Origin of the sequence: Actinomadura sp. NPDC049753, from assembly GCF_040674655.1 — a bacterium.
Classification (GTDB): Bacteria; Actinomycetota; Actinomycetes; order Streptosporangiales; family Streptosporangiaceae; genus Spirillospora; species Spirillospora verrucosospora.
Map to the genome: position 1 here is coordinate 1 of NZ_JBFARL010000047.1, position 44833 is coordinate 44833.

At 73.9% G+C, this 44833-nt stretch carries 46 protein-coding genes and 2 pseudogenes; 27 read left to right on the forward strand and 21 right to left on the reverse strand.

All coding sequences use genetic code 11. The features are described from left to right. Positions 1-100: 100 nt before the first annotated feature. A complete protein-coding gene (locus AB0K37_RS15090; RefSeq protein ID WP_363980373.1) occupies positions 101-1252 on the reverse strand; it encodes a hypothetical protein in 1152 nt (383 codons plus the stop codon). A gap of 269 nt (positions 1253-1521) precedes the next feature. Between AB0K37_RS15090 and AB0K37_RS15095 the strand changes: the two genes are divergently transcribed. From AB0K37_RS15095 to AB0K37_RS15135, 9 genes are all read left to right on the forward strand, one after another. After that, the gene (locus AB0K37_RS15095; RefSeq protein WP_363980376.1) at positions 1522-2526 is read left to right on the forward strand and encodes a hypothetical protein; all 1005 of its coding nucleotides are present in this window, start codon (positions 1522-1524) and stop codon (positions 2524-2526) included. Between the two features lie 40 nt (positions 2527-2566). Continuing rightward, on the forward strand, positions 2567-3076 hold the full coding sequence (locus tag AB0K37_RS15100) for a hypothetical protein (RefSeq protein ID WP_363980379.1): 510 nt from the start codon (positions 2567-2569) through the stop codon (positions 3074-3076). Positions 3077-3118: 42 nt separating this feature from the next. Beyond that, positions 3119-4042, forward strand: coding sequence for an MFS transporter (locus tag AB0K37_RS15105; RefSeq protein ID WP_363980381.1), 924 nt, complete (start codon positions 3119-3121; stop codon positions 4040-4042). A 9-nt stretch (positions 4043-4051) separates the two neighbouring features. Next, positions 4052-4837 carry an RNA ligase family protein gene (locus AB0K37_RS15110; RefSeq protein ID WP_363980384.1) on the forward strand — a complete coding sequence of 262 codons (786 nt, stop codon included), beginning with the start codon at positions 4052-4054 and terminating at the stop codon, positions 4835-4837. Next, positions 4824-5948, forward strand: coding sequence for an AAA family ATPase (locus AB0K37_RS15115; protein WP_363980386.1), 1125 nt, complete (start codon positions 4824-4826; stop codon positions 5946-5948). The genes AB0K37_RS15110 and AB0K37_RS15115 overlap by 14 nt, the downstream gene beginning before the upstream one ends. Positions 5949-6066: 118 nt before the next feature. Continuing rightward, the gene (locus AB0K37_RS15120) at positions 6067-6555 is read left to right on the forward strand and encodes a phage holin family protein (RefSeq protein ID WP_363980389.1); all 489 of its coding nucleotides are present in this window, start codon (positions 6067-6069) and stop codon (positions 6553-6555) included. After that, complete coding sequence (locus tag AB0K37_RS15125) at positions 6552-6959, forward strand: DUF3618 domain-containing protein (RefSeq protein ID WP_363980392.1); 408 nt, start codon at positions 6552-6554, stop codon at positions 6957-6959. The genes AB0K37_RS15120 and AB0K37_RS15125 overlap by 4 nt, the downstream gene beginning before the upstream one ends. Positions 6960-6969: 10 nt before the next feature. Then, positions 6970-7974, forward strand: a complete 1005-nt coding sequence (locus AB0K37_RS15130; RefSeq protein WP_363980395.1) for a YihY/virulence factor BrkB family protein — start codon at positions 6970-6972, stop codon at positions 7972-7974. Between the two features lie 80 nt (positions 7975-8054). Then, a complete protein-coding gene (locus AB0K37_RS15135) occupies positions 8055-8624 on the forward strand; it encodes a GNAT family N-acetyltransferase (protein WP_363980398.1) in 570 nt (189 codons plus the stop codon). Positions 8625-8645: 21 nt separating this feature from the next. Here the strand turns inward: AB0K37_RS15135 and AB0K37_RS15140 are convergent, their stop codons facing one another. Then, complete coding sequence (locus AB0K37_RS15140; protein ID WP_363980401.1) at positions 8646-9608, reverse strand: YafY family protein; 963 nt, start codon at positions 9606-9608, stop codon at positions 8646-8648. Positions 9609-9689: 81 nt separating this feature from the next. Between AB0K37_RS15140 and AB0K37_RS15145 the strand changes: the two genes are divergently transcribed. Next, on the forward strand, positions 9690-10454 hold the full coding sequence (locus AB0K37_RS15145; protein ID WP_363980404.1) for an alpha/beta fold hydrolase: 765 nt from the start codon (positions 9690-9692) through the stop codon (positions 10452-10454). Between the two features lie 130 nt (positions 10455-10584). Continuing rightward, complete coding sequence (locus AB0K37_RS15150; protein ID WP_363980407.1) at positions 10585-11625, forward strand: alpha/beta hydrolase-fold protein; 1041 nt, start codon at positions 10585-10587, stop codon at positions 11623-11625. Positions 11626-11722: 97 nt separating this feature from the next. Here AB0K37_RS15150 and AB0K37_RS15155 read toward each other — a convergent pair whose 3' ends face one another. The 4 genes from AB0K37_RS15155 to AB0K37_RS15170 form a co-directional block, all read right to left on the reverse strand. After that, the gene (locus tag AB0K37_RS15155; RefSeq protein WP_363980410.1) at positions 11723-13561 is read right to left on the reverse strand and encodes a glycoside hydrolase family 3 protein; all 1839 of its coding nucleotides are present in this window, start codon (positions 13559-13561) and stop codon (positions 11723-11725) included. A gap of 131 nt (positions 13562-13692) precedes the next feature. Continuing rightward, positions 13693-14904 carry an AI-2E family transporter gene (locus AB0K37_RS15160; RefSeq protein ID WP_363980413.1) on the reverse strand — a complete coding sequence of 404 codons (1212 nt, stop codon included), beginning with the start codon at positions 14902-14904 and terminating at the stop codon, positions 13693-13695. A 121-nt stretch (positions 14905-15025) separates the two neighbouring features. Continuing rightward, positions 15026-18223, reverse strand: coding sequence for a DUF4132 domain-containing protein (locus tag AB0K37_RS15165; protein WP_363980416.1), 3198 nt, complete (start codon positions 18221-18223; stop codon positions 15026-15028). A gap of 50 nt (positions 18224-18273) precedes the next feature. Further along, positions 18274-18867 (reverse strand): TetR/AcrR family transcriptional regulator, encoded by a 594-nt coding sequence (locus AB0K37_RS15170; RefSeq protein ID WP_363980419.1) that lies wholly within the window; start codon positions 18865-18867, stop codon positions 18274-18276. A gap of 117 nt (positions 18868-18984) precedes the next feature. Here AB0K37_RS15170 and AB0K37_RS15175 point away from each other — a divergent pair, with 117 nt between their 5' ends. Beyond that, positions 18985-19806 (forward strand): SDR family NAD(P)-dependent oxidoreductase, encoded by an 822-nt coding sequence (locus AB0K37_RS15175; RefSeq protein ID WP_363980422.1) that lies wholly within the window; start codon positions 18985-18987, stop codon positions 19804-19806. A 41-nt stretch (positions 19807-19847) separates the two neighbouring features. Continuing rightward, positions 19848-21482 (forward strand): ribosomal protection-like ABC-F family protein, encoded by a 1635-nt coding sequence (gene abc-f, locus AB0K37_RS15180; RefSeq protein WP_363980496.1) that lies wholly within the window; start codon positions 19848-19850, stop codon positions 21480-21482. Here the strand turns inward: abc-f and AB0K37_RS15185 are convergent. Then, a complete protein-coding gene (locus AB0K37_RS15185; protein ID WP_363980425.1) occupies positions 21468-22031 on the reverse strand; it encodes a helix-turn-helix domain-containing protein in 564 nt (187 codons plus the stop codon). The genes abc-f and AB0K37_RS15185 overlap by 15 nt on opposite strands. Positions 22032-22129: 98 nt before the next feature. Between AB0K37_RS15185 and AB0K37_RS15190 the strand changes: the two genes are divergently transcribed. Then, a complete protein-coding gene (locus AB0K37_RS15190; protein WP_363980428.1) occupies positions 22130-22537 on the forward strand; it encodes a nuclear transport factor 2 family protein in 408 nt (135 codons plus the stop codon). An 87-nt stretch (positions 22538-22624) separates the two neighbouring features. Here AB0K37_RS15190 and AB0K37_RS15195 read toward each other — a convergent pair whose 3' ends face one another. Then, positions 22625-23515 (reverse strand): aldo/keto reductase family oxidoreductase, encoded by an 891-nt coding sequence (locus tag AB0K37_RS15195; RefSeq protein WP_363980431.1) that lies wholly within the window; start codon positions 23513-23515, stop codon positions 22625-22627. Between the two features lie 129 nt (positions 23516-23644). Between AB0K37_RS15195 and AB0K37_RS15200 the strand changes: the two genes are divergently transcribed. Beyond that, positions 23645-24091 carry a helix-turn-helix domain-containing protein gene (locus AB0K37_RS15200; RefSeq protein WP_363980434.1) on the forward strand — a complete coding sequence of 149 codons (447 nt, stop codon included), beginning with the start codon at positions 23645-23647 and terminating at the stop codon, positions 24089-24091. Between the two features lie 123 nt (positions 24092-24214). After that, entirely contained in the window at positions 24215-24697 is a 483-nt protein-coding gene (locus AB0K37_RS15205) for a DinB family protein (RefSeq protein WP_363980437.1), read from the forward strand. 28 nt (positions 24698-24725) lie between these two features. Here AB0K37_RS15205 and AB0K37_RS15210 read toward each other — a convergent pair whose 3' ends face one another. Further along, positions 24726-24923: a hypothetical protein gene (locus AB0K37_RS15210; RefSeq protein WP_345185244.1), complete on the reverse strand. Its 198-nt coding sequence runs from the start codon at positions 24921-24923 to the stop codon at positions 24726-24728. 11 nt (positions 24924-24934) lie between these two features. Beyond that, the gene (locus AB0K37_RS15215) at positions 24935-25114 is read right to left on the reverse strand and encodes a hypothetical protein (protein ID WP_363980440.1); all 180 of its coding nucleotides are present in this window, start codon (positions 25112-25114) and stop codon (positions 24935-24937) included. A gap of 94 nt (positions 25115-25208) precedes the next feature. Between AB0K37_RS15215 and AB0K37_RS15220 the strand changes: the two genes are divergently transcribed. Then, the gene (locus AB0K37_RS15220) at positions 25209-25664 is read left to right on the forward strand and encodes a MarR family transcriptional regulator (RefSeq protein ID WP_363980443.1); all 456 of its coding nucleotides are present in this window, start codon (positions 25209-25211) and stop codon (positions 25662-25664) included. An 83-nt stretch (positions 25665-25747) separates the two neighbouring features. On the opposite strand, the gene AB0K37_RS15225 is transcribed toward AB0K37_RS15220, so the two are convergent. Beyond that, positions 25748-26650: a LysR family transcriptional regulator gene (locus AB0K37_RS15225; protein WP_363980446.1), complete on the reverse strand. Its 903-nt coding sequence runs from the start codon at positions 26648-26650 to the stop codon at positions 25748-25750. A 188-nt stretch (positions 26651-26838) separates the two neighbouring features. Here AB0K37_RS15225 and AB0K37_RS15230 point away from each other — a divergent pair, with 188 nt between their 5' ends. Continuing rightward, on the forward strand, positions 26839-27144 hold the full coding sequence (locus AB0K37_RS15230; RefSeq protein WP_363980449.1) for a DUF1330 domain-containing protein: 306 nt from the start codon (positions 26839-26841) through the stop codon (positions 27142-27144). A 204-nt stretch (positions 27145-27348) separates the two neighbouring features. Further along, positions 27349-28230: a PhzF family phenazine biosynthesis isomerase gene (locus AB0K37_RS15235; protein ID WP_363980452.1), complete on the forward strand. Its 882-nt coding sequence runs from the start codon at positions 27349-27351 to the stop codon at positions 28228-28230. On the opposite strand, the pseudogene AB0K37_RS15240 reads toward AB0K37_RS15235, so the two are convergent. Beyond that, positions 28192-28470, reverse strand: a pseudogene (locus AB0K37_RS15240) (hypothetical protein); the annotation flags it as partial. The gene AB0K37_RS15235 and the pseudogene AB0K37_RS15240 overlap by 39 nt on opposite strands. Positions 28471-28810: 340 nt before the next feature. Here AB0K37_RS15240 and AB0K37_RS15245 point away from each other — a divergent pair. From AB0K37_RS15245 to AB0K37_RS15255, 3 genes are read left to right on the forward strand one after another with little or no spacing between them, the layout of a single operon-like run. Next, complete coding sequence (locus AB0K37_RS15245; RefSeq protein ID WP_363980455.1) at positions 28811-29431, forward strand: dihydrofolate reductase family protein; 621 nt, start codon at positions 28811-28813, stop codon at positions 29429-29431. Between the two features lie 53 nt (positions 29432-29484). After that, positions 29485-29808, forward strand: a complete 324-nt coding sequence (locus tag AB0K37_RS15250; RefSeq protein WP_363980458.1) for a YciI family protein — start codon at positions 29485-29487, stop codon at positions 29806-29808. Then, a complete protein-coding gene (locus AB0K37_RS15255) occupies positions 29805-31040 on the forward strand; it encodes a DUF6596 domain-containing protein (protein ID WP_363980461.1) in 1236 nt (411 codons plus the stop codon). Before AB0K37_RS15250 ends, AB0K37_RS15255 begins: the two co-directional genes overlap by 4 nt. Positions 31041-31142: 102 nt before the next feature. Here AB0K37_RS15255 and AB0K37_RS15260 read toward each other — a convergent pair whose 3' ends face one another. After that, entirely contained in the window at positions 31143-31412 is a 270-nt protein-coding gene (locus AB0K37_RS15260; protein WP_363980464.1) for a helix-hairpin-helix domain-containing protein, read from the reverse strand. 47 nt (positions 31413-31459) lie between these two features. Continuing rightward, positions 31460-32320, reverse strand: a complete 861-nt coding sequence (locus tag AB0K37_RS15265; RefSeq protein ID WP_363980467.1) for a sigma-70 family RNA polymerase sigma factor — start codon at positions 32318-32320, stop codon at positions 31460-31462. A 163-nt stretch (positions 32321-32483) separates the two neighbouring features. Here AB0K37_RS15265 and AB0K37_RS15270 point away from each other — a divergent pair. Continuing rightward, a pseudogene (locus AB0K37_RS15270) lies at positions 32484-33532 on the forward strand (alkene reductase). Here the strand turns inward: AB0K37_RS15270 and AB0K37_RS15275 are convergent. From AB0K37_RS15275 to AB0K37_RS15285, 3 genes are read right to left on the reverse strand one after another with little or no spacing between them, the layout of a single operon-like run. Next, positions 33529-33939 (reverse strand): SgcJ/EcaC family oxidoreductase, encoded by a 411-nt coding sequence (locus AB0K37_RS15275; protein ID WP_363980470.1) that lies wholly within the window; start codon positions 33937-33939, stop codon positions 33529-33531. The pseudogene AB0K37_RS15270 and the gene AB0K37_RS15275 sit on opposite strands and share 4 nt — an antisense overlap. A 60-nt stretch (positions 33940-33999) precedes the next feature. Next, a complete protein-coding gene (locus tag AB0K37_RS15280; protein WP_363980473.1) occupies positions 34000-34377 on the reverse strand; it encodes a VOC family protein in 378 nt (125 codons plus the stop codon). Next, complete coding sequence (locus tag AB0K37_RS15285) at positions 34374-35159, reverse strand: ArsR family transcriptional regulator (RefSeq protein ID WP_363980476.1); 786 nt, start codon at positions 35157-35159, stop codon at positions 34374-34376. Before AB0K37_RS15285 ends, AB0K37_RS15280 begins: the two co-directional genes overlap by 4 nt. Before the next feature lie 222 nt (positions 35160-35381). On the opposite strand from AB0K37_RS15285, the gene AB0K37_RS15290 reads away from it, so the two are divergent. Continuing rightward, positions 35382-36647, forward strand: coding sequence for an APC family permease (locus AB0K37_RS15290; RefSeq protein WP_363980499.1), 1266 nt, complete (start codon positions 35382-35384; stop codon positions 36645-36647). A gap of 253 nt (positions 36648-36900) precedes the next feature. Here the strand turns inward: AB0K37_RS15290 and AB0K37_RS15295 are convergent, their stop codons facing one another. The 3 genes from AB0K37_RS15295 to AB0K37_RS15305 all read right to left on the reverse strand — a co-directional run bounded on the left by AB0K37_RS15295 (position 36901) and on the right by AB0K37_RS15305 (position 40153). Beyond that, a complete protein-coding gene (locus AB0K37_RS15295) occupies positions 36901-37926 on the reverse strand; it encodes a DUF6569 family protein (RefSeq protein WP_363980479.1) in 1026 nt (341 codons plus the stop codon). A gap of 99 nt (positions 37927-38025) precedes the next feature. Next, positions 38026-39372, reverse strand: a complete 1347-nt coding sequence (locus tag AB0K37_RS15300; protein ID WP_363980481.1) for a hypothetical protein — start codon at positions 39370-39372, stop codon at positions 38026-38028. Between the two features lie 55 nt (positions 39373-39427). Further along, entirely contained in the window at positions 39428-40153 is a 726-nt protein-coding gene (locus AB0K37_RS15305; RefSeq protein WP_363980484.1) for a TetR/AcrR family transcriptional regulator, read from the reverse strand. Between the two features lie 94 nt (positions 40154-40247). On the opposite strand from AB0K37_RS15305, the gene AB0K37_RS15310 reads away from it, so the two are divergent. After that, a complete protein-coding gene (locus tag AB0K37_RS15310; RefSeq protein ID WP_363980487.1) occupies positions 40248-41195 on the forward strand; it encodes an ATP-binding cassette domain-containing protein in 948 nt (315 codons plus the stop codon). A gap of 17 nt (positions 41196-41212) precedes the next feature. Then, positions 41213-42055 carry an ABC transporter permease gene (locus AB0K37_RS15315; RefSeq protein WP_363980490.1) on the forward strand — a complete coding sequence of 281 codons (843 nt, stop codon included), beginning with the start codon at positions 41213-41215 and terminating at the stop codon, positions 42053-42055. A gap of 10 nt (positions 42056-42065) precedes the next feature. On the opposite strand, the gene AB0K37_RS15320 is transcribed toward AB0K37_RS15315, so the two are convergent. Continuing rightward, a complete protein-coding gene (locus tag AB0K37_RS15320) occupies positions 42066-43142 on the reverse strand; it encodes a DMT family transporter (RefSeq protein WP_363980502.1) in 1077 nt (358 codons plus the stop codon). Positions 43143-43296: 154 nt separating this feature from the next. Between AB0K37_RS15320 and AB0K37_RS15325 the strand changes: the two genes are divergently transcribed. Then, a partial coding sequence (locus AB0K37_RS15325) for a hypothetical protein (RefSeq protein WP_363980493.1) occupies positions 43297-44833 on the forward strand: 1537 nt, incomplete at its 3' end.

Consider the following 44833-nt stretch of genomic DNA (forward strand, 5'->3'; position numbering starts at 1 on the left):
GGCGGGGGGGGGGGGGGGGCCGGGGGGGGCGGGGGGGCCCGGTCGGGCCCCCCCCCGCCCCGCGACGGCGCGAGGCGCGGTCGCTGGACCGCGCCGGTGGTCAGGCGGCCGGGACGCCGGTGGCCGGCTGCGCGGACCGCACCTCGGCCTGGTTGGGCTTGGCCGCCAGGCCCGGAAGGTCGGTGGTCGCGGCGCGCAGGCGGGCGATGCCCTCGGCGCCGAGGTCGCCCAGCATGATGTCGTAGGCCAGGTCGCGCACCGTGTCGACGCCGACGGCCGAGTGGAGCATGGCGCCGATGGTCTCGGTGAGCACCCGCTCGTAGGCCTCGAACTTCACCGTCTCGACCACCGCCGGGTTCCACTCCAGCTGGTCGCCGGCGGTGACGTGCAGCTGCAGGCCGCCGGTCACCGGGTCCACCTGGTCCAGGTCGATCTCGGCGGCGACGCGGCCGCGGGCCGCCGGAGTCCCGTCGTCGGTGAACAGCAGCGCCGGGACCGAGAAGGTCACCTGCTCGGCGGGCTTGCGCGGCCGGACGGCGTTGCCGCGCGGCACCGCGGGGACGTCGACGTGGTCCAGCTGCGACAGCATCCGGAACGTCGCCAGGCCGAGGATGCTGTTGATGGCCAGCGCGGTCGCCCGGGTCACCGTCTCCGTCTCGCCGGGCTTGCGGGTGAGGTAGCCGCTGAAGCCGTAGGCGATGATGCGGTCACGGACGGGGGAGCGGAGGAAGATGCGCAGCCGGACCCCCGCGACGGGGAGCTCGAACTCGGCGTCGCCGTCGCCGATCTCGGACCGGACGAAGCCGCCCTCGGACGCGGTGAGCTTGCCGACCAGGGCCAGCGTCCCCTCGTTGCCGTTGCGGGCGAGGCTCAGGACGTAGAGGTCGCCGTCCAGCTCGGTGATCACTTCGTCGCCGAGGACGACGGCGAGGGCCCGCGCCGTCTCGTTCAGGCCGTGCAAGGTCCTGCGGGGCATGCGCAGCCGCAGCTGGTTCTGCGACGTCACCCGCCCGCCGACGGTGTTCTCGACGTGCTCGACCTCCCGCTCGGCCTGCTTGCCGGTGTAGTTGCGCAGGCTGAACGCCAGGACCTCGTTGTCCGTGCGCACCCCGCAGGTCGCCTTCAGGGCCTTCTTGGCGCTGAGGGGATACGGGGCGTCCTGCCGGACGTATTTGGTCGCGTCCACGAACACGGGGACGTCGTCGTCGAAGAGGCGCCGGACGTAGAATTCTTCCTTGGTTTGCGCTGGCACTCTGCACCCTTCTCCGTGTCCTGCCACCGGCCGCGGACGGCCGGCGGTAACCTCGGCACCCGGCCGGTTCCGGCCAGGTGCGGCACCGGCCGCACCGCCCGGTGTCCACTCTTCAGTCATAACCGTTTCGGGGCAGGTCGGATCGGCAAGTACCAGAGGGCCGGACGGCGCCGCCGACGAACCGGTTGACAAATAAAGCATGCGGCTCGCCCTGTCGCGTGGACAGTCATGCGTGACACACGGGGGCGGCACACTACAAAGGAGACCAGATGCACCAGTTGACCGATTACGTGCTGGCCGTTCGCACCACCGGTTCACCTCCGGCGATCGAAGGGGTCAAGTCGGTCGACCTGGTTCCGGGCGACGACCAGGACGTGATCGCCGCGACCATCGCCGGTCTGCGGGCGAGCGGGCTGACCGCGGCCGACTTCCGGTCGCGCGTGATCTACCTCGCGCCCGAGGACCCGAGCTGCCTGGTGCCGTACGCGGCACTGTGCGGCTTCGCCGGCCGTCGCGTCGACGCCTACGCCGGCGGCACCGTCCTGGAGTTCTCGCGGCTGGACCCGCAGGGAGAGGCCTTCCCCGACGCGGGCCGGCCCCCCGGGTACCTGGAATGGGGCCAGGTCGGCGGCGAGGAGGGGCCCGTCCCCACCGTGCAGGTCGGCTCCGGCGCCCAGCGGCTCGTCACCCCGGAGGCCGCCACCGTGATCCGGTACGCGGCGCGGCTGCGCATGGTCCCGCCGCCCTCGGCCCGGGACGCGCTCGCCACGTTCGTGCTCGTCGCGGCGCTGCGGCGGCGGGCCGACGACCGGTTCCCCTACCTGTCGACCGGGAACGAGCCCGCCCCCGTCACCAAGGACGACCCGACCCAGGGCATCGACCTGGAGAAGCTGCGGCGCGAGGCGGCCAAGTACCGCCAGGAGCTGCGGGCCGGGCGCCGCGGCGCCGACATGGTGCCGCCCGTCCCCGTCTCGCCGCACAACAAGCGGATCGCCGAGGCCAAGTCGGTGGACGTCCGGACGGTGCTGACGCGCCTCGGCTCGTCCTCCGACGACGGGAACCTGTGGCACTGCCCGCGCCCGAACAGGCACAGCAACGGCGACCGGAACCCCTCGATGAAGGTCTACGGGGACAACCGCACCAGGTGCCACCGCTGCGACGCCGAGAAGGTCGGTCCGATCCGGCTGGTCATCGACGTCCTCGGGGTCACTCCGGACGAGGCCGCCAGTTTCATCCTGGACTCCGACCGCGTCGTGGACATGCGTCCAGCCTGAGCCGTCCCTGGCGGCCGGGGCCGCCGGGCAGGGGGAACCGATGGCCGATTCGCAGGGCCGCGCGGACGTGGTGCTGCTGACCGTGGATGGAGTGCAGGTGGGCCACGTTCACCGCAGTGTCCTCGATCGGGTCGCCGAGATCGCGGGTCGGCTGGGCTGCCGCGACGCCGTCGCGCTGGCCTGCCCGCCGGTCACGTTCGACTCCTCGCGCGTCCCCAGGCTGCGGCGCGACCTGGAGCAGGTCATCGCCTACGCCGAGGCGGCGCGGCAGACCGGCTGGGTTTTAGGCGACCTGGCCGTCGCCCCCGGTGATCAGGCGGTGCCGGTGATGGACACCGCGCAGGGCAGGATCTGGGCCCACCCCGTCCGCGGCTTCGAGCTGCACGGAGAGGCCGGGGTGTGCCGGGTCACCGAACTGGCCGAGATGCCGGGGACCCCGCAGCGCACCCCGCTGGCCCGTCTCATCGCGCCGCTGGCCGACGCCGCGGCGCGGGCGCGGGTGCTGGAGATAGGCGACGGCAAGCACGAGCGCGCCGTGCGCCTGGGCTGACAGGCGAAGGGGGGGCGGGGCGGGCGGGGGGGGGGGGGGGTGGTGGCCTACACTCGGGGGGGGGGGTGTTTCTTCCGGCTCACGGCGCCCCGCGCGGCCGCGGCGACCGGCGGGGTCCGCGCGCTGGTGCGCGAGCCCCGGCGTGCCCGGCCGGGCGCGACACCGGACCGGGCGGGGATGGTGCTCGCGCCGCTCACCCTCGGCGGCCTGGTCTGGACGGTCATCGCCGCGGGCCACGGCCACCGGGACGGCGCCGCCGCCACCGCCGTGTTCACGCTGGCCGCCGGGACCGCGTTCGTATTGGCCGAGCGGCGCGCGGCCGCGCCGATGGTCCCGGGCGGGCTGCTGCGGGCCCCGGCATTCCTCGGCGCCGGCGGCATCGCGCTCATCATGAACCTGGTCACCAACGGGGTGCTGTTCGTGGCGACGCTGCGGCTCCAGCAGGCCGGGCACCGCTCCGCGCTGGTCGCCGGGGCGATGCTGCTGCCGATGGCCGTGCCGCTGGCGGTGCTGGCCCCGGTGAGCGGGCGCCTCACCGCCCGGTTCGGACCGCGGGTGCCGCTCGCCGCGGGCACCGCCGTGGCCGCGGCCGGATCCCTGTCGCTGCTCGGCGCCGGTCCCGGCGGCGGCTACGCGGCGCTGCTCCCGGCGCTGCTCGGCATCGGGATCGGGGACGGCCTGATCGTCACCGCGGTGGTCGCCGCCGCGATGCGCGCCGTCCCCCCGGCGCACGCCGGGCTGGCCGGCGGGTTCAACAACACCGCCCGGCAGGTCGGTACGGCGCTCGGCGTCGCCGTCTACGGGGCGGTCGCCGGTCCGGCGCTCCACCCGGAGTCCGCCGCCGGCCTGCACGCGCTGGCCTGGGCGAGTGTGGCGCTGTGGCTGTCCGCGCTGGCCCTCGTCCGCGTCGTCCCTGCCCGCCGGCGGACCGAAAACCGGTTGGCAGGACCGGCGGTCCGGCCCTAGAACGGTCGCATGCTGCACAAGTACCCCCGGACCCGGCACATCGCGGGCTCCCGGCTCCAACCGGGCGACCACGACCTGGCCGCCGTGCCGTTCCGGGCGATCGCCGGGCGGTACCTGGTGGTGGAGGAGAAGCTCGACGGAGCCAACGCCGGCATCAGCTTCTCCTCCGGCGGCGAGCTGCGGCTGCAGAGCCGCGGCCACTTCCTGACGGGCGGGCCGCGCGAGCGCCAGTTCGGGCCGCTGAAGGCGTGGGCGGCGTCGGTCCAGCACGTCCTCCGCGAGCGCTTGCAGGACCGGTACGTCCTGTACGGGGAATGGCTGTACGCCAAGCACACGGTCTTCTACGACGCGCTCCCCCACTACTTCTGCGAGTTCGACGTCCTCGACCAGACCGACGGGACGTTCCTGTCGACCGAGCGGCGCCGCGAGCTGCTCGCCGGGACGCCGGTGGTGTCGGTGCCCGTCCTGCACGAGGGCCCGCTGCCGGACGTGGCCGCGCTGACGAGACTGGCCGGCCCCTCCACCTGCCGCACCCCGCAGTGGCGGGACGCGCTGCGCGCGGCGGCCGAGGCCGGCGGCGCCGACCCCGCCCGCGTCGTCGAGGAGACCGACGCCTCCGAGGAGATGGAGGGCCTCTACATCAAGGTAGAGGAGGGCGGGAAGACGGTCGACCGCTACAAGTGGGTCCGGCCGAGCTTCCTGACCGCGATCCTCGATTCGGGCACCCACTGGCAGGAGCGGCCGATCGTCGCCAACGGCCTGGCCGACCCGGAGGTGCTGTATGCAGGTGTTTGAGGAGCTGTGCCCGGTACCGCCGCACTGGACCGTCCCGTGGGAGCGGATCCGGGACGCCTTCGGCTGGGTGCGCGACATGGCGGGCGTCCCCCAGGACGCCGTCTACCACGGGGAAGGCGACGTCGAGACCCACACCCGGATGGCGTGCGAAGCGCTGGCGGCGCTGCCCCAGTGGCGCGCCCGCCCGCCGCGGGAGCGGGTCCGCCTGTTCACCGCCGTGCTGATGCACGACATCGCCAAGCCGTACTGCACCGCCCTGGACGACGACGGGCGCATCACCGCGCGGGGCCACTCGCGCCGCGGCGACCTGATGGTGCGGCGCATCCTGTGGGAACTGGGCGCGCCGGTCGCCTGGCGCGAGCACGTGGCGGCGCTGATCCGCCACCACCAGGTGCCGTTCTGGGCCCTGGAGCGCCCCGACCTGCGGCAGATCGCGTTCCGCGTCAGCCTGCTGGCCCGCAACGACGACCTGGTCCTGCTGGCGTCCGCCGACATCCTCGGCCGGATCTGCCCCGACACCGAGGAGCTCCTGGAGAACGTCGCCCTGTACGGGGAGTACTGCGCCGAGCAGGACTGCCTGGACCGGCCGCGCGCGTTCCCCTCCGACCACGCGCGGTTCTGGTTCTTCCGCAAGCCCGACCGCGACCCGGGCTACGCCGCCTACGACGACACGCGCTGCACCGTGACCGTCCTGTCGGGGCTCCCGGGCGTCGGCAAGGACCACTGGATCGCCGCGCACCGACCGGACGTGCCCGTGGTCAGCCTCGACCGGCTCCGCGCCGAGATGGGCGTCGACCCGGCCGGCGACCAGCGCGCCGTGGCGGCCGCCGCCCATGAGCAGGCCCGCGACCACCTGCGCGCCGGGCGGTCGTTCGTGTGGAACGCCACCAACGTGTCCCGCCAGCAGCGCGAGCTGTGCACCGGCCTCGTCGCCGGGTACCGGGGCCGGGTCGAGGTCGTCGCGCTGGAGGCGCCGCCGCGGGTCCTGCGGGACCGCAACCGGGCGCGCCCCTCGCCCGTCCCGGACGCGGTGATCGACCGGCTCGTGCGCCGGTGGGAGACCCCGGACCCGACCGAGGCGCACCGGGTCGACTGGCTCAGCACGGCCTGAGCCGCCCGGCCCGGCCGGCCGCGCCCGGTCACCGCGCGTCCGGCTACCGCCACGTTTAGCCCATGCGCACGGGGAACGCCCTTTTCCAGGTTTCGAAACATGGAGGGGGCCTGGAGGCATGAGCATCGTGCGGCAGCAACACGGCGGCGACGGCCAGGCCGGGACGACGGGCGTGCACCGGCAGGACGTCGGGCGCGCACCGGAGTTCCGGGCCGAGCACCACGAGGCGGGCACGGGCGAGCTGGTCCGGCAGGCCGCCCAGCAGGTCTCGGACCTGATGCGGGCCGAGATGCGTCTGGCCGTCGCCGAGCTGAAGGACAAGGGCCGCCACGCCGGCACCGGCGCCGGCCTGTTCGGCGGTGCCGGGCTGGTGGCGCTCTACGGAGTGGGGGTTCTGCTCGCGGCGGTGGTGGCCGCGATCGCGGTGGCGCTGCCGGTGTGGGCGGCCGCCCTGATCGTCGGCGCGGTGCTGCTGGCGGTGGCGGGCGTGCTGGCGCTGATGGGCCGGGCGCAGACCAGGCGGGCCACCCCGGCCAAGCCCGAGCAGGCCATGGACGAGGCCAAGCTGGCCGTGGCCGAACTGAAGGAGAGGGCGACGCACCGATGACGATGCAGGGCAAGCACGGCGCCGAGGCGGGCACCGAGGAACTGCGTCAGGAGGTCGACCGGGCCCGGCACGAGCTCGGTGAGACGGTGGAGCAGCTCGCGGCCAAGGCCGACGTGAAGGCCATGGCCCGGGAGAAGGTCGGCCAGGCCCGCGAGAGGGCGCGCGACACGGCGGCGTCCGCGTGGGAGGCCGCGAGTTCGGAGGAGGGCAAGGCGAGGGCGCGCCAGGGCGGTGTCGTCATCGCGTCGGCCGGGGCGGTCGCGCTCGGCGCGGTCTGGCTGCGCCGCCGCACGTCGCGGACCAGGCCCCGGCTGCGGCTGGGACACGGCCGCAAGGCGCCGGTGCAGGTGCGGATGCGCACCGGCCAGAAGCGCGCCGTCACGATACGCCGCACCGGCCGGTGAGGACACACACATGAGCAAACGGCCCGAAGCGCCCACCGACCTGCCGGCACGGTCGTGGTGGCAGACGCTCAAGCGCACCCTCGGCGAGTTCCAGAAGGACAACCTCTCCGACCTGGCCGCCGCGCTCACCTACTACTCCGTCTTGTCGATCTTCCCGGCGATCCTGGTGGTGGTGTCGGTGGTGGGCCTGGCCGGCCAGTCGGCCACCGACAGCCTGGTCCAGAACGTCGGGAGCCTGGCGCCGGGCGCCGTCCGGGACCTGCTCGTCAGCTCGATCAGGCAGCTCCAGGGCGGCGCCGGAGGAGCGGGCGTCGTCGCGGTGCTGAGCCTCGCGGCCGCCGTGTGGTCGGCGTCGGGCTACGTCGGGGCGTTCATGCGCGCCTCCAACGCCGTCTACGACGTCCCCGAGGGCCGGCCGTTCTGGAAGACGGTGCCGCTGCGCATCGGGGTCACGCTGCTGACGCTGGTGCTGCTGTCGGCGTCGGTGATCGCGGTGGTGGTGTCCGGGCCGCTGGCGCAGAAGGCCGGCGACATGCTCGGGGTCGGCTCCCAGGCGATCACCATCTGGAGCATCGCCAAGTGGCCGATCCTGGTGATCGTGGTCGGCTTCCTGTTCTCGCTGCTGTACTGGGCCTCCCCCAACGCCAAGCGCGGTTTCCGCTGGGTCACGCCGGGCAGCGCGGTGGCGATCCTTCTGTGGCTGGTGGCCTCCGGGCTGTTCGCGGTGTACGTGGCGAACTTCGCCTCCTACAACAAGACCTACGGCAGCCTCGCCGCGATCATCATCTTCCTGGTGTGGCTGTGGATCACGAACCTGGCGATCCTGCTGGGCGCCGAGCTGGACGCCGAACTCGAACGCAGCCGCGCGATCGCCGGCGGGCAGCCCCCCAAGGAGGAGCCCTACGTGGAGTTCCGCGACACCCGCGCGTTCGACGAGGAGGAGCGCCGCGAGAACGGCGTCGAGGACGGCGCCCAGGACGGTGCTCAGGACCAGCACGGGGCGCACCGGCTGTAGGCGCGGGACGGCGGGACGGGCCCGCGTTACCGGGGAATTACGGGTCGCACAAGACCGAATCCCCTGAATAGGATCATCGCATGCTCCGTCCCGCCTACCCGATCGAGACAGAGCGGCTGACCCTGCGGCCGTTCCGCGAGACCGACCTGGAGGGCCTGTACGCCTACCAGTCCCTGCCCGAGGTCGCGCGCTTCCTGTACTGGGAACCCCGCTCCCTGGAGGAGTCGCGGTCGTTCCTGAAGCAGAAGATGAGCGCCTCCACCGTGGAGAAGGAGGGCGCCTGGCTGGTCCTGGCGGTGGAGTGGCGCGAGACCGGCGAGCTGATCGGCGAGGTCAACCTCCAGTGGCGCAGCCGCGAGCACCGGCAGGGCGAGATCGGCTACATCTTCAACCCCGCCTACCACGGCAAGGGGTTCGCCACCGAGGCCGCCGAGGTGGTGCTGCGGCTCGGCTTCGAGGGGCTCGACCTGCACCGCGTCTGCGGGCGGCTGGACGGCCGCAACGCCGCGTCCGCCCGCGTTCTGGAGCGCCTCGGGATGCGCCGCGAGGCGCACCTGGTGCAGAACGAGATCGTCAAGGGCGAGTGGAGCGACGAGGTCGTCTACGCGATGCTCCGCCACGAGTGGGACGCCCGCGCCGGCAGGTCCTGACCGTCCCCGCCGGGGCCGCGGTCACCGCCCGGCCTGCTCCCGCAGCGACCGGGCCAGGTCGCGGACGTGGCCGCGCAGCTCCTCGGGCCGCCGGATGACGAACGGGAAGCCCACCCCCGCCAGCATGCGCGCCATCCCGTCCAGGCGTTCGGCGCGCGTGGTCATCACCACTCCCCCGGCGTCCTCGGTCAGCGTCGCCGTCGTGGCGGGGATCCGGCGCCGCGCCTCGCCGAGGGTGGTCTCCAGCAGCACCTCGACCTCGTGGGCATAGGGCACGCGCGCCAGTGACCGCGTGACGTGCTGGACCGGGTCGAGGTCCTCGGGGGGCTCGAAGCGGGCGGTGCCGGGCTCGGCGGCGGCGACGCGGTCGACGCGGAACGTGCGGATCTCCCCGCTGCGGTGGTCGTGGCCCGTGACGTACCAGCGTCCGGAGTGGAAGACCAGGCCGTAGGGGTCCAGGTCGCGCTCGGTCTCGGCGCCCTGCCAGGACCGGTAGCGCATCCGGACGCGGCGCTTCTCCCGCGCCGCCGCCGCGAGGGTCAGGACGGCGCCGGTGTCGGGCGCGGCGGAGTCCCGGGCGGCGAGGGTGAACCCGAGCGTGTCCCGCAGCGCCTGGACGCGGTCGCGCAGGGCCGCGGGCAGGACGCGCTGCACCTTGGCGAGCGCGCTCTCGGTGGCCTGCCCGGGCAGTCCCACCCGCCGCCCGGCCAGCAGCCCCAGCACCACGGCGGTGGCCTCGTCGTCGGTGAGCATGAGCGGCGGCAGCTTGTAGCCGGGCATGAGCCGGTAGCCGCCGTACCGGCCGCGCTCGGCGACGACCGGGACGCCGAGATCCTCCAGGCGGGCGGCGTAGCGGCGGACGGTCCGCTCGTCCACGCCGAGCCGCCGCGCCAGTTCCGTCCCGCTCATGCGGGGGTTGGCCTGCAGCAGCTCCAGCATGGCCAGGACGCGGGTCGTCGGATGGGACGGCGCGGGATGCGGCACGGGTCACTCGCTTAATCCGGGCGGATCTTGTCCGGTATCGACCCTAGCGTGGGAGCACATCCACCGAGAGGACGGCTGAACATGGCAGCTGGCAAGGCGACGTTCGTACTGGTCCCGGGGCACTGGCTCGGCGCCTGGGCATGGGACGAGGTGGCGGCGGACCTGCGGGCCGCGGGCCACGAGGTGCGCGCGGTGACGCCGGCCGGGCAGGCCGAGCGGGCGGCCGAAGCCGCGCCCGGGACCGACGTCCGCGGGCAGGTCGACGACCTGGTGCGGCTCATCGAGGACGACGACCTGACCGGAGTCGTGCTCGTCGCGCACAGCGGCGCGAACATGGCGGTCACCGGTGCCGCCGACCGGATCCCCGAGCGCATCGCCCGGATCGTCTACGTCGACACCGGCCCCATGCCGTCCGGCCTGGCCGGCATCGACTTCCACGACCCCGCCTCGCGCGCGGAACTGGAGAAGGCCGTCGCCGAGCGCGGCGACGGCTGGAAGCTCCCGGTGCCGGCGTTCGACCCGGACCAGGATCCGGCCAACCTCGCGGGCCTGACCGCCGAGCACCTGGCCGCGATGCGCGAGCGCGGGACGCCCCAGCCGTTCGGCACCGTGACGGAGGCGCTCACCCGCCCCGACCCGGTGCCGGCCATGCCCCGCACGCTCATCGCCTCCACGATCCCGCTGGCCGCGGTCAAGCAGATGGGCGAGAGCGGCCACCCGGTCTTCTCGATGATGACCGGGCCCGGCTGGACCTACCACGAGCTGCCGACCGGGCACTGGCCGATGTTCTCCCGGCCCGGCGATCTGGCCGCGCTGCTGGCCGGGGCCGCCGCCGACGGGGCCTGAATCACTCACTTCTCCACAGCCGCGCCGAGAAATCTTGTAACCCGTCCGCGTAGATCATTTCGGCTGGGGCGAGGACACTCTGCGGAAGTCGCGCGGCCGCGGGGGTCGGGCCTGATCCGCGAGGTGAGCCTTGCACACGACACCGACCGTCCGCCGCCGACCGCACCGGGTGGCCTGGCGGCGCTCGCTGGCCTCCGGGGCGATCACGGTCGTCCTGGCGGCCGGCCTCGGCGCGGTCGGCACCGGTCCCGCCCAGGCGCTCGCGGGGCCGGTCCGGGCGGACGACGGGGCCCGCATCACCGCGGAGAAGAAGATCGCCTCCCACGAGGTCGACATCGCCATCGACTCCCCCGCCCTGGGCAAGGCGGTCAAGACCCGCATCCTGCTGCCGAAGAACTGGACGCGGAACTCGACGGCGACGTGGCCGGTGCTGTACGCCTACCACGGCGGCCAGGACGACTACACCTCCTGGACGCGCAACACCGACATCGAGGCGTGGGCGGCCAAGTACAACGTCATCGTCGTCATGCCGGAGGGCGACAACGGCTCCTACACCGACTGGTACAACTACGGCAAGGGCGGGACGCCCAAGTGGGAGACCTTCCACACCGCCGAGGTGCGCCAGCTGATGGAGCGCAACTACCACGCGGGCGCGCTGCGCGCGGTGATCGGCAACTCCTCGGGCGGCGCCGGCGCGATGTCCTACGCGGCCCGGCACCCGGGGATGTTCAAGTACGCGGCGTCGCTGAGCGGGATCCTGTCGATGCGCTCGATCGGGATGCCGGCGCTGCTGATGTTCACCAACGCGGGCAACGGCCAGGACCCGTTCGCGATCTGGGGCGTCCCGTGGTCCGACGACGCCAACTGGGCGGCGCACGACCCGTACTCGCTGGCGCCCAAGCTGCGCGGCACGGGCCTGTTCTTCTCCGCGGGCACGACCGGGCGCCCCGGCCCCGGCGACCCCGACGTGGCGCCGTGGGACATCGGCCTGCTCAGCGAGATCGCGGTCGGCGCGAACAACCGGGACTTCCAGAAGCGCCTGGACCAGCTGAACATCCCCTACACCGCCCACATCTACGGCGACGGCCGGCACAACTGGCCGGCGTGGGTGCGTGAGGCGAGCGCGGTGTGGCCGACGCTGATGAAGTCGATCGGCGCGCGCAAGGTGTGACGCGGGCGCCCCTTGGAACGAACCCGGCCCGGTTCCGGTGCGGCTGCGGCTGCCGCCTCGGGACCGGGCCGCCGCGCGTGCGGCCCGGTCCGGCGGGTCAGTAGCCCAGGCCGTGCCCGAACGGGTACAGGACGGTGCCCGGCTCGTCGCTGGCTGGGATGGCGACGGGCAGCCGCCCGCGCGGGTCCAGCTCGCCGAACAGGACCTTGGCGGCCGACCGGAGCGCCTCGGCGGTGTAGGAGTAGGTCGCCAGGTAGGTGGTCGCCTCGGGGAACCAGGCGATGTCGTAGGGGTCGCGGACGGCGACGACGACGACCGGTCTGCCGGTGGCGACGAGCGCCTTGACGAGGTTCGTCTGCCCGGGCCCGTTGTGGCCGGTCTCCTGCTTGACGTCCCAGGCGCGGTTGGTGACGGCGACGACCAGGTCCTGGTCCCGGGCGGCGGCCACGGCCTCGTCGATCTGGGCCTGGCCGGGGCTGATGCCGGTCTGCCGGATGGTGGTGACGGCGCCGCGGCGGGCGATCTCGGTGCCGAGGGAGGCGGTGGTGGACACGCCCCATCCGGTGACCAGGACCTTGCGTCCGCCGGGGCGCAGGGGCAGGATCCCGGCGCCGTTCTTGACCAGGGTGGTGGTGCGGTCGGCGGCGCGCTGCGCGGCGGCCAGGTGCTCGGAGGTCCCGACGACCTTGTCGATCTTCGACTCGTCGGCGTAGGGGTCGCGGAACAGGCCGCGCCGCTGCTTGAGCTCCAGCACCCGGTAGACCGACTCGTCGATGCGCTTCTCGGTCAGCTCGCCGGACTTGACGGCGTTGACGACGGCGGCGAGCTGGCGGGGGAACACGCCGTTGCCCTGCGCGTCGGCGGGCGGCTTCAACAGGACGTCCACGCCGGCCTTCAGGGCCAGGACGGGGATGTTCTCGTCGCCGTACTTGTTGCGGACGCCCTGCATGTCGAGGGCGTCGGTCACGACGACGCCGCGGTAGTGGAGGCGGTCGCGCAGGATGCCGGTGAGGATGGGCCGCGAGAGGGTGGCGGGGTCGCCGGAGGGGTCCAGCGACGGCACCACGATGTGCGCGGTCATGATGGAGTCGACGCGCTGCTTGATCGCGGCGCGGAACGGGGGCAGGTCGAGCCGCTCCCATTCGGCGCGCGTGTGGTCGATGTGCGGGACGCCGGTGTGGCTGTCGGTGGTGGTGTCGCCGTGCCCGGGGAAGTGCTTGACGGTCGGGGTGACTCCCCCGGCCCGGTAGCCGCCGATCTGCGCGGTCACCATGTCCGACACCAGGGCGGGGTCGGAGCCGAAGGACCGGACGCCGATGACGGGGTTGGCCGGGTTGACGTTGACGTCGGCGTCGGGCGCGTAGTCCTGGTTGACGCCGATGGCGCGCAGTTCGCTTCCGGTGATGCGGGCGAGCGCGCGGGCGTCGCCGGTGCTGCGCCCGGCTGCCAGGGCCATGCTGCCGGGCGACTGCGTCGCGGGGGGCTGGACGCGCGCGACGATGCCGCCCTCCTGGTCGATGGCGATCGTGGCGGGGACGCGCAGGGGCTGCGCCGCCGCGGCGCGCTGGATGCCGTTGGAGAACGCGGCGAGCTGCTTCGGGTCGGTGACGTTGTCGCCGTAGTAGATGAAGCCGCCGGGGTGGTAGCGGGCGACGACCTGCGCGGCGTTGTCGACGCCGTACAGCCTGCGGTTGGCGGCGACGTCGGCCGGTTCGGTCGTGGTGGCGCTCTTGCCGTAGACCTGCAGGACGAACAGCTGCGCGGCCTTGTCCTCCAGCGACATCGACCGCAGGATCCGCAGCAGCCGCGGATCCTTGCCGGCGTGCGGCGCGGCCTGCGCGGCGGACGCGTCCACGCCGCCGAGGCCGGTCACCGCGACGGCTCCGGCCGCGAGGCCGGCGAGCCACCGGCGGCGGCGCGTGCGGGGACGGTACATGACGGCTCCCTCCCGCCCCCGAGCTGGCTGATGATCAAGGTTCCTCCCGGCACGGTAACCGCGGCGGGCGGCTCCCGTCCACGGCAATGCTCGACGATCCGCCCAGGACGCGTCCCCGATCCGGTAAAGCGTCAGCGCCGCAGCCACCGCCACCAGCGGCCGGGGGGCGCGTCCGGCCTGGTCAGGGGATGCTCCTCCACCTCGTAGCGGCGCACGTACGCGCCGGCGAACGCCTGGAGGCTGGCGCCGAGCGGGATCGCCAGCAGCACCCCGATGGGCCCGGCGACGGCGGCGCCGGCCAGGATGAGCCCGAACGCCACCGCCGGGTGCATGTCGAGGGTCCGGGCGGTGATGCGCGGCTGCAGCAGGTAGTTCTCGAACTGCTGGTAGGCGATGATGAACAGCAGGAGCCACAGGGCCGTGCTGGGCGACGTGGTCAGGGCGATGAGAACCGGCACGGCGCCGGCCAGGTAGGTGCCGACGGCGGGGATGAACTGCGACACCACGCCCACCCACAGCGCCAGGGCCGCCGCGTAGGGGACGCCCAGCCCGGCCATGGCGGCGTAGTGGGCGATGCCGGAGATGAGGGCGAGCAGCCCCCGGGAGTAGATGTAGCCGCCGGTCTTGTCGACGGCGATCTCCCAGGCGCGCAGGACCTCGCGCTGGCGTCGCGGCGGCAGCAGGGAGCACACCGTCCGGCGGAACCGGGGGCCCTCGGCGGACAGGTAGAAGGTGAACAGCAGGACGCCGAGGGTGTTGAAGAGGACGCCGAACGCGGTCGTGCCGAAGCCCCACACGTTCGCGGCGAGGTCCGACAGGTGCCGCGACAGGGCTTGGGTGACGGTGGGGAGCCGCTGGAAGACGGTGCGCTGCGACAGGTGGGTTCCGAAGGTGGAGTTCACCCATCCGACGAACCGGCGGACGTAGTCGGGGAATCCGCTGATCAGGTGGTTGGCCTGGGCTGCCAGCAGCGATCCGATGCCGCCGAGGAACCCGGCCAGCAGCAGCCCCACGACCGCGAACATCGCCGCGGTGGCCAGGCCGCGGCGCCATCCGCGCGCGGCGAGCCAGTTCACCGCCGGCTCGATCGCGAAGGCCAGGAACAGCGAGATCAGCAGGAGCAGCAGCAGCTCGCGCAGCCGCTCCAGCAGCCACAGGCCCGCCAGGAACGCCAGCACGCTCCCGCCGGCGAGCGCGAACGCCCTGGGCAGCCACGGCGGCATCTGGTGCGACCGCTGCGCGCCGGGCTCGGCGTCGTGCTCGGCGGTGGGGTCGCCGGGAGGGACGGCGCCGGGTCCGTGGGCGGGCGTGGCGCCGGGCGGCTCGCCGGGCGTCTGCGGCATTCCTGCACGTTAACGGCGTCCGGGTGGGCATTCCGGGCGTCCCGCACCGCGGCATGGGCAAGCTTTGCCGGGATTTCAGCCCGCCGCGCCGAGACCCCGCCTCGCTCTGCAGGCGCGGCCGTCATTTTTCGGTGACCGCTGTCAGTTCGGCGAGCAGTTCGCTGGCCTGGACGGCGTCGAGGGCGCCGGTCACGTGGACGCCGATCGTGACGATCTGGTCGGGGTCCCGGTGACCGATCGCGACCGCGGGTTCGAAGCCGAGCCAGGCGGTGGTGCCGCCGGGCAGCGTGCGCGACATCCCGCCGACGATGCCCGCGTCGGCGGGCATGTCGTGCTCCCAGCCGTCGTGCTCCAGGCGCAGCAGCCGCCCGAGCGGGACCTCGGCGCCGTCGAAGCGGGCCAGGCGCCCGGTCCGGCGTTCGTCCTCGGTGAGGGCGTGCAGGGGGCGGTCCAGCTGCGGGAACGGCTGGGCGATCTCGTAGTCGGCGAACACCTGCGCCCAGGCGGCCAGGTCCCGCGCGGCCAGGTCGAGGCGGTGCGCGACGCGGACCCGGGCGGCGCCGTCCAGGACGAGGGCGTCGTCGGCGGAGTCGGCGAGCGTTCCGTCCTCGGCGACCCGGAAGGCCGTGCCGTCGCCGGTGAGCCACACCAGCCGCCGGACGATGTGGCGGAGCAGCGGGTGGTCGGCCAGGAGCCGCTGGAAGTCGGGCGGGGGCCAGGAGCGCCGCTGGACCATGGCGGTCTCCAGCCTGCGCACCTGCCCGGCCGCCACGGCGCGCACGTCCTTGCGCAGCGCCGCGAACCGCTTGTAGGCGGCGGGCGCCAGGTCGGGGTCGTCCTTGGCGCCCGGTCTGGGCAGGGTCTTGCGCGGTCTGCCCGTGTCGTCCAGGACGTAGGGCCGGAGCTGCTCGTCGAAGCCGACGGTGAAGCGGCGGGGCCCGTAGTCCAGGACGAGGGTGCCGGCGGAGTCGAGCCCGAGGTCGGGCACGAGGCGGTCGGCGAGTTCGTCCTGGGTGAGCCCGAGCCCGTCGGCGATCTGGTCGATCTTCTGGCGGGCGCGTTCCTTGAGGGTCGTGAACCGCAGTTTCTGGGAGATGCCGTGCAGGTGCATGAGGGCGACGTCGGTGCCGATCTCGGCGAGGACGTCCAGGCCCGCGGCGGCGTTCTTGTGGCGGCTCCGGCCGGGCCACTCCCGGATCAGCGGGGTGAGGCGGCGGGCGGCCTCGTCGCCCCCGAGCAGGCCGAGCTGGGTGAGGGCCCAGCCGTCCCCGGCCGGGTGCCCGGCCGCCTCCCACCGTTCGAACACCGCCCAGGAGAAGGCGGCGAGCGACTCGGGGTCGCAGGCGCTCCGCACCTCGGCGAGGTCGGGGCGCCCGCCGCCGGGGACCTCCAGCGCGAGCGTGAGCAGCAGCGCGCGTGTCGCGGCGGCCGGAAGCGCCCGGTCGCGCCGGACGGTCAGGATCTGCGGCAGCAGCGCCGGGTCGGCCCAGCCGCCGATCGTCGGGCGGCGCGGCGGGACGAGGTCGAGCGGGTCGGCGGTCATCAGGTCGGCGATCGCGGCGGCGGCGCGGTCGCCGTGGACGCGGGCGGCCTCGACGACCGCGTCCGCGCCTTCGTTCCCGGCGATGTGCAGGAGCGCGAGCCGGGCCGCGCGGCGCTTTCGCCCGGCCGGGCCCAGCGCCGCGGGGACGAGCTGCGGGGCGGCGGCGATCCTGTGGCGGGCGAACCAGGCGTGCGCGATGGGCCGCGCCGACTTCAGCCGCAGCGCCCAGTCCGCCATGAGCGCGGCGATCGCCGGGGTGAGGAACGGCAGCAGAACCTCGCCGTCGGAGGCGGGCGCGTCCGCGGCGGCCTTGATCAGCAGCGGGACGGCGTCCAGTTCGTAGCGGGCCGCGATCTGCTTCTTGCGCCAGGTGAGGGGCGGGTCGCCGGCGGCCCACTCGGCGAAGAGGGGCCGCACCAGTTCCTCTGGGCCCTCGGTGAGCAGCTCCAGCGTCTGCCAGCAGGCCAGCCGCCCCGCCTTGTGGTCGAAAATCCTGGCGGCCCACTCGTGCTGGTTCCGCCACTGACCGGACGCGGACCACGACTCGCGTTCGCCGCGCGCCCAGCGGACGGCGTCGATGTCGGGCGGCACCAGACCGTCGATCTCCACGGTGCGGCCTTCGCGGGGGCGGCGGTTCCAGGGCGGGTCGGCCAGGCACGCGGGCAGCTCCCGCGCCGGCGCGTCGGGGACGCGCGCCCGGCGCGCTTCGCCCTCGTCCAGCTCGGGGTGGGTGAGCAGGTACTCCTCCAGCAGTGCGGCGGCGATCTCGGCGGCCTTGCCGGTGCCCGCCGCCGCGCCGCTCAGCAGCCGCGCCGCCCGCGCTGGGAACCGTTGTGCCGCCGCGGCCAGCGCGGGCCTGACGCGGTCCTGGTCGGCGCGCTCAACCAGGGCCTGGAACGCCTCGTCGGTGGGCAGGACCGCCAGCGCCTCGGTGGTGTTCCTGCGAACTTTCGCGTTGGCCGCGGTGTCGTAGGCGTGCGCCAGCAGCGGCGCGAGGGCCGCGCCCACACCGTCCACGGCGGTGGTCACCAGTTCGGCGTTCGCCGCCTGCCACCCCAGGACGCCCAAGCGGGCCAGCTGAGCTGGGGAAGCGACGGAGCACCACATCATCCAGGAGTACATGTGGCCCGGCAGGACGCCGAATTCGGCGAGAGACTCCTCGACCCAGTCTTGGCGGGTGGGCGCGAGGTAGGCGGTGACGGAGCGGAGCAGGACGTTGTCGCGGCACTCCCCCATGCGCGCGACGGCCCGCTCGTACTCGGCGTCATCCGCGGCTGCGAGAACGGCCCGCATCCGGACCAGCGCACCGCGCATCCCCCACCAGTAGCCGTGCTGCTCTTGCGGATCCCGCAGCCGGATCCACGCCTCGGTCCGCTCACCGTTCTCGATCCACCGCCACGTGGGCTCGGCCTTGCTGAGGCCTGTGACGGCGGCGGCGGCGAACGCGGCCCCGCGCTCGGCGCACCACGCGTCCACGAGCCAGGCGTGGGGATTCTCCTGCCAGGGTTCCTTGCGGACGGCGATCTGCCCGGCGACCGCGGCGCCGAGCGGGTCGTCGCGGCCGCTCAGGTACCGCCGGGCCGCCGCGACGAGTGCGGGCTCGCTCTGCGGGGTGCGGAGCACGTCATCGATATCGGCCGACTGCGCGCGGATCTTCTCGGCGAGCGCGTCGCCGGCCGCCGGGTCGAGCTTGAGCGCGGTGCCGGGCGTGCCGCCCCGCCGCGGATGCAGCCTGCGCCGCCACGCCGCCGGAATGACCAACGTGTCCTCGTCCATGGCGCCTCACCGTAGGACCCGGCTCCGACAGGCCGCCGCTCCGACGCCGATCAGGGGGCGAAGGCGCGGAGGGCGGCGTCGACGAGCGCGTCGGCGTACTCGGGGGTGAGCGGCCCCGACCGGTGCAGCCAGCGCTGGGTGAGCGGGGCGTACAGCACCTCCAGCACCAGGTCGAGGTCGGCGTCCGCGCGCAGCTGGCCCGCCCGCTGGGCGCTGCGCAGCCGTTCCTTCTTGGCCTGGTCGAGGGGGTCGGCCAGCTTCTCGCGGTACAGGGCGGCCAGCTCGGGGTCGTCGATGATCTGCGTGTTCAGCGCGCGGAGAGGCGCCTCGAACCGCGGGTCGGCGAACTCGGCGACCGTCGCGCGCATGACGGTCTTCAGATCGGCCTCGATGTCGCCGGTGTCGGGCAGCCGGACGCCCTCCTCCCCCTCGCTCAGCGCGAGGAACCCCTCGAAGATCACCGCGCCCTTGGACGGCCACCAGCGGTAGATGGTCTGCTTGCCGACGCCCGCCCGCGCGGCGATGGCCTCGATCGTCACCTTGGGGTACCCGACTTCGGAGACCAGTTCGCGCGCGGCGGCCAGGACGGCCTGCCGGGACCGCTCGCTGCGCCGTGCGGGATCGGGTGTTCTGGTGCTGGACACGGCCGGGAGTATACCCCAAACGAGACGAGACGGTCCGTCTTGACTAGGAGGCGGACTGCCCCCATACTCGCTAAAGCGAGACGAACCGTCTCGTCTCTTATGATCGAGGAGGGGTGCATGACGACCGCCCGCGCATGGTTCATCACCGGTGCGTCGAGAGGCTTGGGCCGAGCCTTCACCGAGGCGGCGCTCGCCGCCGGGGACCGCGTCGTGGCAGCCGCGCGCGACCTCTCCCCGCTCGACGGCCTGGCCGCCCGCCATCCCGACCGCCTCGTCCTGCTGCCGCTGGACGTCCGCGACCGCGCCGCCGTGCGGACGGTGGTGGACCGGGCGGCGGCGACGTTCGGGCGGCTGGACGTCGTGGTGAACAACGCCGGCGCCATGCTGTTCGGCATGGTGGAGGAGGCCACCGAGGAACAGATCCGCGACCAGTTCGACGTCAACTTCTTCGGCGCGGTCTGGGTGGCCCAGGCCGTGGTGCCGCACCTGCGCAGGCAGGGATCCGGCCACATCCTGCAGGTCACCACGATGGGGACGGGCGGCGGGGTCGCGTCCGCCGGGTTCTACGCGGGGAGCAAGAGCGCGCTCGACTCGCTGAGCCAGGCCCTGGCGATGGAGGTGGCGCCCTTCGGGATCAAGGTGACGATCGTGCAGCCCGGCGGGTACGGCACGGAGCTGTTCACGCGGGGCACCACGGTCACCCGGCCGCTCCCGGAGTACGAGCCGCTGCGCGTCCGGCTGGCCGAGATGTGGGGCGAGGACGCCGGCCCCGACCCGAGCACCGCGGCTCCCGTGGTCATGGAGCTCGCCGGCCTGGACGAGCCGCCGCTGCGGCTGATCGTCGGCTCCGCCTCCTACGACATGGTCCAGCAGATGGACCGGCAACGCGCCGAGGAGTACCGGGCCTGGGAGCACCTCAGCCGCAAGGCCCCGGGCTGACCCGAATCCCCCGCCCGCACCGACCAGAAGGAGGTGGCGCTCTGCGCGCCCCTGCCCAACTCACGCTCGACCAGATCACCAAACGCTACGGGACCCGCGCCGTCCTGGACCGGGCCTCGCTCACCGTCAAGCCCGGCGAGCGGCTCGGTGTGATCGGCGACAACGGGTCCGGCAAGTCCACGCTGCTCAAGCTCATGGCGGGCGTCGAGCGTCCGGACGGCGGCGAGGTCGTGGCCGTCGCTCCCGGCGGGGTCGGCTACCTGCCGCAGTCGCTCGCGCTTCCGCCGGAGGCCACCGTCGCCGACGCCGTCGACCTGGCACTGGCCGACCTGCGCGACCTCGAAGCCCGGATGCGCGCCGCCGAACGCTCGCTCGGCGCGCCAGGCGCGCCCGAGCGGGCCGCCCTGGACGCCTACGCGGGACTGGTGGCGGAGTTCGAGGCGCGGGGCGGCTACGAGGCCGACGTCCGCGTGGAACTCGCGCTGCACGGGCTCGGGCTGCCCGGACTCGACCGGAGCCGCCCGCTGGGCTCGCTCTCCGGCGGCGAGCGCTCCAGGCTCGCCCTCGCCGCCACGCTGGCGTCCTCCCCCGAGCTGCTGCTGCTCGACGAGCCGACCAACGACCTGGACGACCAGGCCACGGCCTGGCTCGAACGGCGCCTGCGCGCCCACCGGGGCACGGTCGTGGCGATCACGCACGACCGCATGTTCCTGGAGCGGGTGACCACCGCCGTCGTGGAGGTGGACGGAGGGCAGGCGCGCCGCTACGGCGACGGGTACGCCGGCTTCCTCGCCGCCAAGGCCGCCGAACGCGCCGCGCAGGCGCGGGCCCACGAGGAATGGAGGACGGAACTGGACCGGCATGCCGCACTGGTGACCGCCAACGCGGGCCGGCTCGCCGCGATCCCGCGCAGGACGGCCAAGGCCGGCATGGGCACCGGCGCCTGGCGGGCGCGCTCGCGCACCCACGGCGCCGCCGGACGCATCCGGCAGTCCCGGCAGCGGCTGCGGTGGCTCGCCGACCACCCCGCGGCGCCGCCGCCCGAGCCGCTGCGCTTCACCGCCGTCCCCGCCGCCCCGAGCGCGGCCGGGGACGAGGTGGTCGCGCTCGACGGCGTGGTGGTGCCGGGACGGCTCCGCCTGGAGTCCCTGACCGTCCGCGCCGGTGAGCGGCTTCTCGTCACCGGCCCGAACGGAGCGGGCAAGACCACCCTGATGCGGGTCATCGCCGGAGAACTGCGCCCGGACGCGGGCGAGGTGCGCAGGAACGGACGGGTCGGGTTCCTCCGGCAGGACGGACCCGTCGGCGCAGGGCACCGGACCGTGCTGCAGGCCTACGCGCACGGACGTCCGGGCACTCCCGACGAGCACGCGGACGCCCTGCTCGCCCTGGGCCTGTTCCGGCCGTCGGACCTGGGCCTTCGCCTCAGGGAGCTGTCCCATGGGCAGCGGCGCCGGGTCGAGCTGGCGCGGCTGGTGAGCGAGCCCCGGGACCTCCTGCTGCTCGACGAGCCGACCAACCACCTGTCGCCCATGCTCACGGAGCAGATGGAGGAGGCGCTGGCCACCTACCAGGGCGCGCTCGTGGTGGTCACGCACGACCGGCGCCTGCGCGCCGCGTTCACCGGCGCCCGCCTCGAACTGGCCGAAGGGCGCCCGGCCTCACCGGTCCGCTAGGCCCTGCCGGACGATCGTGAGCAGACGGCGGACCTGGGCGGGGTCGGAGCAGGAGGTGGCGATGGCGTGGGCCAGCGTCAGCACCTCGGTCACGGCGAGGTCCCCGCGGACCGCGCCCTCCCGCTGCGCCCGCGTCAGGAGCGTCTCCGCGGCTGAGGTCAGGGCGGCGTGCCACCGCGCGAACAGCTCGGTGCGCCGCGCGTCGTCGCCGCCCGCGCCGGCGAAGGCCGGGGCCCGCCCGGTCGCGACCTGGACGGCGAAGGCCTCCAGCCAGGCGTGGAGCGCCTCCCCGGCGTCGGCCTCGGCCGACAGGGCGGCCCCCCGTTCGCACAGGGCGGCGACCTCGTCGGCGTAGACGGCGGCGAGCAGGTCGTCGCGGGTCGGGAAGTGCCGGTAGAGGGTCGCGTTGCCGACGCCCGCACGCTTGGCGATCTCGTCCAGGGGCGCGCCGGGGCCCCGCTCGTCGAACAGCTCCCTGGCGGCCTCGGCGAGCAGCCGCGCGTTGCGCTCGGCGTCGGCGCGGCGCGCCCGGCCGGGGGCGGCGGTCATCGCGGCTCCCTGGTTGTCGAACGGGGACTTCCCCGGTTAGCCTAGCGGGACACTAAACGGGGAAGTCCCCATTTAGTCTCCCGGGCCGAGGAGGAGCGATGGCGTTCACCGCCGACGACCGCACCGAGATCACCGAGTTGATCTCCATGCACGGCCACCTGTGCGACAGCGGGGACCTGGACCGGCTGGAGGAGCTGTTCACCGCCGACGTCGTCTACGACGTGTCCGACTTCGGGCAGGAGCCCCTGCGCGGGGTGGCGGCCTGCGCCGCCGCCGCGCGTGCGCTCGGCGAACTCAACCCCGTCGGGCATCACGTCACCAACATCGTCCTCGCCGAGGCCGCGGGCGGCCGGGTGCACGCGCGCTCCAAGGGGCTCGGTGTCAACGCCGACGGCACCGTCGGCAGCGTGACCTACGAGGACACCGTCGTCCGCACCCGGCACGGCTGGCGGATCAGCCACCGGACGGTCCGCGCGCACCGCACTCCGCTGGGCGGACGCCTGTGACGCGCCGGCGGGCCCGGGCGTAGCTGGCAACGATCTCGCCAGCCGTAGAAGGCCGCCGTCCTTCCACCGTGTGGGCGAAGGTGCGGTTCAGTCCGTGGGAGTCGGCCCCACCCCGATCTCGTTCAGCTTGGCCAAGTCCTCAGGAGCGAGGGAGAGTCCCGCACCGGCGATGTTCTCGCGCAGGTGTGCCGTCGATGACGTGCCGGGGATGAGCAGGATGTTCGGTGATCGCTGCAGCAGCCAGGCCAGTGCGACGGACATCGGTGTCGTCTCCAGTCGGACGGCGACCGCCGAGAGCGCCGTGGACTGGAGCGGGGTGAAGCCTCCGAGGGGGAAGAAGGGCACGTACGCGACGCCGTCGGCGGCGAGCCGGTCGATGAGCGTGTCGTCGTGGCGGTGGGCGAGGTTGTACATGTTCTGCACGCACACGATCGGCGCGATGCCCCGTGCCTCGTCGACCTGCTCCTCGGTGGCGTTGCTGACCCCGAGATGGCGGATCAGTCCCTCCCGCTGGAGTTCGGCGAGCGTTCCGAACGCCTCGGCGAGCGAGCCGGGCCGGGGGCCTTCGGCGTCGCCGAGTCGGAGGTTGACCACGTCGAGCACGTCGAGCCGGAGCGACCTGAGGTTGTCGTGGACCTGGCGGCGCAGATCTTCGGGCCGCCGGGCCGGAGGCCAGCCGCCCTGCTCGTCGCGGGTCGCGCCCACCTTGGTCGCGATGCGCAGCGGCCCGGGATAGGGGTGCAGGGCCTCGCGGATCAGCTCGTTGGTGACCCGCGGCCCGTAGGCGTCGCTGGTGTCGATGTGGGTGATGCCGAGGTCGACCGCTTCACGCAGGACGGCCAGGGCACCCTCGCGATCCGGGGGCGGCCCCATGACCCACGGGCCGGCCAGTTGCATGGCGCCGTAACCGAACCGGGCGACGGCCAGGTCCCCCAAAGTCCAGGTGCCGCCGGGAAGGGAGATGGAGGGTGTGCTCATCTTGATGCCTTTCGTCGTGCACGTGGGGTGGCGTCTGCCGCCTCCTGCATCAGCATTGGAGAGAAGCTCCCTATTGGGAAGTAGGTACTTTGAAGTGCGTAACCCACCCATCGGCGAGAGGGGCGATCGGTGACGACGATGAAGGCGGCCCAGAAGAGGGCTCAGGCCAAGGTGGAGTACAACGCGTTCCTGGCGGGGTGCCCCAGCCGGCAGTTGCTCGACCGAATCTCCGACAAGTGGGTCGTGCTGATCCTGTGTGCGCTGGGCGGCGACAACGGCCCGGGCCAGCCCGACGGAGCACCCGCGGACGCTCCGAAAGCGATGCGTTACTCGGAGATCTCTCGTCTTGTGGCCGGGGTCAGCCAGAAGATGCTGACCCAGACGCTGCGGTCGCTGGAGCGCGATGGTCTGCTCACCCGGACCGTCACGCCGACCGTCCCTGTCACCGTCTCCTACGAGCTGACCGACCTCGGCCTCTCGCTCCACCACATGACACGCGGGCTCAGGGCCTGGGCGCAGACGCACATGACCCAGGTCCTCGCAAACCGCGAGGTCTACGACACCCGCCCCTCCTGAGGCACGCCGTCCGATCCTGCTCTTTGCCGGAACCGCAAGGTTTCGTGCCGAGCGACGGCGCCCCTGCCGAGAATGGCGGCGGGCCCGCCGCGGGTCTGCCGCCCGGCGAAGAAGGAGATCACTGTGCCCAGCACCACGCGCCGCGACACTCCGCCGCCCCGCTCCGGAGGCGGCGAGGCCGAGACCCTGCGCGGGTTCCTCGACTACCTGCGGACCTCGGTCGCCGCGAAGGTCGAGGGCGCGCCCGAGCCGCAGGTGCGGGCGGCCGCGGTGCCCTCGGGCACGAACCTGCTCGGCCTGCTCAACCACCTGACCTTCGTCGAACGGTCGATGTTCCTCGGGGAGGAGGTCGCCGACTGGCAGGCGACGTTCCAGGCCGCGGCCTCGGACGGCGTGGACGAGATCGTGGCCCGCTACCGGGAGGCGGTCGAGCGCGCCAACGAGGTGCTCGACGGCTGCGCCGACCTCGGGGCGCCCCTCCCCCGGCCGGGACGCCCCGGCCCCAGCGTCCGCTGGGCGCTGACCCACATGATCGAGGAGACCGGCCGCCACGCGGGCCACGCCGACATCCTCCGCGAGCAGATCGACGGCGCGACCGGCCGCTGACGCCCCGCCGGCGTCATCGCACCGTGGTTCACAACGCCAGGATCGCGAACAGCACCCCGCCGATGACGTGCGCGGCGACGGTCACCACCAGCGCGACGATGAGCAGGTTCTTGGCCACGGGGTGATCGAACTGGGAGCCGCGCGGGCCGCGCCGGTCGGAGTTCCTCAGGGCCTGCTGCTCCAGCTCGTCGATGGAGGGCAGGAAGGACGGTCGCTTGATGGCCATCGGCCTCTCCTTCAGTGCGCCAGGATGGCGAACAGGACGCCGCCGATGACGTGACCGGCGACGGTCAGCGCCAGCAGGGCGATGAACAGGTACCGCGCGGTGGGGTGCCCGAGCTGTCCGCGCTCGCGCACCGGCGCGAGCTCGGCCTGGCGCTGGGCGATGCGCTCTTCCAGCGGGGCTCGGCGCAACACGACACCTCCATTGCCTACCAACAGTTGGCACACAAACCATTGCGGTACTCTTTATAACCGGTAAGCGCCCCCAAGACATCCCTCGGGAGGACCCGTGGCCAGTGATCTGCGCGACATCGCCAACCCGCTGGCACTGGAGAACCAGGTGTGCTTCGCCCTGGTGGTGGCCTCGCGCACCGTGCTGGCGCACTACCGGCCGATCCTGGAGCCGATGGGGCTGACCCATCCGCAGTACCTGGTGATGCTGGCGCTGTGGGAGCACCGGCAGCTGTCGGTCAAGGAACTCAGCGCCCTGCTCCAGCTCGACCCGGGCACCCTGTCGCCCCTGCTCAAACGGCTGGAGGCCGCCGACCTCATCCGCCGCGAGCGCGACAGCCGCGACGAGCGCCTGCTGGCGGTCACGGTCACCCCCGCCGGGCGGGCCCTGCGGGAGCAGGCCGAGAAGATCCCCGCCACCATCATGGAGCGCCTGGGCATGAGCATGGAGGAGCTGCAGGACCTCCACGGCACCCTGACCCGCGTCATCGCCGCCGCCGGCGCGGAGAACTAGAAGGCCCTCCACTCGGGTCCGTGCGACCGGCCCCGAAGTAGCTCTGCGGGTCGCTCCGGGGCAAGCTGGCTCCCTCTTGCGCGTCAGTCCGGCAGCCAGTGCAGTTCGTGCGCCAGGGTTTTGGCGACGGCACGGATGCGACGGTGTAGTGGCGACTGCTCGCGTGGGAGGACCAGGTGGATCGTCAGGCTGGGCGCGCCCCGCAGCGGTCGCCAGGTGAGACCGGCCGGTTGGACCGTGACCGCGGCTTCTCCGGCAGGGGCGAGGGTGACCCCGTCGCGCAGGTCGCGCTGAGACATGTCGAAAGAGACTGCGGGCGTGTGGAATCGGGGGTGTGGCCGGGTGTCCCGGAACAGCGCGTACAGCTGATCGTGGATCACGGGGTTGGTCGCGCGGTCCGGGAGTCGCAGCGGATACGCGGCCGCGTCGGCGATCTCGATCTCCGGGTGTTCGGCCAGCGGATGGTGCTGCGCCAGCTGGACCCCGACGCGCTCACGCCGCAGCAGGAGCCGGCGCACGCCACGGCCCGGCTGTTCACCGCGGGTGATCCCCGCATCGATGCGGCCGTCGGCGACCGCGGGGGATATCTCCGGTGTCGCCATCGGGACCGCGCCGACCTCGAGTCCGCTGTTGCCGCGAATCAGCCTGTCCACCAGGGCCGGTACCGTCTCGGCCCCGGTGCTGAGGCTGTATCCGATGCGCAGCGTGCCCAGTTCACCGGCCGCCGCGCTCCGGGCGGTGTCCCACGCCCGGTCCAGCGCCGCCAGCGCGGGCGGCGCGGACTCCGCCAAAGCCGCACCGGCCGTGGTCAATACGACGCTACGCGTGTTGCGGACCAGCAGGGCCGTACCGAGTTCCGCCTCCAATCGGCGCATCCGGGCGCTGAGTGCGGGCTGTGCGATACCGATCCGTGCGGCCGCGCGGGTGAAGTTCAACTCCTGCGCCAGCACCAGGAAGTACCGCAGGCTCACCGTATCCGGCGCCACGCACCCTCCCTGCCGATTGATAACGATCCGTTCTGAGTCTATCCCGTACCGGTCTTTCCCTCGACCGCATATCGAGCCCTAACCTGCGCATATGACGATTCAACGGGCCGCAGCACCGGTCGCCGGGATCGATCGATCTGTGTGTCAATTCGAAGTCAGACGTGTCCGGTCGAACATAGGAGGTTTCCATGGCTAAGGGCTACTGGGTCAGTGTCTATCCCGCCATTTCCGACCCTGAGATGCTGGCCGCCTACGACAAGCTGGCCGGTCCGGCCGTCCAGGCTGGGGGCGGGCGGGTCCTGTCCCTCCTCCCGTCCCGTGGCGGTCGAGTCGTCGCCCACGAGGCCGGAATCACGCAACGCGTCGTTCTGATCGAGTTCGACAGCTTTGAACAGGCCGTCGCGGCATACGAAAGCGAGGCATACCAGAAGGCGCTGGCGGCCCTCCCCGACGGCGTCGAGCGCGACTTCCGCATCATCGAAGGCGTCGACTGACCGGCGGGCCCTGCCATCGTTGAGCATCCGTCACCTGATACGCACGCCCCCGGCGGTGCGGTCGTCATCCACTATCCGGGGCAGGACGGCACCGGCTGAGGCAGGACGGTACGCTCCGGGACGAGTTCGGTCGGCCGTGGCGGCTCCGGCTATCGGCGGACGCCGCTCGCGGTTGCCGGTTCGTTGAGTGTCAAAGGGGGGCCGATGTCCTGGCCGGATGTCACGGTGGTTGATGCGTGCGTGCGGCGCGACGGCCGGGGCGGCAGCCCCACGGCCGTCACCGACGACGACCCGGCGGCGACGGACGCGGACCGGCGTGCGGTCGCTGCCGCGGCCGGCGCCTCCCACGCGGCGTTCCTCGGCCCGGGGCGGACGCCGGACGGTGGCTGGCCGGTCCGGTTCTTCACCGCCACCGCCGAACTGTCCGGCTGCGGGCACGGCACCGTTGCCGCGCAGGCCGTCCGGTTGACCCGCACCGCGCTGGGCGAGCTGAACGACCGCCAGCACACCGGCGGGCGCACGTTCGACACCGTCGCGATCCGCCGCCCCGCCGGCATCGAGGTGTGGTTCGACCAGGGCCTCGTCGCGCTGCGTCACCCGGTACCGGACGAGCGCGCCGCGATCGTCGCCGCGCTCGGGCTCACCGCGGACGACCCGCATCCGACCGACGCGCCACGGATCGCCGCGCCCGGCGCACCACGCATGCTGGTACCGGTCCGCGACCGGTCGGTGCTGCTCCGAGTCCGTCCACACCTCGGCAGGCTGGCAGCGGCGTGCCGGCGGTACGGGCTGCTCGGCTGTTTCGTGTACGTACCGCCGGTGGGCGACCGACCGGGTGCGGCGCGGATGTTCGCGCCGGCGATCGGTGTCGACGAGGACGTCGCCAACGCCAACAGCACCGGCTGCCTGGCCGCCCACATGCTCGACGCGACAGGGGCGCAGACGGTCGCGATCGAGGTGGAGCAGGGTGACACACTCGGTCGACCGGCCAGCGTGCTCGCTTCGGCCCGACGCGGGCCGGCGGGCATCATGACCCGGGTCGGCGGGCTAGCGGTGGTCCGCGACGGACACCGAGGCGACGACTAGACCGTCCCGTTCTGCGATCCGCGCATGGGGCTGGGGCTGTCCGCTGCGGTCAAGCGTTGGCACCTGGCGGCGGCCGTCAGCGGAACGCGGCGTCAAAGGCGCGGTTATCCCGTGCAGGTGAATCGTGATTTCGATGGCCTGGTAGGTGGGGTGCTTGGGGCCGCCGCGGGTGAAGCGCCGCAGCATCTGGTGCGCCTCAGTGCTCTTCGGCCGCAGCGCGGTGGCGTACTTGACCATCTGGTCGTCGTGTTGGCGGTCAGGTCCCGGGCGATCGTCTTGTTCGACAGCACCTCATCCAGGCCCGGCCACGCCTCGTCCTCGCCGACACCCGGCCGGTACACATCGAGCTCATGAAGAACGCCGCCGAGATCGGTCAGCTGCTGATCCTTCGCCACGCACGACACTGACCTTTCAATGGACCGCGTGAAGAGAAGCTGTCGTGTCGTCGGCCCGCTGATGGTCGGCATCCCGGAAATTTCCTCGAAGAATTTCGGGAGGCGGTGTCGGATCGGGGCGGGGGTGTTCGTGGCAGGGGTGAGGCCGGCCACGAGGGGCGGCGCCAAGGCGAGGGACAGCGATCATGAAGCTGACGACCATGACTCAGGTCACCGTCGACGGAGTGGTGCAGGGCAACGGCGGCGCGTCGGACGAGGACCGCGGGAACGGGTTCGAGCGCGGCGGCTGGGCCCTGGGGAAGGGCGACGCTGAAACCCACGCGTTGATCAACCGGACCTACCGGCGCGCGGAGGCGTTCCTGTTCGGGCGGCGGACCTACGAGCTGTTCGCGGGCTCGTGGGGGACGCTCACGGTCCAGGACGCCCCTGCCTGGGAGTCCGTCGTGGAGGCGTTGAACACACGGCCCAAGTACGTGGCGTCGACCGGGCTCACGGACCCGGCGTGGTCGGACACGACCGTCCTGTCCGGTGACCTCGCGGCCGCCGTCCGGGAGCTGAAGGCCAAGCCGGGCGGTGAGCTGCAGGTGCACGGCAGCGGCACCCTGACCCGGTGGCTGCTGGAGAACGACCTGGTGGACGAGATGACCCTGATCACCGTCCCGGTGGTCGTCGGCCAGGGAGCGCGGCTGTTCCCGGCCGCGGGGCCCGATCTCGCGCTCGACCTGATCGAGTCGCGCGTCGACTCGAAGGGTGTGACGATCCAGGTCTACCGGCCGGCCGGGCGCCCGCAGTACCCGACGGCCTGAAGTCACCGCCCACCGAACGGCGTCGTCGCGGCGCCACAGGAGATGATCTTCATATGCGGTATCTGGTTTCCGTGATCGATGACAAGAGCGATCCCGGCAGCACCGACAGGCAGCCTGCCATCAGCGCGTTCAACGAACGACTGATCGCCGAGGGCCACTGGGTCTTCGCGGGCGGACTCGCGGACACCGACGCGGCCACGGTCGTCGACAACCGGGGCGACGAAGCGGTGTTCAGCGACGGGCCCTTCGTGGAGTCGAAGGAGTACCTCGCCGGGGTCTGGGTGTGGGAGGCCCCCGATCTGGACGTGGCGCTGAAGCTCGCCGCGGAGGCGTCGAGGGTCTGCGACCGGAAGATCGAAGTGCGGCCGTTCCTGTGAGCGACGTCCAGGAGGCGATCACCCGCGCCCACCGCGAGGAGTGGGCGCGGGTGGTCGCCGCCCTGACCAGGCGCTTCGGCGACCTCGACATCGCCGAGGAGGCGGCGGCCGAGGCGTTCGCGACCGCCGTGCAGCGGTGGCCGGCCGACGGCGTGCCTCCCAACCCCGGCGGCTGGCTGACCACCACCGCCTGCCGCAGGGCCATCGACCGGATCCGGCGCGAGAACAAGCGCGACGACAAGCACATGGAGGCTCGGAGGGTGTACGACGACGACCCGCCCGAGCCCGTCGGCGCCATCGACGACGACCGCCTCCGGCTGATCTTCACCTGCTGTCACCCGGCGCTGGCGATGCAGACGCGCGTGGCGCTGACGCTGCGCATGGTCGGCGGCCTGACCGTGCCAGAGATCGCCCGCGCCTTCCTGGTCGCCGACACCGCCCTGGAGCGGCGGATCACACGCGCGAAAGCCAAGATCAAGGCGGCTGGCATCCCCTACAGGGTGCCGTCCGCCGAGGACCTCCCGGCGCGTGTGACCGGTGTGCTCGCCGTCCTGTACCTGGTGTTCAACGAGGGCTACCTGGCGACGGGCCCCGGCGCCGGTCCGGTGCGCCGGGACCTGACCGCCGAGGCGATCCGGCTCACCCGCCTGCTCCGTGCCCTGATGCCGGACGACGGCGAGGTGGCCGGGCTGCTGGCGCTGATGCTGCTCACCGAGGCCCGCCGCACCGCCCGGGTCTCGGCCGGAGGCGAACTGGTCCCCCTGACCGAGCAGGACCGCGGGGCCTGGGACGCGGCGCTGATCGCCGAGGGGCACCGGCTGGTGCGCGAGCGCCTCGCCGCTGCCGCCGCCGGGACGGCTCCGGGCCGCTACCAGATCCTCGCCGCGATCAACGCCGTGCACACCTCCGCCCGCGACGTCCGCGACACCGACTGGTCGCAGGTCCTCGCCCTCTACGACCAGCTCGTCCGCCTCGACGCCTCCCCGGTGATCGCCCTCAACCGGGCCATCGCGGTCGCCGAACTCGACGGCCCGCAGGTGGCGCTGGCAGCCGTCGACCGTCTCGAAAGCAGGCTGGCCCGCTACCACGCCTACCACGCCACCCGCGCCGACCTGCTGCGCCGGCTGCACCGCGGCCGTGAGGCGCGCGAGGCCTACGACAAGGCCATCGAGCTGGCGGGCAACACCGCGGAGACCGCCTACCTGACACGCCGCCGCGACCAACTGCGATAGCGCCCGCGCGCGGCGGCGGCGTCGTGGTCCCGGGAACCTTGAAGGGCTCGCTGTTCACCCTGGACGCCATCCTCACCGTCGACGGCGGGCCGCGTCCACGAATCAGGGGCGGGCGTCGGCGAGGAGGCGTTTTCGTTCGGGGGTGTAGTGCCACCAGGGGCGGGCGGGCTTTCCTTCAGCCTGGTCGACGGCGGACATGACGGTGTCGAGCAGGCAGGGGTCGAGGCGGCGGCCGTGGGCGGCCGACATCCGCTCGTACAGCTCGACGGGGTCCAGGCCCTCCAGTTGGGCGATGGTGGTGATGCCGATGCGGTCGAAGTAGGCGGCGACGGCCGGTCCCACGTTCGCCAGTTCGGACAGTTCGCTGCTCATAAGGCCAACGTAGGCGTGGTGAGGCGGGGCGGTCTTGTAGGAATCGGTCAAGGGACGGCGAGGTCGAGGGCGGTGAGGCGGGCGGGGTCGGCGATCATCTCGTAGCCGGTGACGCGGCCGTCGTGGACGGTGACGGCGAGGGCGAGCAGGAGGCGGCCGTGCGGGGCGACGACGGCGCCGATCGTCCCGTCGACGAGGGCCGGCGCGGCGTACCTGGCGCGGCGGCCGAACAGCTGCATCTCGCGGGCGACCGGGCCGGCGCCGTGCAGGACGGCGGGGCGGCCGGGGGTGAGGGCGGCGTGGTCGGCGCGGCGGACGACGTCGGGGGCCAGCACGGCGAGGAGGGCGTCGAGGTCGCCGCTGCGGGCGGCGGCGAGGAACGCCTCGACGACGCGGTGCTGTTCGGCGCGTTCGGGGGGCGGTGGGGCGGCGGCGCCGCGGACGCGGTGGCGGGCGCGGCTGGCGAGTTTCTTGGCGGCGGCCGGGTTGCGCTCGACGATGGGCGCGATCTGGTCGAAGGGGACGGCGAACACGTCGTGCAGGACGAACGCGACGCGTTCGGCGGGGCCGAGGGTGTCCAGGACGACGAGCATGGCGCGGCCGACCGATTCGATGAGGACGGTCTCGGTTTCGGGGTCGCCGTCCTCGGTCTGGACGGGTGAGTGCCATCCGTAGGGTTCCTCGCGCCGGGAGGTGCGGGCGCGGAGCATGTCGAGGCAGATGCGGGCCACGACGGTGCGCAGCCACGCCTCCAGGTCGTCGATTCCGGCGGGGCCGTGGCGGGTGAGCCGCAGCCACGCCTCCTGGACGGCGTCGTCGGTCTCGACGGTGTTGCCGAGCATCCGGTAGGCGACGGCGCGCAGGGCGGCACGGTGCGCCTCGAAGCGTTCGGCGAGTTGGTCGTGCATCGGTCACCTTTCCGTGCCGTGGTGCGTCTGCTTCGTGGCATCCGAGAAACGACGACGGCCGGGGAGTCAGATGGTCCGACATGACGAGGGTAGCGAGCCGGGCGGGCAGCCGCTGCTGCGGCCGGTGGCGCTGGGGGATCTGGAGCTGCCCAACCGGGTGGTGATGGCCCCGTTGACGCGGTCGCGCGCGTCCGGTCCCGGCCTGGAGCCGACGGACCTGCACGCCGTCTACTACGGGCAGCGCGCCACGGCCGGGCTGATCATCGCGAGGGGGCGTGGGTGGGTGAGCGGGCGGTCGGGTTCCCCGGCGTCCCGGGCATCTACGGGGAGCGGCAGGTGGAGGCGTGGCGCCGCGTCACCGGTCTCGTCCACGCGCTGGGCGGGCGGATCGTGCTGCAGTTGTGGCATACCGGCGCCCATTCCCATCCCGACCACCGGGGCGGGGCGCGGCCCGCGGGGCCGTCGGCGGTCGATCCGGGCGAGGTGTGCTGGACGGCGGCGGGCCCCAGGGCGACGGTCACGCCCCGGGAGATGACGCGCGCGGAGATCGAGGAGACGGTCGCCGCGTACGGCGCGGCGTCCGAGCGAGCGCGGCGGGCGGGGTTCGACGGGGTGGAGGTCGCCGCGAACGGCACGTTCCTGCTCGCGCAGTTCCTGAACCCGCGCCTGAACCGCCGCGCCGACGCCTACGGCGCGGACCGGGGCCGCCTTCTTCTGGAAGTCGTGGACGCGGTGACGGCTGCGTGGGAGGGGCGCCGCGCCGGGGTCCGGCTGTCGCCGTGGTGGAGCGTGCGCGACACCTCGGCCCAGGCGCGCCACGCCGACTACCCCTACACCGCGGGCGAGGCGACGCTCGCCGCCTACGACGCCCTCGTGGCGGAGCTGAGCACCCGTCCCCTGGCCTACCTGCATCTGCGCGGGCGGGCCCTGCCCGGGCCGGGCGCGGTGCCGGACCTGGACGAGTTCGCCCGCTACCGCAAGCTGTTCGACGGTGCGCTGGTCACCAATCACGGTTTCGGGCGAGAGTCGGGGAACGCGGTGGTCGAGGCGGGGATCGCCGACGCGGTGTCGTTCGGGCGGCCGTTCATCGCCAACCCGGATCTGGTCGCCCGGTTCGCGCTGGGCCTCGCCGTGGCGGGCGGCGACGAGGCCACCCACTACGGCGGAGGCGCGCGGGGGTATGTCGACTATCCGGTGTGGGCGGGGTCCTAGGCGCCGGCCGCGGGGGGCGTGACGAACTCGGGCTGGTCCAGGACGCGCAGCCAGCTGCCGTCGGGCTGGCGCCGGACGACCTGCGCGCGTGCGCCGGCCCCGTCCTTGGGCGGGGTGGAGGTGAGGGCGAGGTCGCCGCTGATCAGGGTGGGCAGCGGCTCCTCGGGCGTGAAACGGGGGCGGCCGGCCAGGACCTTCTCCCACAGTTCGCGGATGGCCTGGCGTCCCACGGTCTGGGAGCCGGGCGGGTAGGCCATCACCGCGTCCTCCTCGTAGAGGGCGGCGACGCCGGCCGCGTCGCCGGCGTTGGAGCGTTCGACGAACAGTCGGGTGAGGTCTTCCGGCCGCATGGCCTTCTCGTACTGCGTCATGGCTTCCCCCAGGTCGTTGGTGTTGTCACCTCTCATCGTGGTCGCCTCGGGCCGAGAAGTCCAAGAGATGGTTCTTCTGGTTTCCAGAAGCGTTGGTTATGCAGGCTGGAAGAGTTCGACGAGGTTTCCGGCGGGGTCGGCGATCAGGATCTGGCGGCCGCCGGGGCCGGTGACGAGGTCGCTGCGGAAGGTCAGGCCCGCGCGGCGCAGCCGGGAGATCTCGGCGTCCAGGTCGTCGACGGTCAGGTGGATGCGGTTCCCTCCGGCGACGGCGGCGTCCGCGGGTGTGGCGCGGGCGCCGGAGCTGGCGGGTCCCGACAGCAGGAGGCGCAGCGGGCCGCGCACGACGTCGGCGAACGCGGGCGCCGCGTCGTGGTTGAGGGTGAAGCCGAGGTGGGCGGTGTAGAAGTCGACGGCTGCCTGGACGTCGTCGACGAGGTAGCGGACGCCTGCGTGCGTCTCGTGTCCGGTCACGGGTGTTCCTCCGTTGTAGGCGTGGGCTGTGATGTCTGGGCGAGGAGGGGCAGCAGGTGGCGCACGCGCGCGTCGAGGTCGGCCGCCACCTGGTGGAAGGCCGCGGGCGTGTCCGGCGCCGTGGCCGGGTCGGGGGTGCTCCAGTGGGCGTGCCGGGCGTGGTCGCCGAAGTCGGGGCAGGCTTCGCGGGCCTTGTCGCACAGGGTGATGACGCGGTCGAAGCGGCGGGGCAGGGCGTCCAGGCGGCGGGGGTGCTGCGCGGAGATGTCGATGCCGTACCGCTCGCGCAGGACCTGGACGGCGCGGGGGTGGATCTCGGTTTTGGGGCGGGTGCCGGCGCTGGCGGCGGTGACGCGGCCGTCGGCGTGGTGGCGTAGGAGGGCTTCGGCGATCGGTGAGCGCGCGCTGTTGCCGGTGCACACGAACAGCACGGCAGGGGCCGCCCGGTCCTGCGGGCCGTCGGGGAGGCGCGGGGTCGCGGGGGCGGGCCGCAGCGCGGGGTGCAGGGCGGCGCCGGCTTCGGCGAGGGCGTCGGCGCAGCGGTCCAGGTCCAGGCGGTAGTAGCTGTCGCGGCCGTCGTGGCTGCTGCGGGCGGCGGTGACGAGGCCGCCGTCGCGCAGCAGGCGCAGGTGGTAGGAGACGAGGTTCTGCGGCGCGGCTGCCAGGTCGGTGAGTTCGCGGACGCGCAGGTCGCCGTCGGCGAGGGCGGTCAGCAGCCGCCAGCGCAGCGGGTGGGCGGCCAGCCGCACGAACGCCGGGGCGGCTTGACTCGGTGACGCCATGCCCGGACGATACATCAAATGAGTTTGATGGAGTAGCGGGCGAGGGGGTGGGCGATGGCGTTGCGGCGCCGGAACCGGGGCGGGCCTTCGGCGGCCGCGTCTGAAACGGGCGCGTCTGAAACGGGCGCGTCTGAAACGGGCGCGTCTGAAACGGGCGCGGCCGGGACGGCGGGGCCTGGGGCGGGCGCGGCGCCCGCGGGGGGTGAGCGGCTGGCGCGGCGGCTGGGCACCGGGGACGCGGTGCTGATCGGGCTCGGGTCGATGGTCGGGGCGGGGGTGTTCGCCGTGTTCGGGCCCGCGGCGCGGGTGGCGGGCACGGGGCTGCTGGTGGGGCTGGTGGTCGCGGCGGTGGTCGCGTACTGCAACGCGGTCGCCTCGGCGCAGCTGGCGGCGGTGTATCCGACGTCCGGCGGCACCTACGTGTACGGCCGCGAGCGGCTGGGCCCGTGGTGGGGGTTCGCTGCGGGCTGGGGTTTCGTGGTGGGCAAGACGGCCTCGTGCGCGGCGATGGCGCTCGCCTTCGCCTCCTACGCGGTGCCGGGTCCGGGGTGGGCGCGCCGCGCGGTCGCGGCGGCTGCCGTGGCGGCGCTGGCGTCGCTGAACTACCGGGGCGTGACCAGGACGGCGCTGCTGACGCGGGTGCTGGTGGTCGCCAGCCTGGCGGCGCTGGCGGTGGTGGTGGCGGGGATCGCCGCGGGCGGGCGGGCGAGCGCGGCGCATCTGGGCGGGTGGGCCGCGGTGGGCGAGGGCGGCGCGTACGGCGTCCTGCAGGCGGCGGGGCTGCTGTTCTTCGCCTTCGCCGGCTATGCCCGCATCGCGACGATGGGTGAGGAGGTGCGCGAGCCGGCCCGCACGATCCCCCGGGCGATCCCGGTCGCGCTGTTCATCGCGGTGGCGGTGTACCTGGTGGTGGGGGTGGCGGCGCTGCTGGCGGCGGGTCCGGAGGTGCTGGCGGACGCGGCCGCGCCGCTGGCGGCGGCGGTCGAGGCGGCGGGGGCGGGGGCGCTGGCGCCGGTGGTGCGGGTGGGCGCGGCGCTGGCGTCGCTGGGCGCGCTGCTGGCGCTGATCGCCGGGATCGGCCGCACGGCGCTGGCGATGGCGCGGCGCCGCGATCTGCCGGGGTGGCTGGCGGCCGTGCATCCCCGGCACCGGGTGCCGCACCACGCCGAGGTCGCCGTGGCGGTCGCGGTGTGCGTGCTGGTGGCGGCCGCGGACCTGCGGGGGGTGATCGGGTTCTCCTCGTTCGGCGTCCTGGTGTACTACGCGGTCGCCAACGCGAGCGCGTTCACGCAGCCGGCGGCCGAACGCCGCTGGCCGCGGGCGCTCAACGTGCTCGGCGGCGCGGGGTGCGTGGTCCTGGTGGCGACGTTGCCGTGGACGTCGGTGCTGGCGGGGGCGGCGATGTTCGCCGTGGGGCTGGGCGGCCGGTGGCTGGTGCTGCGGCGGCGGGGCCCGGGCGCGCCCGGCGGCATACCCGGTGGCGGGTAGGGGGAGGGAGACGCCGCCGCAGGTGAGGTCGGTTCTGGAGCCTTACCTGGACGGAGTGGCGGGACAGGCGGCCGGCGCCTCGTCAGGTCTGCAATCGCCTTGACGATGTCTCGAGCATCGCGCGTTTTCCCGGATTTGGAATCGGGGTTTCGGCCTGACGCGCCCGGCACAGTTCCCGCGGTTCTGATTCAACCGGGCGCCGCGCCCCGGGGGCAACCCCTTTTTCTCAAGGGGGCGCCCCGGGGGCGGGCGGTCAGCGGGCGAACAGGGACGCGTAGACGGTGCGGTCGCCGTCGGTGACGATCTGCCCGGCCAGGTGGGGGCCGGTGACGGTGGACAGCCGCAGGTCGAGGTAGCGCTCCTCCTCGTGGAGTTCGACGGGGCCGGTGGGGAGGTCGGCGAGCCAGCCGCCGATCTCGGTGAGGCGGGCGGAGCGGTCGCGTTCCAGGGCGGCGCGGAGCCCGGCGAGCCCCGCCGCCCCGTACGCCGTCGTCTCGTACGGTGTCGTCCCGTACGGTGTCGCGTCGTGCCGGACGCCGTCGCAGAGGGCGGCGCCGGGGCCGGGCGGGGCGGGTTCGGCGTGCCAGGCGGCGACGCCGTAGGCGAAGCAGACCAGTGCGGTCCACATCTCGGCGAAGTAGCCGGGGTCGGGTGCGATCTCCAGGCCGGCGAAGCGGCCGGAGACGAAGAACAGGGCGCCGAGCTGGCCGGGCTGCGGTTCCAGGCGGGACTGGAACTGGGTCAGCACGGCGCGCTTGCGGGACAGGATCTGCTCCAGGTGGCCGCGGCGGGGCAGGCCGTGGCGGGCGTTGAGGGCGGCGATGTCGTCCCACAGCTTGCTGTACCCGGTGACGCCGCGCAGGTCCAGGGCGCGGGCGCGCAGCTCCAGCGGCAGGACGAAGAACCACTGGTCGCGTTCGCTGAGGTAGCCGCCCTGGCTCTGCTGGACGCAGCAGGCGTCGTCGAAGCGCACGGTCTGCCCGGCGGCCAGGAACGCCGACCGGCACAGGGCGTGGTTCTGGGCGCGGTCCTGGATGTAGCCGATGTGCAGGGGGACGATGGCGACGCCGGAGTCGGCGCGGTTGGCGAGCTCGACCTGCCCGTAGCCGGCGACGCGGGTCAGTTTGAGGCCGGTGCGGGGCGGCGCGAAGCCGGGGAGGGCGGGCCCGGCGATGGGGACCATGGTGAGCGCGCCGGCCTGCTGGGGGGTGCCCAGGCGGTGTCCGGCGAGGCTGAGGGGGCCGGGGACGAGGGTGTCGAGCGCCGTCATGCGGGTCATGCGGTGCTCCCTTCAGGTCTGGGCGTGCGCGGGTGCGGGCGTGCGCGGGCGCGTGGCGTGCGCGCGGAGGCCGGTTCGGGCGGCGGTTCAGGCGGCGGTTCAGGCGGCGATGCGGGCGGTGAGGGTGTCGGCCTGCCGGTCGAGGGCGTCCAGGCGGTCGTGCAGGGCGGCGCGCAGCCAGGGGGCGCCGGCGTCGCAGTGCCCGAACATCCAGGGCAGCAGTTCGGCGAAGTCGTCCTGGTGCCAGAAGCCGCGCTGCGGCAGGGACGGGGCGGGGCGGCGCAGGGTCAGGTCGTCGCTGCCGGTGAACTGGGAGTGGCAGAACACCACGGGGGTGGTGATGCCGGCGTGCGGCAGGCTCGCCACGACCCTGGCCAGGTCGCCGGGGTAGACGTTCTCGTAGCCGTCGGAGACGACGGCGACCAGGTCGGGTTCGGCGCCCAGGGCGTCCAGGACGCCGGTGGCCAGGTCGGTGGCGCCGCGCGGGGCGCGCTCGTCGCCGCCGGTCTCGATGACCTCCAGCCGGGCGCACACCTGCGACAGCACCATGCGCAGCGCGGCGGCCTGGGACAGGGCGGCCCATTCGCGGTCGCCGTAGCCGCGCATGGACGCCGAGGCGTCCATGACCAGGGCGAGGGTGCCGGTGAAGCGGGGGAACTCCGCGGCTGCGGCGCCGACCTGGCGGCCGAGGGCGGCGTAGAGGTCTTCGGAGGGCCCGCCCCGGTAGAGGTGGACGAGGGTGGCGGCGATGTCGCCGCGGTTGGTGGCGGTGATGGTGGCGGGCCGCCGGCGGACGGTGTCGACGGGCAGCACGGGCCTGTCGACCGCGGCGGGGTCGGCCGCGGTGGTGCGGGTCGCCGCGTCGTCGGGGTTGTAGAGGGCCTGGACGCGGTCGGGCGCGGCGGCGGGGTCGGTGAGGAAGCGCAGCAGGCGCCGCTGGAGGTACTCGGAGGCGGTGTCGCCGCCGGCGATGCGGCCGGCGCAGCCGCGGGCGGTGGCGGTGCCGAGGGCGTGCTCGAAGCAGTCGCGCAGGGCGGGGCGGCGCGCGGCGATGAGGGCGTCGGCGGCGGGGTGCTCCAGGACGAACCGCAGCGCGGCGCGGGTGGTGTGCTTGTGGTTGGCGCGCAGCCGCCGCAGCGCGAGCAGGACGGTGATGACGTGGGCGGGCGGCAGGCCCAGGGTCAGGACGCGGGCGACGCGGGCCTGCACGGCGCGGGCGCGGTCGTCCAGGCCGGCCTGGGAGGCGGCGAGGACCTGCAGCAGCACGCGGGCGCGCTGCCAGGGCCGGACGCCGGGGGCCAGGCCGAGCAGGGCGTAGCCCTCGGGGTCGCCGGTGTGCGCGGCGCGGTGCAGGTCCGCGTCGTCCCAGCGCAGGTGAGCGCCCCGGGGCAGGGTCAGGGCGGTGTCGTGGTGGTGCAGGTGGGCAAGGAGCGTGGGGGTGTCCATGGTTGTCGGCCTCCGCAACCCTGGAGTCTAGGAATGATCCGCGGTGGGTCGACACTCATTTTCCGGTGGCCGGGGCTTGGCCGGCGGTGTCGGAGGTGGCGGCGCCGGGCGGGGCGGCGGGTGCGGCGGCGTAGTGGCCGAGGCCGTGTTCGAGCAGGTCGAAGGCGCGGGCCGCGGCGGCGTAGACGTCCTCGGCCATCTCCTGGAGGGTCTCCCCCGCGCTCTTGCGGTCGGCGATCTGCTCGACGAGCGTGTTCTGCACGGCGAAGATCATGGCGGCGGCGGCGCGGGGGGCGATGTCGTCGGGGCCGGCGCCGGTGGCCTCGGCGAGCAGGTCGGCGAGGCGGTCCTGGGCCTGGCGGCCGATCTCGCGCTGGCGGGCCATGAGGGCGGGGCTGGCGCGCACGGTGCGGGCCCAGACCTCCGAGCCCTCGTGGAAGGCGGTCTGGTAGGCGCGGGCGTCCAGGCCCTCGAAGAAGCGGCGGCGGAACAGGGCCACGGCGCCCTCGCCGGGGCGGCGGTCGCGGAAGTCGCGCCCGGCGGCCTCGATGATCTCGTCCTGCCGGTCGAAGAACAGGTCTTCCTTGGTCCTGAAGTAGTTGAAGACGGTGTTGACCGACACGTCGGCGGTGCGGGCGACGTCGGCGATGGTGACGTTGTCGAACCCGCGGGTCATGAACAGGCCGGTGGCGATGTCGGCGATGCGGCGCCGCGTCTCGCGCTTCTTGCGCTCCCGCAGTCCCAGTTCCGGTTCGACGCCGGGGACGTGGTCCTCACCCATGCACGGAAATATACCTTCCCTGGTGTCACTGAAAATTTGGAGTGACTGCAAAATTGGGGTTACGCTAGCGGCCGTCGTTCTCAAGGAGGTCATCGTGATCGAGGCTCGCGGGCTCGCCCGCACCTTCACCGGCGGGCACGGGACGGTCGAGGCCGTCCGCGGCGTGGACCTGTCGGTCGCGCCCGGCGAGGTCGTCGGGTTCCTCGGCCCCAACGGGGCCGGCAAGACCACCACGCTGCGGATGCTGACGACGCTGCTGGCGCCGACCGCGGGCACCGCGACCGTCGCCGGCCACGACCTGCGCGCCGATCCGGCGGCGGTGCGGCGCCGCATCGGCTACGTCGCTCAGGGCGGCGGCACCGACCCGGGCGTCCCGGTCGCCGAAGAGCTGGACCTGCAGGCCCGCCTGTACGGGGTGCGCGACCGGTCCGCGCGGATCGCCGAGCTGTGCGGACGCCTGGACCTGGAGGGCCTCGGGTCGCGTCCGGCGGGGTCGCTGTCGGGCGGGCAGCGCCGCCGCCTGGACATCGCGCTCGGGCTGGTGCACCGTCCGCCGCTGCTGTTCCTGGACGAGCCCACCACGGGACTGGACCCGCAGAGCCGCGGCAACCTGTGGGACCACATCCGCGCCATGCGCGACCGGGACGGCGCGACGGTGTTCCTGACCACGCACTACCTGGACGAGGCCGACGCGCTGTGCGACCGGCTGCTGATCATCGACCGGGGCCGCATCGTCGCCGAGGGCACGCCCGCCGAGCTCAAGCGCCGCGTCGCCGGGGACGTGGTCACGGTGGAGCTGGCGGACGCCGCCGGCGTCGAGGGCGCCCGCAGGGCGCTGGCGGCGCATCCGGCCGTCCGCGAGGCCGCCGTGTCCGGCGGGACGCTGCGGCTGACCGTCGAGGACGGCGAGACGGCGCTGATGTCCCTGATCCGCGCGCTGGACGGCGCGGGGGTGGAGCTGGCGTCGCTGAACCTGGCCCGCCCCACGCTGGACGACGTGTTCTTCACCGTCACCGGCCGCTCGCTGCGCGACGCGGCCTGAACCGAGGAGTTTCCCCCATGTCTGGTGAACAGACCGCTTCCGTCGAAGCGCCCGCGGCGCCCGCGGCGCCCGCGGCGCCGGGCCGGGCCGCCGCTGCCGCGCGGGTCGCCTCCGACACCCGCCTGATCTTCCTGCGGTACATGCGGCAGACGCTGCGCAGCAAGGTCGCGGTGGTGTTCGGCGCGGTGCAGCCGCTGCTGTACCTGGTGCTGTTCGGGCCGCTGCTGACGGACCTGGTGGACGTGCGCGGGTTCGGCGCGGGCAGCGCCTGGCAGGTGTTCGTGCCCGGGGTGCTGATCCAGCTGGCGCTGTTCGGCGCCGGGTTCGCGGGGTTCGGGCTGATCGCGGATCTGCGGTCGGGGGTGGTGGACCGGCTGCGGGTCACCCCGGCCAGCCGCACCGCGCTGCTGCTGGGGCGGGTCCTGCGCGACACCGTCGTGGTCGCGTTCCAGGGCGCGGTGGTGGTGGCGGTCGGGCTGGCGCTGGGGCTGCGGGCCCCGGTGGGCGGGATCGCCGTCGGGCTGGCGCTGGTGGTGGCTCTGGCGGTGAGCGTGGCGTCCCTGTCGTACGTGGTGGCGCTGCGCACGCGCAGCGAGGACGCGTTCGCGCCGATCCTGACGTCGGTGACGCTGCCGCTGATGCTGCTGTCGGGGATCCTGCTGCCGATGAGCCTGGCGCCGGGGTGGCTGGACGCGGTGTCGCGGTTCACGCCGTTCCGCTACATGGTGGACGCGGCGCGGGCGGCGTTCCTGGGCGACTTCGCGACGGTGGCGGTCGCGGAGGGGGCGCTGGTGGCGGTCGCGCTGGCGGCGGCGTCGGTGGCGCTGGGCGCCCGCCGGTTCCGCCGCGAGAACGCCTGACCGGGGCCGGTCAGGGGCGCAGGGGGGCGGGGCTGGGCTGCGGGCCCGTCCCGCCGCCCTGCGCGGCGTCGCGTGCACCGGTCTGCGCACCACCGCCCTGCGCACCACCGCCCTGCGCATCACCGTCCGGCGGGCGGTCCGCGGGGGCGGTGACGTGCAGGACCTCGGGGTGGGTGACGGTGGCGCGCTGGGCGATGTAGGCGCCGGCCAGCACGATCGCGCCGCCGGTCATCTGCGCGGCGGTGAGGCGCTCCCCGAGGACGGCCCAGGCGATGAGGGCGGCGGCGACGGCCTCGGTGTAGCAGATGGCGCCGCCGACCTGCGCCGACAGGCGCTGCAGCCCGGCGACGCCGGTGAGGTAGGCCAGGACGGTGCTGACCAGGCCGATCCAGGCGACCAGCGCCCAGCCGGGCGCGGCGTGCCCGGCGACGGGCACCGGGGCGGGCAGCACCTGCCAGGGCAGCGTCCACGGCGCGGCCAGGGCGGTGAGGGCGAGGGCGGCGACGACGCCGCCGGCGGAGGTGATGACGAGGGCGTCGACCTTGCCGGCCAGGCGGTCGACGATGAGGAAGTAGCTCGCCTGGCAGGCGGCGGCGCCGAGCCCGGCGGCCAGGCCGACCGGGTCCAGCGACAGCCCTGTCCACACCTGCACGACCAGGGCGAGGCCGGCCATGGCGATCGCGACGCCGGCGGCGGCGCTGCGGTGCACGGGCGTGCGGCGCACCAGCCGCAGCCACGCCAGCACGATGACCGGGCCGCTGAACTCCAGCAGGATCGCCACCCCGACCGGCAGGCGCGAGGCGGCCACGAAGTAGAAGGCCTGGCAGCCGGCGACGCCGGTCAGGCCGTAGAGGGCCAGGGCGGGCAGGTGGGGGCGCAGGCCGCGGGCGGCGGCCCGCCCGCGCAGCAGGAACGGCAGCGGCGCAAGGACCAGCGCGGCGACCGTGATGCGCAGCCACACCGCCTGCAGGGGGCCGATTCCGGCCTCGATGAGGGCCTTGCCGAGCGGCCCGGACGCCCCGAAGCACACCGAGGACAGCACCGCCAGGGCCAGTCCCCCGGCGCGGGTCCGCGCGGCGACGTCCATCCTCACCCCCGGGTCGTGCGGTGTGCCGCAGAGCCCGCTCCCGGCGGGCTAATGAGCATCCTGTCATAACACTCCTTACAGGTCGATGGCGGGATACCGGCCTGTAATGCGGGCGATGCCGGACGCGACGCCCGCGGCCACTACTATTCGCCGGATGAGCTGGCAGTCGGCCGGGGCGGGGCCCGGCGGAACCGGAGGGGGCCCGAGCGGCGACCTGTTCGCCTCGGTCGAGGGCAACGTGCGCGAGCTGGTGGCCTCACCGTGGTGGCAGAGCGCCCAGCCGGCCGACCGGGCGGCGCAGATCGCCGCGCGGATGCTGTGGGGCGCCGGCGAGTGGTGGCTGTACGGCGCGTGGGGACGCTGGTACCGGTGCGGCCTGGACGGCACCTGGCACCCCTGCCCGCCCCCCGCGCAGTTCGAGGACCGCCGCGTCGCCGTCCCCGCGCCCCAGGGCGCCGGGACGCCGCCCGTCCCGCCGCAGCTGTTCCCCACCGGCCCGGACCTGTCGGCCGGGCGCGTGGCGCCGCTGGGATTCCTCGGGCCCGTCCCCGACACCGCCGTCGTCGCCCGCATCTCCCAGGCCCTGACCACCGCGCTGGCGGTGAACCCGCAGCAGTTCGCCCAGCGCGACCCGATGTTCCAGCCCGGCACGCCCAGCACCGTCGCCGCCGCGTGGGGCGCGCTGCTGTGGTGCGCCGGGTCCCCGGTGGTGCTGACCGAGCACCCGCTGATCGAGTCGTTCATCCCGTTCCTGACCACCTCGGCCGACCACCTGCACTGGATGATGCCGCCGGACTTCGCCACCCTGGCCGGCTACTACGTCCACCGGCTCGGCGCCGGCGACGGCGGCGGCGCCGCGCACATCGCCCGCGTCATGTACGAGGTCGCCGCCGGGCTGCAGGCCGACCCCCGGTTCCGCCCCGGCGCCGACGCGCTGGCCGCGGTGACCGCGGCGTCCCTGCGCATGGTCAACCAGGACATGGCCACCGTCCGGTACGGGCCCGAGGCGATCCTGCAGGAGTGGCGGCGCCGCTGCCCCGCCGAGTTCGCCACCCCGATGGTCCGCGACACCGCGCCCGGCGAGTACCTGCGCCTGGCCCTGTACGACCTGCAGGAGATCGTCGCGGAGCTGACCGGGCCGCGCCCGGCCGCGGCGGGCCGCAGCCACGACGAGGTCCGCCGCGCCGGGATCGCGGTGCTGGCCGCCGACCTGCAGGCCGCGCCGGGCGCGCTGCAGGCGCTGCAGCACTGGCTGGACGCCGACAGCGCCCGCACGCTGCAGGCGGTGCTGAACGACCCGGCCAACCCGCTGCGGTCGCTCTGGCCGCGCGACGGGCGGCTGCCCGACGCGCTGCGCAGCGACGACTCCGACGCCCTGGCCGCGCTGCTGGCCACCAGCTACACCCTCGGGCTGACGTGGTGCCGGCTGGCGCAGGTGCCGCCGCCGACGACGGGGTTCGCGGTGCCGCAGGCGGTCGCGGCGGAGCTGACGTCCCCGGCCATGCACACCCCGCCCTCCACCGACGAGCTGTCGGCGTGGGACATCATCAAGGCCGCCCGCGCCCACATGGCCGCCGAGCGCGCCGCCACCGGCGCCGACACTCCACGCCGGGCCGCAGTGGGCGGCGCCTCCCGTCGCGGCGGGGTCCTTCTCGTCTCGGGCGCTCCCATCGGGCGCCTCCCTTCATTTC

Coding starts and splice junctions, on each gene's coding strand:
- AB0K37_RS15095 (WP_363980376.1), top strand. CDS start 1,522: ATGCACCAGTTGACCGATTACGTGCTGGCCGTTCGCACCACCGGTTCA.
- AB0K37_RS15100 (WP_363980379.1), top strand. CDS start 2,567: ATGGCCGATTCGCAGGGCCGCGCGGACGTGGTGCTGCTGACCGTGGAT.
- AB0K37_RS15110 (WP_363980384.1), top strand. CDS start 4,052: ATGCTGCACAAGTACCCCCGGACCCGGCACATCGCGGGCTCCCGGCTC.
- AB0K37_RS15115 (WP_363980386.1), top strand. CDS start 4,824: ATGCAGGTGTTTGAGGAGCTGTGCCCGGTACCGCCGCACTGGACCGTC.
- AB0K37_RS15120 (WP_363980389.1), top strand. CDS start 6,067: ATGAGCATCGTGCGGCAGCAACACGGCGGCGACGGCCAGGCCGGGACG.
- AB0K37_RS15125 (WP_363980392.1), top strand. CDS start 6,552: ATGACGATGCAGGGCAAGCACGGCGCCGAGGCGGGCACCGAGGAACTG.
- AB0K37_RS15130 (WP_363980395.1), top strand. CDS start 6,970: ATGAGCAAACGGCCCGAAGCGCCCACCGACCTGCCGGCACGGTCGTGG.
- AB0K37_RS15135 (WP_363980398.1), top strand. CDS start 8,055: ATGCTCCGTCCCGCCTACCCGATCGAGACAGAGCGGCTGACCCTGCGG.
- AB0K37_RS15145 (WP_363980404.1), top strand. CDS start 9,690: ATGGCAGCTGGCAAGGCGACGTTCGTACTGGTCCCGGGGCACTGGCTC.
- AB0K37_RS15155 (WP_363980410.1), bottom strand. CDS start 13,561: ATGTACCGTCCCCGCACGCGCCGCCGCCGGTGGCTCGCCGGCCTCGCG.
- AB0K37_RS15160 (WP_363980413.1), bottom strand. CDS start 14,904: ATGCCGCAGACGCCCGGCGAGCCGCCCGGCGCCACGCCCGCCCACGGA.
- AB0K37_RS15165 (WP_363980416.1), bottom strand. CDS start 18,223: ATGGACGAGGACACGTTGGTCATTCCGGCGGCGTGGCGGCGCAGGCTG.
- AB0K37_RS15175 (WP_363980422.1), top strand. CDS start 18,985: ATGACGACCGCCCGCGCATGGTTCATCACCGGTGCGTCGAGAGGCTTG.
- AB0K37_RS15185 (WP_363980425.1), bottom strand. CDS start 22,031: ATGACCGCCGCCCCCGGCCGGGCGCGCCGCGCCGACGCCGAGCGCAAC.
- AB0K37_RS15190 (WP_363980428.1), top strand. CDS start 22,130: ATGGCGTTCACCGCCGACGACCGCACCGAGATCACCGAGTTGATCTCC.
- AB0K37_RS15195 (WP_363980431.1), bottom strand. CDS start 23,515: ATGAGCACACCCTCCATCTCCCTTCCCGGCGGCACCTGGACTTTGGGG.
- AB0K37_RS15210 (WP_345185244.1), bottom strand. CDS start 24,923: ATGGCCATCAAGCGACCGTCCTTCCTGCCCTCCATCGACGAGCTGGAG.
- AB0K37_RS15230 (WP_363980449.1), top strand. CDS start 26,839: ATGGCTAAGGGCTACTGGGTCAGTGTCTATCCCGCCATTTCCGACCCT.
- AB0K37_RS15235 (WP_363980452.1), top strand. CDS start 27,349: ATGTCCTGGCCGGATGTCACGGTGGTTGATGCGTGCGTGCGGCGCGAC.
- AB0K37_RS15245 (WP_363980455.1), top strand. CDS start 28,811: ATGAAGCTGACGACCATGACTCAGGTCACCGTCGACGGAGTGGTGCAG.
- AB0K37_RS15250 (WP_363980458.1), top strand. CDS start 29,485: ATGCGGTATCTGGTTTCCGTGATCGATGACAAGAGCGATCCCGGCAGC.
- AB0K37_RS15260 (WP_363980464.1), bottom strand. CDS start 31,412: ATGAGCAGCGAACTGTCCGAACTGGCGAACGTGGGACCGGCCGTCGCC.
- AB0K37_RS15265 (WP_363980467.1), bottom strand. CDS start 32,320: ATGCACGACCAACTCGCCGAACGCTTCGAGGCGCACCGTGCCGCCCTG.
- AB0K37_RS15275 (WP_363980470.1), bottom strand. CDS start 33,939: ATGAGAGGTGACAACACCAACGACCTGGGGGAAGCCATGACGCAGTAC.
- AB0K37_RS15285 (WP_363980476.1), bottom strand. CDS start 35,159: ATGGCGTCACCGAGTCAAGCCGCCCCGGCGTTCGTGCGGCTGGCCGCC.
- AB0K37_RS15295 (WP_363980479.1), bottom strand. CDS start 37,926: ATGACCCGCATGACGGCGCTCGACACCCTCGTCCCCGGCCCCCTCAGC.
- AB0K37_RS15300 (WP_363980481.1), bottom strand. CDS start 39,372: ATGGACACCCCCACGCTCCTTGCCCACCTGCACCACCACGACACCGCC.
- AB0K37_RS15305 (WP_363980484.1), bottom strand. CDS start 40,153: ATGGGTGAGGACCACGTCCCCGGCGTCGAACCGGAACTGGGACTGCGG.
- AB0K37_RS15315 (WP_363980490.1), top strand. CDS start 41,213: ATGTCTGGTGAACAGACCGCTTCCGTCGAAGCGCCCGCGGCGCCCGCG.
- AB0K37_RS15320 (WP_363980502.1), bottom strand. CDS start 43,142: ATGGACGTCGCCGCGCGGACCCGCGCCGGGGGACTGGCCCTGGCGGTG.